Source organism: Duganella guangzhouensis (assembly GCF_009674535.1).
Classification (GTDB): Bacteria; Pseudomonadota; Gammaproteobacteria; order Burkholderiales; family Burkholderiaceae_D; genus Rugamonas; species Rugamonas guangzhouensis.
The window spans coordinates 115,344-172,224 of sequence record NZ_WKJK01000012.1; the positions used below are offsets into that span (position 1 = coordinate 115,344).

General features: G+C 61.5%; 53 protein-coding genes and 1 tRNA gene (2 of these 54 only partly in view). 30 read left to right on the forward strand and 24 right to left on the reverse strand.

The annotated features are described in order from the left end of the window. The 3 genes in view from GJ699_RS21975 to miaA are tightly spaced (at most 31 nt apart) and all read left to right on the forward strand, a layout consistent with a single transcriptional unit that may run on beyond the window. A protein-coding gene (locus tag GJ699_RS21975) for a peptidylprolyl isomerase (protein ID WP_154380298.1) crosses the window boundary here: on the forward strand, positions 1–254 show its 3' portion. 667 nt of this gene lie to the left of the window's left edge; the window shows 254 of its 921 coding nt (coding positions 668–921); its start codon lies beyond the left edge, outside the window; it ends in the stop codon at positions 252–254. A 31-nt stretch (positions 255–285) separates the two neighbouring features. Next, the gene (gene mutL, locus GJ699_RS21980) at positions 286–2,322 is read left to right on the forward strand and encodes a DNA mismatch repair endonuclease MutL (protein ID WP_154380299.1); all 2,037 of its coding nucleotides are present in this window, start codon (positions 286–288) and stop codon (positions 2,320–2,322) included. Between the two features lies 1 nt (position 2,323). Next, positions 2,324–3,271: a tRNA (adenosine(37)-N6)-dimethylallyltransferase MiaA gene (gene miaA / locus GJ699_RS21985; RefSeq protein ID WP_154380300.1), complete on the forward strand. Its 948-nt coding sequence runs from the start codon at positions 2,324–2,326 to the stop codon at positions 3,269–3,271. A gap of 3 nt (positions 3,272–3,274) precedes the next feature. Here miaA and GJ699_RS21990 read toward each other — a convergent pair whose 3' ends face one another. After that, the gene (locus GJ699_RS21990) at positions 3,275–3,679 is read right to left on the reverse strand and encodes a VOC family protein (protein WP_154380301.1); all 405 of its coding nucleotides are present in this window, start codon (positions 3,677–3,679) and stop codon (positions 3,275–3,277) included. Between the two features lie 151 nt (positions 3,680–3,830). Here GJ699_RS21990 and GJ699_RS21995 point away from each other — a divergent pair. The 4 genes from GJ699_RS21995 to GJ699_RS22010 all read left to right on the forward strand — a co-directional run bounded on the left by GJ699_RS21995 (position 3,831) and on the right by GJ699_RS22010 (position 6,295). Next, positions 3,831–3,907, forward strand: a tRNA-Met gene (locus tag GJ699_RS21995). A 125-nt stretch (positions 3,908–4,032) separates the two neighbouring features. Next, the gene (locus GJ699_RS22000) at positions 4,033–4,581 is read left to right on the forward strand and encodes a PAAR domain-containing protein (protein WP_154380302.1); all 549 of its coding nucleotides are present in this window, start codon (positions 4,033–4,035) and stop codon (positions 4,579–4,581) included. A gap of 11 nt (positions 4,582–4,592) precedes the next feature. After that, positions 4,593–5,645, forward strand: a complete 1,053-nt coding sequence (locus GJ699_RS22005) for a DUF2515 family protein (protein WP_154380303.1) — start codon at positions 4,593–4,595, stop codon at positions 5,643–5,645. Continuing rightward, positions 5,642–6,295: a hypothetical protein gene (locus GJ699_RS22010; protein WP_154380304.1), complete on the forward strand. Its 654-nt coding sequence runs from the start codon at positions 5,642–5,644 to the stop codon at positions 6,293–6,295. Before GJ699_RS22005 ends, GJ699_RS22010 begins: the two co-directional genes overlap by 4 nt. Before the next feature lie 6 nt (positions 6,296–6,301). On the opposite strand, the gene GJ699_RS22015 is transcribed toward GJ699_RS22010, so the two are convergent. Beyond that, positions 6,302–6,973: a penicillin-insensitive murein endopeptidase gene (locus GJ699_RS22015; RefSeq protein ID WP_154380305.1), complete on the reverse strand. Its 672-nt coding sequence runs from the start codon at positions 6,971–6,973 to the stop codon at positions 6,302–6,304. A gap of 120 nt (positions 6,974–7,093) precedes the next feature. Between GJ699_RS22015 and GJ699_RS22020 the strand changes: the two genes are divergently transcribed. From GJ699_RS22020 to GJ699_RS22040, 5 genes are all read left to right on the forward strand, one after another. Continuing rightward, positions 7,094–7,510 (forward strand): hypothetical protein, encoded by a 417-nt coding sequence (locus GJ699_RS22020; RefSeq protein WP_154380307.1) that lies wholly within the window; start codon positions 7,094–7,096, stop codon positions 7,508–7,510. 533 nt (positions 7,511–8,043) lie between these two features. Then, positions 8,044–10,917, forward strand: a complete 2,874-nt coding sequence (locus tag GJ699_RS22025; protein ID WP_154380309.1) for a TonB-dependent receptor — start codon at positions 8,044–8,046, stop codon at positions 10,915–10,917. A gap of 3 nt (positions 10,918–10,920) precedes the next feature. Beyond that, a complete protein-coding gene (locus GJ699_RS22030) occupies positions 10,921–12,051 on the forward strand; it encodes a glycoside hydrolase family 88/105 protein (protein ID WP_229262230.1) in 1,131 nt (376 codons plus the stop codon). 13 nt (positions 12,052–12,064) lie between these two features. Further along, the gene (locus tag GJ699_RS22035) at positions 12,065–13,312 is read left to right on the forward strand and encodes a DUF2264 domain-containing protein (RefSeq protein ID WP_154380311.1); all 1,248 of its coding nucleotides are present in this window, start codon (positions 12,065–12,067) and stop codon (positions 13,310–13,312) included. Next, the gene (locus GJ699_RS22040) at positions 13,312–15,678 is read left to right on the forward strand and encodes a beta-galactosidase (protein ID WP_154380313.1); all 2,367 of its coding nucleotides are present in this window, start codon (positions 13,312–13,314) and stop codon (positions 15,676–15,678) included. Before GJ699_RS22035 ends, GJ699_RS22040 begins: the two co-directional genes overlap by 1 nt. Positions 15,679–15,705: 27 nt before the next feature. Here GJ699_RS22040 and GJ699_RS22045 read toward each other — a convergent pair whose 3' ends face one another. From GJ699_RS22045 to GJ699_RS22070, 6 genes are all read right to left on the reverse strand, one after another. Further along, on the reverse strand, positions 15,706–15,963 hold the full coding sequence (locus GJ699_RS22045; protein WP_154380315.1) for a PAAR domain-containing protein: 258 nt from the start codon (positions 15,961–15,963) through the stop codon (positions 15,706–15,708). A gap of 16 nt (positions 15,964–15,979) precedes the next feature. After that, on the reverse strand, positions 15,980–17,065 hold the full coding sequence (locus GJ699_RS22050) for a DUF6708 domain-containing protein (protein WP_154380317.1): 1,086 nt from the start codon (positions 17,063–17,065) through the stop codon (positions 15,980–15,982). Continuing rightward, positions 17,066–19,579 (reverse strand): T6SS effector BTH_I2691 family protein, encoded by a 2,514-nt coding sequence (locus GJ699_RS22055; RefSeq protein ID WP_154380319.1) that lies wholly within the window; start codon positions 19,577–19,579, stop codon positions 17,066–17,068. Further along, positions 19,570–20,451, reverse strand: coding sequence for a DUF4123 domain-containing protein (locus GJ699_RS22060; RefSeq protein ID WP_154380321.1), 882 nt, complete (start codon positions 20,449–20,451; stop codon positions 19,570–19,572). Before GJ699_RS22060 ends, GJ699_RS22055 begins: the two co-directional genes overlap by 10 nt. 6 nt (positions 20,452–20,457) lie before the next feature. Next, on the reverse strand, positions 20,458–23,061 hold the full coding sequence (locus GJ699_RS22065; protein ID WP_371867627.1) for a type VI secretion system Vgr family protein: 2,604 nt from the start codon (positions 23,059–23,061) through the stop codon (positions 20,458–20,460). A gap of 129 nt (positions 23,062–23,190) precedes the next feature. Next, entirely contained in the window at positions 23,191–23,961 is a 771-nt protein-coding gene (locus tag GJ699_RS22070; protein ID WP_229262231.1) for an AraC family transcriptional regulator, read from the reverse strand. Positions 23,962–24,052: 91 nt separating this feature from the next. Between GJ699_RS22070 and GJ699_RS22075 the strand changes: the two genes are divergently transcribed. Genes GJ699_RS22075 through GJ699_RS22090 form a run of 4 tightly spaced genes read left to right on the forward strand, consistent with a single transcriptional unit; the run spans position 24,053 to position 27,603 of the window. Further along, entirely contained in the window at positions 24,053–24,985 is a 933-nt protein-coding gene (locus tag GJ699_RS22075) for a 4-hydroxyproline epimerase (protein WP_154380325.1), read from the forward strand. Next, positions 24,982–26,088, forward strand: a complete 1,107-nt coding sequence (locus tag GJ699_RS22080) for an NAD(P)/FAD-dependent oxidoreductase (RefSeq protein ID WP_371867628.1) — start codon at positions 24,982–24,984, stop codon at positions 26,086–26,088. The genes GJ699_RS22075 and GJ699_RS22080 overlap by 4 nt, the downstream gene beginning before the upstream one ends. Beyond that, on the forward strand, positions 26,081–26,344 hold the full coding sequence (locus tag GJ699_RS22085; protein WP_154380329.1) for a (2Fe-2S)-binding protein: 264 nt from the start codon (positions 26,081–26,083) through the stop codon (positions 26,342–26,344). Before GJ699_RS22080 ends, GJ699_RS22085 begins: the two co-directional genes overlap by 8 nt. Further along, on the forward strand, positions 26,341–27,603 hold the full coding sequence (locus GJ699_RS22090; RefSeq protein ID WP_154380331.1) for an NAD(P)/FAD-dependent oxidoreductase: 1,263 nt from the start codon (positions 26,341–26,343) through the stop codon (positions 27,601–27,603). Before GJ699_RS22085 ends, GJ699_RS22090 begins: the two co-directional genes overlap by 4 nt. Before the next feature lie 51 nt (positions 27,604–27,654). Here the strand turns inward: GJ699_RS22090 and GJ699_RS22095 are convergent, their stop codons facing one another. The 6 genes from GJ699_RS22095 to GJ699_RS34665 all read right to left on the reverse strand — a co-directional run bounded on the left by GJ699_RS22095 (position 27,655) and on the right by GJ699_RS34665 (position 33,192). Further along, complete coding sequence (locus GJ699_RS22095; protein ID WP_154380333.1) at positions 27,655–28,644, reverse strand: LacI family DNA-binding transcriptional regulator; 990 nt, start codon at positions 28,642–28,644, stop codon at positions 27,655–27,657. A 99-nt stretch (positions 28,645–28,743) separates the two neighbouring features. Further along, complete coding sequence (locus GJ699_RS22100; protein WP_154380335.1) at positions 28,744–30,138, reverse strand: MFS transporter; 1,395 nt, start codon at positions 30,136–30,138, stop codon at positions 28,744–28,746. A gap of 140 nt (positions 30,139–30,278) precedes the next feature. After that, complete coding sequence (locus tag GJ699_RS22105; RefSeq protein WP_154380337.1) at positions 30,279–31,538, reverse strand: MFS transporter; 1,260 nt, start codon at positions 31,536–31,538, stop codon at positions 30,279–30,281. A gap of 71 nt (positions 31,539–31,609) precedes the next feature. After that, positions 31,610–31,930 (reverse strand): thioredoxin family protein, encoded by a 321-nt coding sequence (locus tag GJ699_RS22110; RefSeq protein WP_154380339.1) that lies wholly within the window; start codon positions 31,928–31,930, stop codon positions 31,610–31,612. Continuing rightward, entirely contained in the window at positions 31,927–32,751 is an 825-nt protein-coding gene (locus GJ699_RS22115; RefSeq protein WP_229262232.1) for a ChaN family lipoprotein, read from the reverse strand. Before GJ699_RS22115 ends, GJ699_RS22110 begins: the two co-directional genes overlap by 4 nt. Before the next feature lie 222 nt (positions 32,752–32,973). Beyond that, positions 32,974–33,192, reverse strand: coding sequence for a hypothetical protein (locus GJ699_RS34665; protein ID WP_229262233.1), 219 nt, complete (start codon positions 33,190–33,192; stop codon positions 32,974–32,976). Between GJ699_RS34665 and GJ699_RS34670 the strand changes: the two genes are divergently transcribed. Continuing rightward, positions 33,191–33,382: a PEP-CTERM sorting domain-containing protein gene (locus GJ699_RS34670; protein WP_229262234.1), complete on the forward strand. Its 192-nt coding sequence runs from the start codon at positions 33,191–33,193 to the stop codon at positions 33,380–33,382. The genes GJ699_RS34665 and GJ699_RS34670 overlap by 2 nt on opposite strands. A gap of 48 nt (positions 33,383–33,430) precedes the next feature. Here GJ699_RS34670 and GJ699_RS34225 read toward each other — a convergent pair whose 3' ends face one another. Genes GJ699_RS34225 through GJ699_RS22130 form a run of 3 tightly spaced genes read right to left on the reverse strand, consistent with a single transcriptional unit; the run spans position 33,431 to position 35,586 of the window. Then, on the reverse strand, positions 33,431–33,598 hold the full coding sequence (locus GJ699_RS34225; protein ID WP_195763621.1) for a hypothetical protein: 168 nt from the start codon (positions 33,596–33,598) through the stop codon (positions 33,431–33,433). Between the two features lie 9 nt (positions 33,599–33,607). Beyond that, on the reverse strand, positions 33,608–33,997 hold the full coding sequence (locus GJ699_RS22125; protein WP_154380343.1) for a DUF3224 domain-containing protein: 390 nt from the start codon (positions 33,995–33,997) through the stop codon (positions 33,608–33,610). Positions 33,998–34,005: 8 nt separating this feature from the next. Further along, complete coding sequence (locus GJ699_RS22130) at positions 34,006–35,586, reverse strand: sensor histidine kinase (RefSeq protein WP_154380345.1); 1,581 nt, start codon at positions 35,584–35,586, stop codon at positions 34,006–34,008. Between the two features lie 119 nt (positions 35,587–35,705). Here GJ699_RS22130 and GJ699_RS22135 point away from each other — a divergent pair, with 119 nt between their 5' ends. Next, positions 35,706–36,053, forward strand: coding sequence for a hypothetical protein (locus GJ699_RS22135; protein WP_154380347.1), 348 nt, complete (start codon positions 35,706–35,708; stop codon positions 36,051–36,053). Beyond that, positions 36,046–36,891 (forward strand): HDOD domain-containing protein, encoded by an 846-nt coding sequence (locus GJ699_RS22140; RefSeq protein ID WP_154380349.1) that lies wholly within the window; start codon positions 36,046–36,048, stop codon positions 36,889–36,891. Before GJ699_RS22135 ends, GJ699_RS22140 begins: the two co-directional genes overlap by 8 nt. A gap of 60 nt (positions 36,892–36,951) precedes the next feature. On the opposite strand, the gene GJ699_RS22145 is transcribed toward GJ699_RS22140, so the two are convergent. Together GJ699_RS22145 and GJ699_RS22150 are read right to left on the reverse strand one after the other, a co-directional pair. After that, positions 36,952–37,287 carry a hypothetical protein gene (locus tag GJ699_RS22145; RefSeq protein WP_154380350.1) on the reverse strand — a complete coding sequence of 112 codons (336 nt, stop codon included), beginning with the start codon at positions 37,285–37,287 and terminating at the stop codon, positions 36,952–36,954. A gap of 350 nt (positions 37,288–37,637) precedes the next feature. Further along, the gene (locus GJ699_RS22150; protein ID WP_154380352.1) at positions 37,638–37,961 is read right to left on the reverse strand and encodes a hypothetical protein; all 324 of its coding nucleotides are present in this window, start codon (positions 37,959–37,961) and stop codon (positions 37,638–37,640) included. Between the two features lie 106 nt (positions 37,962–38,067). Here GJ699_RS22150 and GJ699_RS22155 point away from each other — a divergent pair, with 106 nt between their 5' ends. Beyond that, positions 38,068–39,153, forward strand: a complete 1,086-nt coding sequence (locus GJ699_RS22155; protein ID WP_154380354.1) for a PhoH family protein — start codon at positions 38,068–38,070, stop codon at positions 39,151–39,153. Next, positions 39,137–39,601 (forward strand): rRNA maturation RNase YbeY, encoded by a 465-nt coding sequence (gene ybeY, locus GJ699_RS22160; protein WP_154380356.1) that lies wholly within the window; start codon positions 39,137–39,139, stop codon positions 39,599–39,601. The genes GJ699_RS22155 and ybeY overlap by 17 nt, the downstream gene beginning before the upstream one ends. Here ybeY and GJ699_RS34675 read toward each other — a convergent pair. Then, complete coding sequence (locus tag GJ699_RS34675; protein WP_154380359.1) at positions 39,592–41,406, reverse strand: DUF4132 domain-containing protein; 1,815 nt, start codon at positions 41,404–41,406, stop codon at positions 39,592–39,594. The two genes, ybeY and GJ699_RS34675, sit on opposite strands and share 10 nt — an antisense overlap. Positions 41,407–41,560: 154 nt before the next feature. On the opposite strand from GJ699_RS34675, the gene GJ699_RS22170 reads away from it, so the two are divergent. The 7 genes from GJ699_RS22170 (at position 41,561) to GJ699_RS22200 (ending at position 49,437) form a co-directional block, all read left to right on the forward strand. Next, positions 41,561–42,445 carry a CorC family transporter gene (locus GJ699_RS22170; RefSeq protein ID WP_154380361.1) on the forward strand — a complete coding sequence of 295 codons (885 nt, stop codon included), beginning with the start codon at positions 41,561–41,563 and terminating at the stop codon, positions 42,443–42,445. Beyond that, a complete protein-coding gene (gene lnt, locus GJ699_RS22175; protein WP_154380363.1) occupies positions 42,445–44,016 on the forward strand; it encodes an apolipoprotein N-acyltransferase in 1,572 nt (523 codons plus the stop codon). Before GJ699_RS22170 ends, lnt begins: the two co-directional genes overlap by 1 nt. An 80-nt stretch (positions 44,017–44,096) precedes the next feature. Continuing rightward, positions 44,097–45,008 carry a glycine--tRNA ligase subunit alpha gene (gene glyQ, locus GJ699_RS22180; protein WP_154380365.1) on the forward strand — a complete coding sequence of 304 codons (912 nt, stop codon included), beginning with the start codon at positions 44,097–44,099 and terminating at the stop codon, positions 45,006–45,008. 15 nt (positions 45,009–45,023) lie between these two features. Further along, complete coding sequence (gene glyS, locus GJ699_RS22185; RefSeq protein ID WP_154380367.1) at positions 45,024–47,132, forward strand: glycine--tRNA ligase subunit beta; 2,109 nt, start codon at positions 45,024–45,026, stop codon at positions 47,130–47,132. A 15-nt stretch (positions 47,133–47,147) separates the two neighbouring features. After that, complete coding sequence (gene gmhB / locus GJ699_RS22190) at positions 47,148–47,714, forward strand: D-glycero-beta-D-manno-heptose 1,7-bisphosphate 7-phosphatase (protein ID WP_154380368.1); 567 nt, start codon at positions 47,148–47,150, stop codon at positions 47,712–47,714. A 68-nt stretch (positions 47,715–47,782) separates the two neighbouring features. Beyond that, positions 47,783–48,475 (forward strand): lysophospholipid acyltransferase family protein, encoded by a 693-nt coding sequence (locus GJ699_RS22195; RefSeq protein WP_371867635.1) that lies wholly within the window; start codon positions 47,783–47,785, stop codon positions 48,473–48,475. 17 nt (positions 48,476–48,492) lie between these two features. Further along, complete coding sequence (locus tag GJ699_RS22200) at positions 48,493–49,437, forward strand: YgjP-like metallopeptidase domain-containing protein (RefSeq protein WP_154380502.1); 945 nt, start codon at positions 48,493–48,495, stop codon at positions 49,435–49,437. Here the strand turns inward: GJ699_RS22200 and GJ699_RS22205 are convergent. Next, the gene (locus tag GJ699_RS22205) at positions 49,434–49,697 is read right to left on the reverse strand and encodes a hypothetical protein (RefSeq protein WP_154380372.1); all 264 of its coding nucleotides are present in this window, start codon (positions 49,695–49,697) and stop codon (positions 49,434–49,436) included. The genes GJ699_RS22200 and GJ699_RS22205 overlap by 4 nt on opposite strands. A 410-nt stretch (positions 49,698–50,107) precedes the next feature. On the opposite strand from GJ699_RS22205, the gene GJ699_RS22210 reads away from it, so the two are divergent. Next, on the forward strand, positions 50,108–51,802 hold the full coding sequence (locus GJ699_RS22210; protein WP_154380374.1) for a molecular chaperone HscC: 1,695 nt from the start codon (positions 50,108–50,110) through the stop codon (positions 51,800–51,802). After that, positions 51,799–53,445, forward strand: coding sequence for a J domain-containing protein (locus GJ699_RS22215; protein WP_154380376.1), 1,647 nt, complete (start codon positions 51,799–51,801; stop codon positions 53,443–53,445). Before GJ699_RS22210 ends, GJ699_RS22215 begins: the two co-directional genes overlap by 4 nt. Here GJ699_RS22215 and waaA read toward each other — a convergent pair. The 3 genes in view from waaA to GJ699_RS22230 are tightly spaced (at most 4 nt apart) and all read right to left on the reverse strand, a layout consistent with a single transcriptional unit that may run on beyond the window. Beyond that, positions 53,442–54,746, reverse strand: coding sequence for a lipid IV(A) 3-deoxy-D-manno-octulosonic acid transferase (waaA, locus tag GJ699_RS22220; protein WP_154380378.1), 1,305 nt, complete (start codon positions 54,744–54,746; stop codon positions 53,442–53,444). The genes GJ699_RS22215 and waaA overlap by 4 nt on opposite strands. 4 nt (positions 54,747–54,750) lie before the next feature. Next, positions 54,751–55,755 (reverse strand): lipopolysaccharide heptosyltransferase I, encoded by a 1,005-nt coding sequence (gene waaC / locus GJ699_RS22225; protein WP_154380380.1) that lies wholly within the window; start codon positions 55,753–55,755, stop codon positions 54,751–54,753. 4 nt (positions 55,756–55,759) lie between these two features. Next, positions 55,760–56,881, reverse strand: partial view of a phosphomannomutase/phosphoglucomutase gene (locus tag GJ699_RS22230; RefSeq protein WP_154380382.1) — the 3' portion only. It continues 261 nt past the right edge of the window; 1,122 of the gene's 1,383 nt are visible here — the last part of the coding sequence; its start codon lies off the right edge, out of view — the gene reads right to left on this strand; the stop codon is at positions 55,760–55,762.

A 56,881-nucleotide genomic window follows, 5' to 3' on the forward strand; every position in this document is an offset into this window, starting at 1 on the left:
TGCCGCGCGGCGGCGAGGCGATGGGCTTCTATGGTGCCAACGAACCGCACATGCCGATCGTGTCGGTGCGGCTGGCGGCCGAGGTGCCGGAGGCTGAGCGCAGCAACCTGGAAGTGCTGCGCAGCGATGCGCCTATCTATCAGGCGGTGCTGGAGGCGCAGCGCAATCGCGGCGGTCCGTGGAATAAATACGCGGCCAACTATCTGGAACTGTGCAACGCCACCATCCCGGTGCGCGAACATCCGAAACAGTAAGTGGCCCGGCGGAGGACGTTATAATCTCGTGATGAACGCACCCGACCTCCGCCCTCCCCGTCCCATTCAGGCACTGCCTGACCAGCTGATTTCCCAGATCGCCGCCGGCGAGGTGGTGGAACGGCCGTCGGCCGTGGTCAAGGAGCTGCTGGAGAACGCGCTGGATGCCGGCGGCACCCAGATCGCGGTGCGGCTGGAGGAAGGCGGCGTCAAACGCATCTGCATCACCGACAACGGCCGTGGCATCCCTCCGGAGCAGATGCCGCTGGCACTGGCGCGCCATGCCACTTCCAAGATCGCCTCGCTGGACGATCTGGAAAACGTCGGCACACTGGGCTTCCGTGGCGAGGCGCTGGCGTCGATCGCCTCGGTGGCGCAAGTCACCATCACCTCGCGCACCGCCGACGCGACGCATGCCTGGGCGATTGAGGGCTCGCACAACGCGACGCCGACCCCATCCTCGGGCGCGCTGGGCACCACGGTCGATGTCAAAGACCTGTATTTCAACACGCCGGCACGACGCAAATTCCTCAAGTCCGAGCAGACCGAGTTTGGCCACTGCGCCGAAGTCGTGCGCCGCATCGCGCTGGCGCGGCCGGACGTGTCGTTCTCGCTGAGCCACAACGGCCGCACCGTCGACCATTGGAACGTCAGCGAAATCGCGCGCCGCAGCGCGCAGATTCTGGGCGATGGTTTTGCCGAGGCGCGGCTGCCGGTCGACGAAGTGGTTGGCCCGCTGCGCATCCACGGTTACATCGGCCTGCCGACCGCCTCCAAGGCGCGCGCCGATGGCCAGTTCTTCTATGTGAATGGCCGCTTCGTGCGCGACAAGGTGCTGGTGCACGCCGTCAAGGCGGCCTACCAGGACGTGCTGCATGGCGACCGCTTCCCGTCGTACGTGCTGTCGCTGGACATGGACCCGGCGCTGGTCGACGTCAACGTCCACCCGTCCAAGATTGAAGTGCGCTTCCGCGATGGCCGCGCGGTGCACCAGTGCGTGTTCCACGCGGTGCAGCGCGCGCTGGCGCAAACCTCGGCCACCGCGCACGGCAGCGTGCCATCGCCACTGCCAGCGGCCGACAGCCTGAACGCCACGCCGATGTGGCGCGGCGAGCAAACCTCGTTCGGTTCCCTGCTGGCGCCGGACTACACGCCGACCTTCTCGCCATCGCCTTTCGGCGCACGCGGCGCGGACGGCGCTGATGGTGCGGCGGCGAACGGCTACGGCGGCCCGGCTGGCGGCAATGGCGACGCAGCGGGTGGCGCGCAAGGCTTCGGCGGCATGAGCGATTCGCGCTTCGGCGGCGGCGCGAACGCCAACTATCCCGGCCCACGCTTCACCGCCCAAGGCGGCGTCGCCCAAAGCACTGAAAAATACGGCGCCATGTTCCGCGACAGCGAACGCTCCGCCGACATGGCCCTGCCCCAAGCCAGCCCGTTCACCGTTTCGGCAGCCGCGATGGCGCAGGAAGAATTCCCGCTCGGCTTCGCGCTGGCGCAGCTGCACGGCATTTACATCCTGGCGCAGAACGCCAAGGGCCTGGTGCTGATCGACATGCACGCCGCGCACGAACGCATCCTGTACGAACAACTGAAGAACGCCCTGGACAGCCGCGTCGCCGGTGAAGAGATGCAGGTACAACCACTGCTCATCCCCGTCACCTTCTATGCAGACGCAGTGGAAGTCGGCACCGCCGAAGAGCATCAGGAGACCTTGCAGACGCTGGGCTTCGACATCGCCGTGCTATCCCCGACCACACTGGCCATCCGCTCAATCCCGGTGCTGCTGAAAAACGCCGACGCCCAAACACTGGCGCGCGACGTGCTGCGCGACGTGCGCGAATACGGCGGCTCGCGCGTACTGATCGAGCGCCAGAACGAACTGCTCGGCACCCTCGCCTGCCACACCGCCGTGCGCGCCAACCGCATCCTGTCGGTGCAGGAAATGAACGCCCTGCTGCGCCAGATGGAAATCACCGAACGCGCCGACCAGTGCAACCACGGCCGCCCAACCTGGGTCCAGGTCGAAATCAGCGCGCTCGACAAACTCTTCCTGCGCGGCCAATAACATGAGCACCAAACCACTGGCCGTCGCCATCATGGGGCCGACGGCGTCGGGCAAAACCGCCTCCGCATTGGCCATCGCGGAACGCATCCCGTCCGAAATCATCTCGGTCGATTCCGCACTGGTATATCGCGGCATGGACATCGGCACCGCCAAGCCCACGCACGATGAGCTGGCCGCCGTACCGCACCACCTGATCGACATCCTCGACCCACTGGACTCCTACTCGGTAGCCCAGTTCCGCAACGACACGCTACGACTGGTGAGCGACATCGTCGCGCGCGGCAAACTGCCGCTGCTGGTGGGCGGCACCATGTTGTACTTCAAAGGTCTGCAGGATGGATTGGATGACCTGCCCGGCGCTGATCCCGAGGTGCGCGCCGCGCTGGACCAAGAAGCCGCGCGACTCGGCTGGCCGGCGATGCACGCGCGCCTGGCCGCCGTCGATCCGGAAACCGCCGCGCGACTGGCGCCCAACGACGCCCAGCGCATCCAGCGCGCGCTGGAGATTCATCAGCTGAGCGGCAAACCGATGTCCGAACTGCTCGCGTTGCGCGAGAAAACCGAACTGCCATTTGAACTGCTGTCGTTCGCGCTGGAACCGTCCGACCGCGCCGTGCTGCACGAGCGCATCGCGCGCCGTTTCGACCTGATGCTGGCCGATAGCCCGAACGGCAACCTGCTCACCGAAGTGGAAGCGCTGCGCAAGCGCGGCGACCTGCATCTGGGTCTGCCATCGATACGCTGTGTGGGTTATCGCCAGGCGTGGGAATACCTGGATGGCAGCATCGACTACGCCACCATGCGCGAGACCGGCATCATCGCCACGCGCCAGTTGGCCAAGCGGCAGCTGACCTGGTTGCGTTCGATGCCGGAGCGGGTGGCGCTGGATTGCCTCGGCCCCGATCCGGCCGGCCAGATGCTGACGCAAATCACCGACCGCCTCGGCTGAGTTTTACGTGCGCGGCAGCTCGCCGCTCATGTAGACCAGCTCCCACAGGTGGCCATCCGGATCCTGGTAGCCGTGACCGTACATAAAGCCGTGATCCTGCGGCTCCTTGTAGGTACTGCCGCCGGCCTCGATCGCCTTGGCCACCATCTGCGTCACCGCCTCCTTCGATTCCAGCTGCAGACAGGTCAGCACCTCGGTCGTGGTGTGCGCGTCCGCGATCTGCTTCGGCGTAAACTCCTTGAAGCGCGCCTCGCTCAGCAGCATCACAAAGATATTCTCGGCCACGATCATGCAGGTGGCGGATGCATCGGTGTAATGCTGATTGAAGCTGTAGCCCAGGTGGGTGAAGAACTGTATGGATTTTTGCAAGTCCCGCACCGGCAGGTTGACGAAAATATTGGTTGCCATGATGTCCCCGTTATAAAATTGCTTGTGGTATCCAGCATACCAATATGCCAATGTTTTGACGACCGCAGCACGATAGGACGCCTTTTTTCAAAAAAGTAGCGCCGGTTCCTTGACAGGAAAGGGGCCGCCCCCTACAATGCTGGGCGTTGCAGGTGATATAGCTCAGTTGGTTAGAGCATAGCATTCATAATGCTAGGGTCGGTGGTTCAAGTCCACCTATCACCACCAGAATACCGGAAGCCGTAAATCATGATAAATGATTTACGGCTTTTTCCGTTTTATTGTGCGCTCGCAAGGCCTGGCGTTGAGGCTGTCTCTACATTTGAGGCTTTCTGTCCCGGAACGGAAAGCCCATGCAACGCTATCACATCACACTCGGCGCCAGCACCAGCGCCGGCGGCAAAGTCATCAGCGCCAGCAGTTGCTGCAGTATTAACGGCATCGCCGTCGCGCTGGAAGGCGACACTCTCCTCTGCCCGGCCTGTCGGTCGCAGGGCAAGATCCGCATATTCGGCCCGCGCATTCCGGAAAGCTGGAATGGCAAACAAGTCGCACTGCAGGACGACCTGTGCGTGTGCAAATGCACACCACCACCACGACTGATCGCCAACCAGAGCCTCAAATGCCAATCGGTGGGCGGCGCTCCCGCCGACGATCACACCGCAACCCAAACCGCGTCAGCCGCGCGCGAAGAAATGCAGTCGGCCGCGTTGGGAGACGACGCACAGCAAGTCGCCCTGCGCTTCCTCGACGAGCTGACCCAAGCACCGCTCGACGCCAAGCGCTACCGGTTGGAGCTGTCGGACAAAGTCATCGAAGGCGTCACCGACAGCCATGGCTACACCCAGCCCATCACTGCCGCCGACCGCTCGCAGTTGCTAGCGTGGCAGTTACTCGATTAACGGGAGACGCCATGCCGGATGAAGTCCTGACCAAACAGCGACAAGACCATCTGCCGCTGCACCGCAACACTATGCCGGTAGCCGAATGCGACGTACACGACACCACGATCGCTGGCAAGGCGTGCAAGGCGATCGACGTACCCATACTTGGCTGCGCCAGCATCTGGCTGCGCGTGCAACGCGAAGCGGAGGCTTGGGTCGCGCCCGGCGGCAAGCTGATCGCCGATCCCATCGCGCGCAACCGCCGCATCAACCAAGCCTATGCCCAACTGTGGCTGGCGGACCGGCGCTTTCAGTGGGCCGGACTGGCTGCTTTCGCCTCCAAGCAAGTCGGCTGCGGTCTGTTGCACGCGGCAGAGAACATCCGCAGGTCACAGCAGGAAATCGACGCCAATAACCACCGGCTCGACATCATGAGCAGCAGCGACGGCACGGCCGTCAACAGCATGCCCGCCACCATCGCCGGCAGCGCCGCCTACATGTATCAACAGCTCGCGCTCGGCAACACCACGCTCTTCCTCGACATCTACCCCTTGCACCGCTTCTACATGCTGCGCGGGTTCGACCATTTCAGAAAATGCCTCGACGAACGAAAGCTGATCGTCAACGACATCATTTGGCCTATTGGCCAGGCTAAGCTTGCTTTTGGTCAGTCGTTCAGGGCTATCCTGGAAGGGTTTGATTTGATCGATAAAGGTTTGATCAGCGAAAGTGTCAAACGGCTAGCACATCATGAACAAATCAATATTCTTCAGACAGCAATCTATAGCGACGTCATGATGAGACGTGCTCTGGACGCAAATCAGTTTGCCTGGGCAGTGGACTTTCCGAGCGGCGTCGCGGCTGAAATAGCGTTAACGCTGTCGGCTAAATGCAGAGTGGATAGAGGGTCGTTCACCATTGCTTTTTCGAAGAACAAGAGCGCCAGTTTGTATGACCAAAACCAGAGGATGAGTTTTGTCTATGCCGCGGCAGCGCAGTTCAACAACTTATTAAGCGGCAGTGGCAGAGCAGATGTCGAAGCCTCCATCACCGAAATCGCCCGCGACGGTAAGCCAAGATGAAGAAGCTCGCCGTTCCTGTAACAGCAGCTTTAGCCTGCCTGGCTTGGCTTATCTTTCGACCGTCTGCTCCCACTATATTGTCACTTCGAGTGGGGCAAACCTTTAACGAGGTAACCAATCTCTCCAGCTTTCCGGTTATGGCATCCTCGAATATTCCCGATGCACGCTCGGAGGGCAATGGCGCGACGTGGGTCACAACGCCTTCGGTCATTATTCAATTTAATGATCCGACGTATGGATTCACTTTGCCGCCGACGACATTTGCTGCCGTGGATTACATGAATTATCGGGTCACCACCATCTCCACATCGCCTATGCTGAATAAACTACCATTCGATGATGCCTTTGAAATCGCAAAGTCATTGCAACAACAATTGCAGGACGGTGGCTGGCAACCGGAGAACCAGACTACGTGGCTTGATCTCGGTGATAAACGAAAACTACAGCAAAACCTGCGCCGGAACGACCCTACCTACCGGAACTACGTAGAGTTGGTGGCGCCGCAAAAATATTCCATCATCTTTCGCTTCTATTGTTCTGAGCGATGCGACAGCCTCGTCGGACTCGACCGCTATCTCATCGATGTCGGTATTGGCAAAGATTATGGATTCGAGATCGAACGGCGCAACGAAAGACACCTTGAGTGGTAAGAATTTCTAGCCGCGCCAAGGCCGGCAGGATACCGCGAAATCGACATGATAGTGCTCATCGTGCCGTATCCACGGGCGTTCTTTCATGAACGGTAGCTGCAGCTCGCGGCCGCGACGGGTCGCCAGCAGTTGGGTGGTCAGTTGCGGATCGAAGATCACGCGGCTGATGCCGAGATGGTGGCGCTGCGCCGCCAGTGATAGCTGGTACAGATGCTCGGCCATGGCTTCGTAGTCGATGCGCAGATTCTGATATCGTCCCTTGGTGTCGAACTCCAGGCCGTAGCCGAATTTGTTGAGCGGGCTGGACGGCAGTGGCACCGAGACGCCCTGTGCATTCAGCACAGGCACCATGAAGTCCACCGATATGCCGGCCTGATGGGTTTTATGTGGCGGCATCGGGCCGCCGTTGGCCAGGCCGGTTTCGCCATACACGTAGTGCGTGGATGGCGTGCTTTGCGCCAGCGCGCGGTAGGCATCCAGCACCACGTCGCGCACGTCGCTGTGCACATAGGTGCGGCCGGCGGCGACACCCAGTGTGCTGTAGGCGGCGAAGTTGGCGCCGCTTGCGGGCAGTTGCACGCCCTGCTCCAGCCGTCCCTGCGCGACCGTGCCATAACAAGTGCTGGCCATCGCCGGTGCTGTGAGCGCCATCCATCCCAAGCCCAAAAGCAAACGCATCGCCCCGTCCTCCCTGAACTCATCAATACACGCGCAGGCTTCGATCACCTCTGCGCTGCCTCAAGCAGAACGCCATCCGCCAGCGAGACAATGCCATAATCTTCGCGTGGGAGGGACATCATGAACGACCGACCTGAACAGTGGGACTGGCCCGAACCAGTCCAGGACCGCATGTCCGACCAGGACTTCGCGATGATCGTGCAGGAGATGCGGCGCGAACCCGGCTTCGAGGAGCGCTATGCGCAAGGGCGCGCAAAGATGCTCAAGCTATGGGAAGAATTACGAGCAATGCGCGAAACTCCGGCTGAACCGTATCAGCCAGACGAATCTGATTGGCCCGAGCCAATGCAGGACCGCATGTCCGACCAAGACTTCGCGATGATCGCGCAAGAAATGCGAAGCCAGCCAGGCTATGAAGAGGCACGCGCCCGGCGGCTCGCCAAGATCACTCAGCTTTTTGCGGAATTTCGCGCCCACCCAGAGTTTCCCGCTGAAGGCTTCACACTGATGCGAGACGAGGAAGGTACTGGAGAATGAAGCCCAGCACTCTTCGATACCAATGCCCTTATCGATGCGCTAAACGGTTTCCGGGAACCCATCGTAGAGTTCTAGGAGCCTCCGCAACAATGAAGAGTGAAATCGTCAGACTGATTAGTGAAGTGGGGTTTCAAGTCATTCATACCGATTCTCATATTATCGAAGTAGCCGCTCGCATCCGGAGCGCCAGTCTACATCGACGAGCGAAGATTGCTTTGGCGGACGCAATTATTCTGATATCCAGCCACCACCCGTACAGTCTGTTTTTCCCCACAACGTCATATAGAAAATTTGCGTTGGTCTATACGAAGTATGCATACCTTGCGTACCAAATAATCAAGATGTTGATTATTTCCATTTTAACCACATGAACAATTTGCTCCTTTCATAGATAAACCCGCTAAACAGCCCTCTTCCGCACTGCAATAAAACGTTTTCCTCCCGTATTGGCAACGATTCCGGAAATGGCTAGTCTAGTTTCTGACAGGTCATCAGACACCTGCAGACTCCCAGAACTAACCACTGAGGACATAATGAAAAAGAAAATACTGGAGACCATGGTGCCGCTCGCGCTGGCAGCCATGTACGCCCCTGCCGCCCTGGCGCAGGACACCACTACCCCACAGCCTGCCAGCACCGCCACCGAACCACCGCCGGCCACCGCCGACGACGCCGCCAGCACCACCGTGGTGGTCACCGGATTCCGCTCCAGCCTGCAAAAGGCGCTGAACCTGAAACAGCAAGCGATCGGCGTGCGCGATTCCATCGTCGCCGAAGACATCGGTAAATTCCCCGAGGCGAACGTGGCAGAATCGCTGCAGCGCGTGCCCGGCGTGATCCTCAACCGCGACGAATCGTCCGGCGAAGGCCAGCGCATCTCGATCCGCGGCCTGCCCACCGAATACTCGGTCACCACGCTGAACGGCGCGCCGGTCAACACCACCTCCACCTCCACCATCGGCTCGGCCGCGCGCGGCTTCAACTACGACGTGTTCGCGTCCGAACTGTTCGGCCGCGTCGATTTCTACAAAACCCCGCTGGCCGAACTGACCGAGGGCGGCCTCGGTGGCGTGGTGGACCTGCAAACCCCGCGTCCATTCGATAATCCGAAACGCACCATCCGCTACGGCCTGACCGACACCTACAACACCGCCTCCAAGCACAATGACCCGAACGGCTTTGTGCTGTACTCGAATACCTGGGACAACCTCGGCTTCCTGATCGGCGCCTCGCACACCGGCAGCATCAACACCCGCTCCGGCTTTGAAGCCACCGGCGGCTACAACAGCTCGGCCAACGGCAGCGCCAGCCCGGTCAGGGGCAACTTCGCGCTGGCGCTGGACTTCGACAGCCCGCTGGCCAATCTGGGCGGCTACACCCGCGACCAAGTGGCGAATGCGCTGCTGCCGCGCATCTACCGCTTCTACGGCTCGCAGAACGAGCGCACGCGCGACGGCCTGGTGTCGTCGCTGCAGTGGAAAACCGCTACCCTCAACGTCAGCCTGGACTCCATGTATTCCAAGCTGGAGAACACCCGCGCCGAAACCCTGTTCGGCATTCTGGTGCGCAGTACCGCCACCACCAACCGCAACGCCGCTGTCGGCGCCAGCGGTAACAACGGCCTGATTCCGCTCGACGTCCACATCGACCCGACCACCAATCTGCTGACCGGCACCTTCGGCAACACCACCTACAACGCCGGCGCCGCCTATACCAAGGACGAAACCAAATTCGGTTACAGCGCCCTGAACGCCAGCTGGAAAGCCAGCCCGCGCCTGACGCTGTCCGGCCAGGCCAGCCTGAATCAGAGCACCGCCACCAGCGCCACCGGCACGCTGTCCGGCTACATCTACGGTGCCACTTCGACCATCGACTACGGCAGCGATCACGTTTATCCATCGATCTCCTCGCCCACCAGCTACACCGATCCGAATAGCTGGAGCGGCTTCACCATCAGCAGCGGCTGGACCAAGGAGACCGACAAGGGCAAGCAAGTCCGCACCGCCGCCGATCTGGATTACGACCTGCCCGGCGGCTGGACCGGCCACCTGAAAACCGGCCTGTCGTACGTGGCCACCATCAAGGGCGTCAACAAGCGTAACGGCACCGCGCTGGCCACGGCCAAATTGAACAGCATCGGCGCGGCCGGTCTGCGCAACGCGATGACCTCCACGCTGCCGATCAATAACCTCGACTTCGGCGCCGGCTGGCCACACAGCTGGGCCACCTGGAACAGCAGCTATTTCTACTCGCAGTTCGATCCCAATGTGTACAGCAACGAGTCGACCTTCCAGCCATCGCAAAGCTTCGCCGCCGAAGAGGATGTGAGCACGGCCTTCGCGCAGTCCGACTTCAAGGGCCAGGTGTTCGGCCACGAACTGCGCCTGAACGCCGGCCTGCGCTTCTCCAAGACCGAGACCAAGATCGACAACTTCAAGCAGAAGGGCACCAGTCTGGTTTACTCGCCCAATCATGAGCAAGGCTCGTACAGCAATGTGCTGCCGGCCCTCAGCAGCGCCTTCGACGTGACCGATGACCTGATCTGGCGCGCCTCGTGGGGCAAGACCATCACCCGCGCCTCGCTGTCCATCATCGCCGCGCAGACCGTGATCCCGAATCAGTTCGACACCACCGCCACCTCAGGTAATCCGAGCCTGCGCCCGCAGCAGTCGAAGAATCTGGACACCAGCCTGGAATGGTATTTCAAGCCAGGCAGCCTGCTGTCCGCCGCGCTGTTCCAGAAGAAGCTGACCGATGCCACCGTGGCCAACACCCGCGTGGTGACCTTCGGTTCGCTCGGTCTGCCGGATACCGCGCTTGGCCCGCTGTTCCAGGACGCGAGTGGCCACGTCGATCCTAATCTGCCGATCACGCTGAAGAGCTACACCAACGCCGGCGAGCAGACGCTCAAAGGCTACGAGCTGGCGTACCAGCAGGCGTTCAGCTTCCTGCCGGCGCCGTGGAGCGGCCTTGGGGCGCTGGCCAGCTACACCCACATCAATCCCTTCAACAGCGTGCCGTGGGTGACCAATGCCGGCAAAACCATCGACGTCAATTCGGTGCCGAAGTACGCCTACAGCACCACGGTCTACTTCGAGCAAGGCCCACTGGCGATGCGCCTGTCGTGGAACTACAAGGACAAATACCTGCATCCGGACAGCCCGCGCAATCTGGGTGATGACTTGATCCGCTGGCGCGCCGGCCGTGGCTACCTGGACGCCAACGTCAGCTACAAGATCAACGAGAACCTGGAGTTCCGCATCGATGCCCTCAACCTGAGCAACACGCTGGCCTATGACTACTTCGAAGACGCCAGCGGCAAATTCGGCAGCGGCAAGAAGACACGCATGGACTATGCGAAGTATGATGGACGCACGATCAAATTCGGCATACGGGGAAAACTCTAAACCATGATGAAACGACTGTGCGCCGCCGGCCTGCTGGCGGCGGGTTTGGCCGGTTGCGCTTCGGCGCCGCCGGCGGTCGACACCTCCGAGCAGGAGGTGGTCGCGATTATCAACAAGGTTAACAACTACTGGCAGCAGCACGAGCCGGCGCAGAAGTGGGCCTTCTGGGACATCGCAGCCTATCACACCGGGAATATCGAAGCCTACAAGCTGACCGGCAATCCGGCCTGGCGCAAGTATTCGGAAGACTGGGCCAATTACAACAACTGGCAGGGCGCCAAGTCCACCGACAAGACCAAGTGGAAGTACCAGTACGGCGAGACCGACGAGCATGTGATGTTCGGCGACTGGCAGATCTGCTTCCAGACCTATGCGGACCTGTACCAGATGGACCGCGATCCGAAAAAAATCGCCCGTGCGCGTGAGGTGATGGAGTATCAGATGTCCACACCGAACAAGGATTACTGGTGGTGGTCGGATGGCCTGTACATGGTGATGCCGGTGATGACCAAGCTGTATGTCGCCACCGGCAATCGCCAGTATCTGGACAAGCTGTATGAGTACTTCGATTACTCCAACAGCATCATGTGGGACAACGACGCCAAGCTGTATTACCGCGACGCGCGCTACGTCTATCCCAAGCACCAGAGTGTGAACGGCAAAAAGGACTTCTGGTCGCGCGGTGATGGCTGGGTGTTCGCCGGTCTGGCCAAGGTGCTGCAGGATCTGCCGATGAACGATCCGCACCGCACCGACTTCGTGGTCAAGTTCCAGGACATGGCGAAAGCGCTGAAAACGGCACAGACCGAAGACGGTTACTGGACCCGCAGCCTGCTCGATCCGCAGCACGCGCCGGGACCGGAAACCAGCGGCACCGCCTTCTTCGTCTACAGCTACCTGTGGGGCATCAATCACGGCCTGCTGGAGCGCGACGAATATCTGCCGGTGGTACGCAAAGGCTGGCGCTATCTGAGCCAGACCGCACTGCAACCGGACGGCAAAATCGGCTATGTGCAGCCGATCGGTGACCGCGCGATACCTGGCCAGGTGGTGGACCAGAATTCGACCACGGCGTTTGGCGTCGGCGCCTACCTGCTGGCGTCCACGGAGCTGGTGCGCCTGCTGCGTCAATAACAACGGAGACTGAATGGAACGACGACACTTTATCCGCGCGCTGGCGGCCGGCTCCGCCGCGACCGCGCTACCCGCAACTGCGGCCACCGCTGCGGACGGCAGCGAAGCCCGCTCTCAATTGGCGACGCTGGCGCAAAAAATGTCCGAACCTGTGCTGACCAACCTGGCCGCCGGCACGCTGAAAAAAAACTTCGCCCTCGAAGTCAGCCCGACCTGGGATGGCCGCGATAAAGGTGTCGCCTATCTGGAATGCTTCGGCCGTCTGATCGCCGGCATCGCCCCCTGGCTCGCACTGCCGGACGACGGCACGTCTGAAGGCCACACCCGCAAGCGCCTGCATCAACTGGCGCTGCAAAGCTACACCAACTCGGTAGACCCATCGAATCCCGACTACCTGCTGTGGAAAGGCCCGGGCCAGACGCTGGTCGATTCCGCCTACTTCACCAACGCCCTGATGCGCGCACCGCAAGCGCTGTGGGAACCGCTGGACGCCAAAACCAAACAGCGCATCATCGCCGAAATAAAAGCCCTGCGCCGCATCGAACCGCCGTACATCAACTGGATGCTGTTCTCCGCCATGAACGAAGCCTGGCTGATGTCCATCGGTGAAGAATTCGACCCGCTGCGCATGAACGTCGCCATCCGCAAAATCAACGAGTGGTACGTCGGCGACGGCTGGATCAAGGATGGTGACGCCTTCCACTTCGACTACTACAACGCCTACGTCATGCACCCGATGCTGGTCGAAATCCTCGACGTGCTGGATGCAAAAAAAGGCGCGTTCTGGAACGGCAAACCGGAAGAGCTGCGCGCACAAGCCATCAAACGCATGCAGCGCTACAGCGAGCATCTGGAACGTTTCATCGGCAGCGACGGCAGCTATCCGCCCATCGGCCGCTCGCTGACCTACCGCACCACCGCCTTCCAGCCATTGGCACTGCTGGCGTGGCGCAAGAAACTGCCGCAAAGCCTGCCCGAAGGCCAGATTCGCGCCGCCCTGCAGGCCGTGCACAAAGCCGTATGGTCGGCGCCATCCAACTTCACCAAGGACGGTTATCTGACCATCGGTTTCGTCGGCCATCAGCCTGAGCTGGGCGACTGGTACTCCAACAACGGCAGCATGTACATCGCCTCCGCCAGCCTGCTGCCGCTTGGCCTGGCGCCAACCGACAGCTACTGGACCGCGCCCGCGCAAGACTGGACGCAAAAGAAAGCCTTCGCAGGCGCCCGCTTCCCTAAAGACTACCCGGTGAACTACTAATGACGATTCAATCCGTATCCCGCCGCCGCATGCTGCGCGGCGCCAGCGTGGGCGCTGCCGCCACCGCCGTCGGCAGCCTGATGCTGCCTCTGTCCGCGCAAGCCGCCAACCGCTTCAGCATCAACGACACCGATTTTTTACTGGACGGCCAGCGCCTGCAAATTCGCTGCGGCGAAATGCACTTCGCCCGCGTGCCGCGCGAATACTGGCAGCACCGCCTGAAAGCCATCAAGGCCATGGGCCTGAACACCGTCTGCGCTTACCTGTTCTGGAACTACCACGAATGGCGCGAAGGCCGCTACGACTGGCAGGGCCAGCGCGACGCCGCCGAATTCTGCAAGCTCGCGCAGCAGGAAGGGCTGTGGGTGATCCTGCGTCCCGGTCCATACGCCTGCGCCGAGTGGGAAATGGGCGGCCTGCCATGGTGGCTGCTGAAGAAACCCGGCGACGCTTTCCTGCGCACGCGCGATTCCAACTTCGTGCAGCCGGCGCGCCGCTACATGAAGGAAGTCGGCCGCGTGCTCGGCCCACAGCAAATCACACACGGCGGGCCAATATTGATGGTGCAGGTCGAGAATGAATATGGCTTCTTCGGTGAAGACCTGGACTACATGCGCGACATGAAGCAGATGCTGGTCGATGCCGGCTTTGATGTGCCGCTGTTCCAGTGCAATCCGACCAACGCGGTGGTGAAATCGCACATCGATGGTCTGTTCAACGTCGCCAACTTCGGCAGCGATCCGATGACCGGCTTCAAGGCGCTGGATCAGGTGCAGAAAGGCCCGCGCATGTGCGGCGAGTACTATTCCGGCTGGTTCGATACCTGGGGCGCGCCGCACCGTCGCGGCTCGGCTAGCGGCGCAGTGGCCGATATCCAGGCCATGTTGAAGGCCAACGGCTCGTTCTCGCTCTACATGGCGCACGGCGGCACCAGCTTCGGCCTGTGGGGCGGCTGCGACCGTCCGTTCCGCCCCGACACCAGCAGCTACGACTACGACGCGCCGATCAGCGAAGCCGGTTGGACCGGCGAGAAATTCGAGGCTTACCGCAACGGCATCAAGCCCTTCCTGCAAGCCGGCGAAACGCTACCTCCACCACCGCCCAAAAATCCGGTGGTCGCCATCAAGCCCTTCATATTCAAGGAGTCCTGCACAGTGGCCGCAGCGCTGCCGGCCAACGCCCTGCGCGTGCCATCGCCGCAGCCGATCGAACAGTACGACATCAGCCGCGGCCTGGTCTCGTATCGCGTGACGCTGCCCGCCGGCCCGGCCGGCACGCTGGACGCGGCCAAGGTGCGCGATCTGGCCTGGGTCAGCATCGACGGCAAGCAAGTCGGCACCATGGACACGCGCCATCGCCGCTTCTCGGTCGACCTGCCGGCGCGCAGCAAACCGGTTACGTTGGAGATCCTGCTGTACACCATCGCCCGCGTAAACTTCGGCGTCGAAATCCATGACCGCAAAGGCCTGCACGGGCCGGTGCGCCTCGGCGGCCAGCCGCTGGAGAACTGGGAAATCCGCGCCATCGACTTCGACGCCGACGGCGTGCTGCCGCCGCTGACGTGGTCCAAAGGCCGCGCACAGGGCGCCGCGTTCTGGCGCGGTGGTTTCGAAGCCACACAAAGCGGCGACACCTTCCTCGACCTGTCCAGTTGGGGCCAGGGCATCGTCTGGATCAACGGCCGCTGCCTCGGGCGCTACTGGAGCATCGGCCCCACCCAGACCATGTACCTGCCCGGCCCATGGATCAAGCAGGGCCACAACGAAGTGGTGGTGCTGGACCTGACCGGCCCACGCAAAGCCAGCATGGCCGGCCTGACCGCACCCATCCTCGACCAGCTGCATCCGGAGCTGGACCTGCCGCGCCCACCAAGCAAAGTGAAGCCGGCGCTGGACGGCGTCACGCCAGCCTACGAAGGCCAGTTCGCGCCCGGCCCCACGGTGCAGGATGTGAAGTTCACACAGCCGGTGAAAGGCCGCCAATTCTGCCTCGAATCACTGGATGCCTTCGACGGCAAGCAATACGCCGCCGTGGCCGAACTGGCGCTGCTGGGCGCCGATGGCAAGACGCTGAACCAATCCAATTGGACCATCGCCTACGTCAGCAGCGAAGAGTTCAGCAAGGAAGACGGCGGCGCGCTCAACGCCATCAACGGCCAGGCCAGCGACTTCTGGCACACCGCCTATAGCGGCAAGGCCGCCACCCTGCCCGGCGCGAAACATCCGCACCGCCTGATCATCGACCTCGGTGCGGAAGTCAGCGTGGCCGGCCTGCGCTACACGCCACGCCAAGGACCGGACGGCGTCACCGGCCGCATCAAACGCTTCCGCGCCTATGTCGCCGATCAGCTGGTAAAGGAAAACTGACGTGGTTGAGTGGCGACGAGGCTGGGATCAGATTGATGAAATCAATTTAGCTCCGCAAGCAGCCTTGTCGCCATCGTAGGCAACGGCTTTTCCATGGTGATGCCTGTCGCTGGAGGCCACCTGTATCGGGAAGTTGCCTTTGCATTGCGGGCAGATCGTCATATCGCCATCCACCGCGACAGGTTTACCTAGCGCTTTGAAGTCATTACTGGCAGAGATGACCTTACCACCGTGCGATGTTGAGTCACCCAAGCGAATAACGCCTTTCCCCTTGCTGTTTTTCATGAGGAATCTCCACGATTCAGTTACCAGGGGCGACTTCTCCCCGCCAATGCTCCGCATTCTTGAAGCTGTCTGCCTCTCCTTGCCAATTCGGCGTCTTGCTGCGCGGGTCTGACGGATAGGACTGATTTCTATGTGCCTGTGATGTTGCGGCCCAGCCGACAGGCGTATCGCCAGCAGGCTGCTGATAGGGATCATCGTCCGCGATCTGGCAAATCTCCTTGATTGCTGGTGGCCAGATAGGAGGGCGGCAAGTCGACATCGACGCCACGCGCAGCAATGTCAGCCAGAGGAAGAACGGCATGAACGCTATCCGCAAACTGGCACTTAATCCGAAGCCCACCTCGTACATACAATACAAGAACGACTCGAAGAAGTTCTCGCGTTCAGTCAGAAACAACAATGGTTTGGGTAGTTCAGCGGGGCCGTGGTTCATATACCAGCACCAGTAGTTCCATTGGCAGAGCAGATCGTTCATGCCATCCAGACCATCCCACTCCCTGCCAAGCGCGAAGCCGTTCACGACGTTGCCATCCGAGTCCAGTTGGTAGTATCGGATGTGATAGCTATCCGCATGATCGGTATTCTGCTTACCTCTGTGAACACAAAAAACCGCATCCTCGTTCCATGGCACCTCCACCGTGATGTCACCAAGTTCTCGCGACGAAGAAAATCGCCGGCGCCGGATAGCGAAAATTTTCTTCGCGGTGCGATGGAACCGAATAGGCCGTCGCGTCAAAGAAAACACCTCGTCCAGACCGAACTTGACACACACGTATCCAAATCCCATGGCAGCAGCGCCATACTCGAAAAGAATACATCCAAGCATGAAGTCCCATTCCTTTTGCCAAGAGTCGCACAGGACAAAAACGAAAAAAGTAAAAAATGCCGCAGAGCTGAGAGCCGCAGTAAAGACGCCACCAGCAAACCACTGCCTCATCATATGTGGCTGCTCACTGACATCCATAAAATTGGAGTTGATCCTATGGATGGTCGCACTGTCCTTACATTCAGGGCCCACGTACCCTGCAATAGGCAAGCGATGTTTTGCATCCCAATCAGGCATCGGCCGACCTATTTTAATTTTGAAAATCCGCTCGTCCATTTAGGTTCCTAGCGCACCCTGAAGTGCAATTAACTCTTCCTCTAATGTTGGATAACCAGAGCCGCCACTATAATTGGCAGAAAAAAAACAATGGTTTAGCCACTTTGTTAACTGCGATTTTTTGAGAACAGATATGACTATTGCTAACAGGAGTGCAGCAACAAACAAAGGCCAAAATATCGCCAAGCTGAAACACCCCGCCAAAGATAAAGCAATTCCTAATGCTGCATTAGCTCCGTATAGGATGGATAAGGATTTATCGTTTTCGAGATAAGCCAAATGCGACTCATAAATATCAAATGCTGCGGTCGCAAGTCCTGCAATGAAACTCACTCCTTTGCCAAATATTAGAACCTTCTTTCCAGCCTCAGCTCCCTTAGCCCAGTGCTCGCTAATCGCTATCGAAAGCGGATGAGTAGGAGCCTTCTCCATTGCAGTTCCGGTCAGCTCTATTAGTGCTCCGCTGACGTTCATCACGGCAATTCCAAGCTTGATGAACAGCTTGGTGCTTTCAAATCGGTCACTGACCTTGAAGTCTCTGTAGGCAAAGGCAAACGCTGTCAGTTGCAGGACAACCGCAACTGCCCCCACATTGAAATCAGTTGATGACCCCAGCCATTTCTCGATAGTCGAGTAGCCAGGAATCTTGATTGTTTTTATTACTCCGGACGTCATCCCACTCTCTCGCTCAAGGGTCGCCATATCAAATTCATAGATACAATTAGGCCCAGTTCCAGGTTGCTTCTGCTGAATTTCTTCGACAGCGCGTTGAGCCACCGATGTCGCCGGAGTTTTGTAACCACCAAAGTCGACGCCTCTTTTTTCGGCTTCCGAGATGACCCAGTTGGCGACCTCAAGAGGACTGCGCTTACCTTCTGCTATGACTGTCTTTCCGAGCAGAGAAAGACTGATAACGGTGAGGTCTCGCATCGCGCGGGTACCGTACTGCCCAAGTGCCTTGACCATGGAATTGGTCGCGGTAAAAACAAGCTTGTCGACGAGGCGGAATTCCTGCCCCTCTTTCAGCCGGGACATACCCTGCTTATAGATGTTCAGCAGGTTCTTAAGCTTGACGTCCCCACCTTTGATCTGCGCTGCAGCTGCATTGATAATGTCTGCTTGATTGAAGAGCATCGCACGCGCGTAGAGATTCGCGGTATTCAATGCATCCGCTGATTTGAGCCAGGCGATTAGTTGCTTGTCGCACGCGTCGGTAGCCGTACCCTTTCCTATACATTGGGCGAGCGACTCTCGATAGGCAAATCCGCTGGCCAGATTGCCATCATCGTGAACGCCATTCATCCATTCCCGCAGTTGCACGCTGGTCAGCCAATCAACGTGCGCCTGCGCGAGTGCCACGCCTTGCTTTTCATATGCTTTGATCGCTGATTTGTATTTCACCGGAAAGGTACTGCGCTTCTGCGCATCCAGCACTGACTTGCCATCAATCGTCGTAAGCGCGGACCAGGCAGCGTCTTCTGCTGCACGACGCTGAGCCGCAACGCTTACGCCATATTTTTTCCGATCCGCCTGCCGGCGCTTGGCCAGCTTGGCAGGACCTCCCGCCTTGATGACGGCTAAAATCTCCTGCGCGTCACTGTATGAAAGACCGTCCATTGGCGGAGTTTCATCATCTTTCTTTCTCTGAGCGACGTTGAAATCGAAGTCGTCACGAGCGCGCTGACGCACTGCCGCTTCGGTCGATTGAAGAATCTCCTCGATAATCCGTCCTCGGTACAGCTCCACATCAAAGTCGGAATGATCTGTGGGAACCGTCAGTTCGCTCAAATCGTTCGTGATGCCGACAGGATCATCAATGGCCACGATATAGCCTTCTTTCATCGGGGTTCGCTCAAACGCTTTTATAAATTTCTCGGCCATCTTCTGTCGACGCACCTCGTGGCCAATCGGCGTATTACTGAAACCAAAGGCCTTCTGCATTTGCGGCTCATCCATTACGAAGTGGGCAACAGCGTTTGAAACTTTGGTAAACTCCCCATTGTGGGTGTCACGCATGCCTGTCAGCATCCAGGGAATATCAATCCCTCGCATATGCTTTCGACGCCATTCGTCATTCTTGACCTTCTTGATCAGCGCGGGCGTCCATGCTGTGTTTGACCAGCCTAGCCAAAGCACCCTGGCAGGATCCTTTTCCGAGTGCTCAACATTGATGCACATCGATAATGCTTCCTCAACCGGACTGGTGCAAGAAAATGCCTTGTTCTTTGGGCTCGGTGCAGGTAACTCCGGCGGAAAATTCCAAAGATGGCCACCGGGCATGACAAGATATGCCTTCAGCCGGTCGCGCTTTTCGTCGTAGGCATAGAGATATCCGGTACGAATAGCGCGCAAGGTGTACTTCGCAGTGGCAATCTCCGCAGGTCCATTTTCGATCTTGAAATTTCCTCTGAGGCCGGGGACCAAACTAGCGCCAGCCGGGCAAGCAACTGCGTATCGAACCGGATAGAGCAGTAGGCCTGGTTTTTCACAGAAGCTGCAAGTTTCTAGCACCATTTTGATATTCCTTTTTGTGATGCGCGAGACAAATCCAGACGCGCATAATCAGACTTATCAAGTAAAAACCGCACGTCAGTCCAGCTCATTTCACCGCGCTGCAAAGCATCCCAACCATGACGTAACTTCTCGTGGTGACGGTATGCCGCTCCATAGCGGGAGCACAAATAACCGAACTCCGCTAAGTCATCCTCATTTAAGTGCGAACTGATTTCATCGTCAGCCAGATAAGCAAGCGTGGCTTCCTGATAGCGTAGACAATCGACAGGTGCTAATGCCTCGTCTTCACCAAGCTTGTCCAAGATTCGATTAAAAGTGCGGGACTGTAAAAGCCTGGGCCACTGTGGTTCAGTGGGCCATCCTGCCAAGAAATCTGATAACGACTCGCTGCGAGTCACCGTCCGCGTGACGTTCCACCAACTCCGACACCAAACAAATCGCCAGCACTTGATGGGTCCGAGTAAAGCATCGCGCTGCAGGGGTGAGAACAGCGCCATCGCGGTCGCGAAAACACGCGGATCGAAATATCGCCAGAACACGCGGACACCATCAGGTCCGCAGCCGCAAAGGTATGACCCGATATGAACGGCCAAATCGTCAATACCGAGATCGCAATCCAACCAGGCGCAGATGGCATAGGGATGCTCACCTGCCCGTTGATACTTCAGCATCCTCAAAACTTGATCCCTCTGTGCGCCGGACATCTCATGGACGGCGATCAGGCAAGGCATCAATTCCTGAGAATTTGCCAGCGCTGGCGGTACACAACCCACCATTTTGATTGCTTCACAATCCAGCTCGGGTAAGTTGGAGACGTCCACCAACAAATAGCCGGTGGCGATATCCGCACATGGATCAGGTATGGGCTGCATCGTGATCTATTCCGATAAGGGCACTGCCGCAGCGCCAGACTGGGCAGCGCTGGCGGTTCGCGTCGGGCATACCTGGGAGCCTGGGAATGTCACGTCTTTGTTACTGCCCCCCATAGTTTGGTGGTCCGCAGCATGCACTTCATGCTTGCCTGATGTGTAACCTTTGATGCCATCGGCGCTCAGTACCAATTCACTTCCACCTCCGTTGATGCGGACACCCTGCTTGGCGGTGATATTGATCCAGTCCGTGGTACTCATTATTTCAACAACTTTTTTTGCCAACAGCGTCATGGCGCTGTTTTGAGCCTGCATCTGGACCTTGGCACTCGCCGCCGTAATCTTCACGTCGCCCTGATTAGCAAACAACCCCAGGCTGTGAGCGACGCGCCATGCGCCGTTGCCTCCGGTCGAAAGGTAGGTGTGCACACTACTCGCGATGTCGATGTCAGTAACCGCGCCTAGCAATAGATTTTGGCCGCTGGTGACCGCAGTTCCCATCGGCCCTTCGATGGCAACCAGCTGCATGCCACCTTCATGCAGTTGGCTGACCTTCTCCGCTAATTGCATGAGTTCTGGCCCATGAGAGTCTTCTGCGGCATAACGCACGGCAAGCTGGGAGAGTTGCTCCGATAAGTTTTGCAGACCGCCAATGATTCGATTGAGTTCACTTCGTTCCAGCTGCATCCCTGCAGCGCCACCGCCTGGGCTCGCGGTAACCAATACGCCCGCTGCGCCACGGACAGCAACTGTCATTTCGCTCCGCAGCTCCGCGCCTTCGCCACGTTGATCGGCTACCCCATCCATTCTCGGTCGGGTAAGGTAGCCCAAGTTCAACTGACTATCACCGTGGTCGCTGGACAACTGCGCACTGATTTCGCCATTGGTATCGTCCAGCAGTAATTGGTTGGCACGACTGCTGTTGATCTCGCAGCTTTTGATACCTGATAGGTAGCGATTGTCAGGAAGACGCCCTGCGGGAGGGCGTGCTCTTTGGTTGTAGACTTGGGCTATGATCAACGGCTTGTCCGGATCACAGCCGAGGAACACCACCACCACCTCTGTCCCCACGCGCGGCAGACTAATGGCACCGTAATGCTGGAAAGCGCCATGGCCGGCCCAATTGGAGGCAACGCGTACCCAGGCGGAATCGTTTTCCGTATCAGACGCTCCGGCACCGGTGGCGTCTTCCCGGTCCTCCGCACGCGTGCTCGGGAAGCGGATTTTGACGCGTCCCAATTGGTCGCAGTGGACTTCTTCGCCTTTCGGACCAACGACGATGGCACTTTGCATTTGCGCCTGCGGCACATCGCTTCGAGAATCGAAGGCCGGAACAATCGCCACGCCGCGACGCACGGCGGTGAACTGGATATGCATGCGCATCGGTCCTGTCACTACCTTGTCTGCGAATTCGCGCAGCATTTGCTGCTCCGCTGCGCTGTGCGTCCAGCGGCTGCGGGTGAACAGGCGCTCGACGCGAGCGGCGAGCGCTTTGGGCAGGTTGTTTTGGGCTGAAACCTGCAGGGCTGTGATGACGAAATCGCGCTCTTCCAACGCATGCTGGTCCACTTCCGGATGCTCGGCCAACGTGAAGTATTCTCCAGCACACAAATCGCGCACGCTGCCTTCGCCGTGGAAGCATTTGGATTCATAGTCATGCCGCTTCATGCGCAGTTGGCCGAGGCGGAGCAGATCTTCGTTGTCATCGCCGGCGTGGGGGGACAGCACCTGGTAATCATCCAGCGTGGCGGCCAGTTCGTTGCCGTTGATGCCTTGGTCTACACTGCTGGTGACCTCCATCATCATGAAGTCCCGGCCCTGCGGATTCATGTAGTCCCAGCTATGGCGCGTGACCGTGCCTGGTTGCAGGCTGCGTACCGCGCTCCAAGAGGTGATGGTGTCGCGTTCTTCGGTGGCGTTGTCGCGGTGGTAGCGGATGGTGCCGGCGACGTTCTGGCGCAGGCTGTCGGCGTTGTTGAACAGGACCAGCGTGTGCCCGGCTTCGTCGGCGCGGATGTACCAGCCGATGCCGCGCCGCTTGAGCAACCGGCGGATGAAGGCGGCATCCGATTCGTTGTACTGCATGGTGAATTCGCGCTTGGGATAGGTGCGCTGGCTGAACGCTTCGTCGGTCTCGTGCTTGAAGCAGATGCCCAGCACCGGGCTTTTCTGCCGCCATTCGTTGAGGATGCGCTGGACGATTTCCACTTCGTCCATATTGCGGAACACGCGTGTGTTGGTGCGCTTTTCCAGTATCGCCAGTGCGTCGCGCAGTACCAGTTGGTAGCTGGCCAAGCCACCGTCGCTGTCACCGGAGCTGGCTTCGGTGACGATGCCGCTGATGTAGCGCAGATCGCCGCGGTCAGTGACGAATTCCAGCGTGGCCGACACCGCGATCATCTGTTTCAAGGGTAGCTGGACGTTGGCGGAGACGCACAGCACACGGTACTCAATGCCGCCGCAGATGGCCTCCGATCCGAATACGCGCTGCGGTAGCAGCATGTCATCGTTAAAGCCGCCGGGCAGGTCGAGACGCAATCGTATGGGCCGGTTGTCAGTAACCAGTTCCTTGGCCAAGGCCATGAAGCTGAAGAAGTCGTTGTCGCTTTCCACAGTGCCTCCCATTAGGCGCGCAGCAGCTGCAAGCTGCGCAAGTCCCCGATGATGTCACGATGGTTGAAGCGCTTTTTTGAGATTGAGCAATCCTGCTGATGGTCTCAAGCAGGATCGCTCTGCGATCGCCTAAGCCTCGCTCTTGCGCCCGGCCGCCACCTGACGGTACTGGCTTGGCGTGAGGCCGGTGGTGGCTTTGAACTGGCGGGTGAAGGCGGAGTGGTCGCCATAGCCGCAGGCTTGGGCGATTTCGGCCACGCTGGCGTCGCCGTTCAGCAGGCGCGAGGCGGCGTCAACCCGGGTTTGGATGATCATCTGGCGCGGCGTCAGGTGGAAGATGCGCAGGAAGTAGCGCTCGATCTGCGCCACCGACATATTGGCGATGCGCGCCAGCTCCGGCAGTTGCAAGGGCTGGCCATACTGCTCATGGATCACGTTCACCGCCGCCGCCACCTTGCGGTAGGCGGGATTCTTCTTGTCCGCCATCGCCAGGTCGCGCGAGATGCCGGTCAGGCCGATGATGCTGCCATCCGCCGCGCGCAGCGCGTGCTTGCGCGTCAGGCACCAGCCGGGATCGCGATTCGGATACAGGTGCAGCTCCAACTGGTCCTCGATGTCGGCGTCGCCGGCCAGCACCGCCATGTCCTGCGCCTGGTAAGTCTGGCCAAACGGATGGGAAAATACCTCCGCCGGGGTGCGTCCGATCAGCGCCGACTTGTGCCGCTGGCCGCAACGCTGGACCAGCGTCTGGTTGACCACCATATAGCGCCCTGCGACGTCTTTGACGAAAAACACCACGTCCGGCAAAGCGTCGAACAGCCCTTCCGAGAAGAAGGGATCGGCAATAGCGGCGCCCAGGGCGGCGCGCGCGGCGTCGGGAGTGAGGGATTCGGTCTGCATCGCCCCATTCTGCACCATTATGCAGATTTCGTCACCCATCATGCGTAGACGGTGCAAGACAGGAGAGGCGCTCCGGCCTACCATTCCTAGCATGAAAACTATCTCCATCATCGATTCCCATACCGGCGGCGAGCCTACCCGACTGGTCATAGAAGGCGGTCCTGACCTAGGCAACGGCCCGCTCAGCGAGCGCGTGGCCATGCTGCGTGCCGCCCATGACAACTTCCGCTCCGCCGTGGTGTGCGAGCCGCGCGGTTCGGACGTGCTGGTGGGCGCCCTGCTGTGCGAACCGCACGCGCCGGATTGCGTGGCCGGGGTTATCTTCTTTAACAACGTTGGCTATCTGGGCATGTGCGGCCATGGCACCATCGGCCTGGTGGCTTCGCTGGCCTTCATGGGCAGCATCGGGCCGGGCCGCCACCGCATCGACACCCCGGTCGGCGTGGTGGAAGCCGAGCTGCATGCGGATGGCAGCGTCACGGTCGACAATGTTGCCTCCTACCGCAGCCGCGCCGCAGTCACCGTCGACGTGCCGGGCATCGGTCCGGTCACCGGTGACATCGCCTACGGCGGCAACTGGTTCTTCCTGGTGGCAGAACATGGCCTGGAACTGGGCGTGCGCAATGTGGAAGCGCTGACCAACTACACCGTGGCGGTAGCGCAGGCGCTGGCCGACCAAGGCATCACCGGCGACAACGGCGCGGTGATCGACCATATCGAACTGTTCGCGGATTCGCGCACCGGCGCCGACAGCCAGAGCTTCGTGCTGTGTCCCGGCAAAGCCTACGACCGTTCGCCTTGCGGCACCGGCACCAGCGCCAAGCTGGCCTGCCTGGCGGCCGACGGCAAGCTGGCCGAAGGCGCGATCTGGAAGCAGGAAAGTGTGATCGGCAGCGTGTTCGATGGCTCGTACCGCGTGCGCGACGGTCAACTGCTGCCTAGCATACGCGGCAAGGCATGGGTCAACTCGCAGGCGCAGCTGATCCTCGATCCAACCGATCCATTCGTGTGGGGCATCCGGTGAATAACACCGAAGTGATCGTCATTGGCGCCGGCATCGTCGGCGCCGCCTGTGCGGACGCGCTCAGCGAGCGTGGGCTGCGGGTGGCGGTCATCGAGCAGGACATCGCCGGCGGCGGTGCCACTGCGGCCGGCATGGGCCACCTGGTGGTCATGGACGACAACGCGGCCGAACTGGCGCTGTCGGCCTACTCGGTGTCGCTGTGGAAGGATCTGGTGGGCGACCGCCCGCAACGTCACGAATACAGCGGCTGCGGCACCATTTGGGTCGCCGCCGATGAAGAGGAAATGCAGGCCGCAATGGCCAAGGCGCAGACCTTGTCCGCGCACGGCCTGCTGTGCGAAATGCTGACACCCGCCGCGCTGTATGCGCGCGAGCCGCAACTGCGCGCCGGCCTGGCCGGCGGCCTGCTGGTGAAGGGCGATGGGCTGGTGTATCCGCCCAAGACCACCCGCATCCTGCTGGACCGCGCCATGCGACGCGGCACCATCACCAAACGCGCCACTGTCAGCGCCATCGAGGATCACACCGTGGTGCTGAGTGACGGCACCCGCCATCAGGCGCAGCACATCGTGCTGGCGGCCGGCACCGGATCGGCCAAGCTGCTGCCGGAACTGCCGATCCAGCCCAAGAAAGGACATCTGGCCATCACCGACCGCTATCCCGGCTTCGTCAAGCACCAACTGGTGGAACTGGGCTACATCAAGAGCGCGCACGCTTCCAGCGGCGATTCGGTGGCCTTCAATTTGCAGCCCCGCCCTACCGGGCAAATCCTGATCGGCTCCTCCCGCCAGTTCGACACAATCGACCCGGCGGTGGAGCCGGCCATGCTGCAGCGTATGCTGCGCCACGCCGCCAGCTTCACGCCGCAACTGGCGCAGCTGAATGTGCTGCGTACCTGGACCGGCTTCCGCGCCGCCACGCCGGACGGCCTGCCGCTGATCGGCCCTTGCAACGCGCGCCGTGGCCTGTGGCTGGCCACCGGCCATGAAGGCCTGGGCATCACCACCTCGCTGGCCACCGCACAACTGCTGGCCGGCCAGATGCAGAAAGAAACCACGCGCATCCCGTTTGCGCCGTACCTGCCGGGACGCTTCCATGACTGACGCTTACATCACCCTCAGCATTAACGCGCGCTGCGTGGAAGTGGATCCCGGCGTGACCGTGGCCGCCGCCATCGCCATGGCCGGCAGCGGCGTCACTCGCCGCTCGGTCAGCGGCGCCGCGCGCGCGCCCCTGTGCGGCATGGGAATTTGCCAGGAATGCCGCGTCACCATCGACGGCGTGCCGCATCAGCTGTCGTGCCAGACCCTGTGTGCCGAGGGCATGCACGTGGTCACCGCCAGCGAGGGAACAGCATGAAGCACTATGAGGTACTGGTGGTCGGCGCTGGCCCGGCGGGCCTGGCGGCAGCCCATGCGGCGATGACGCAGGGTGCGCGGGTTGGCATCGTCGACGACAATCCGCTGGCCGGTGGCCAGATCTGGCGCGGCGGTCCTGACTTGCAGGCCGACGCCCGCGCGCCGCAGTTGTGGAGCGCGTTGCGCGCCTCCGATCTGGTTGAGTATCTGCCGCAAACGCGCGTGCTGTACGCGCTGCAGCCAGGCCAGGTGAAGGTGCAGAGCCCGACCGATGCGGCCACGCTGCAATACGACCGATTGATTCTGGCGACCGGCGCGCGCGAGCGCCTGTTGCCCTTCCCTGGCTGGACCCTGCCCGGCGTGACCGGCGCCGGCGGCCTGCAAGCGCTGGCCAAGGGTGGCTATCCGCTGCAAGGCAAGCGCGTGGTGGTGGCCGGCAGCGGTCCGCTGCTGCTGGCATCGGCCGCCACCTTGCGCAGCAAGGGTGCGCAGATCGTCGCCATCGTCGAACAGGCGGCCACGCCGGCGTTGATCGGCTTCGGTCTCGGCCTGCTGGCGACGCCGTCCAAGATTACCCAGGCCATGCAGCTGATGTCGGATCTGAGCGGCGTGCCGTATCTGCGCAACAGCTACGTGCATTCGGCGCATGGCGACGGCACGCTGCAATCGGTGCAGATCCAGCGCGGCAGCGAGCGCGAACTCCACACCCTGCAATGCGATTACCTCGCCTGCGGCTACGGCCTGTTGCCCAACGTGGAACTGGCGCAGGCACTGGGCTGCGCCGTCATCTCACAGGAACAGCGCACCGTGGTGCAGGTCGACGAGTGGCAGCAGACATCGGTGCCCGGCGTCTACTGCGCCGGCGAAGGCACAGGTGTCGGCGGGGTCGATCTGGCGCTGGCCGAAGGCCGCATCGCCGGCCTGGCCGCCACTGGACATCAAGCTGACGCGAAAACGGTGTTTGCGGAACGCGCGCGCTGGCAGAAATTCGCCGCGCGGCTGGCGCGCGCGTTTGCGCTGCGGCCGGAAGTGCGCACGCTGGCCGGCGACGACACCGTGGTCTGTCGCTGCGAAGACGTCTGCCACGGCGAGCTGCGCACCCACACCGGCTGGCGCAGCGCCAAGCTGCAGAGCCGTTGCGGCATGGGGCCATGCCAGGGCCGCATCTGCGGCGGCGCCACCGAGATTCTGTATGGCTGGCGTCCGGATGCGGTGCGCATGCCGGTATCGCCGGCGCGGATTGGCACCCTGATCGAATAAACGTTGTACCCTCCTCCCCCACCTTCGCGCCGGCACTCCCGGCGCTTTTTTTTAGCGCTTGAGGGTGGAGCCGCGCAGGATCAGCTGCGGTTCGATGATGGTGGTGGACGGCGGCGCTTTGCCGTCAATGGTGGCGATCAGTTTTTCCATCGCCGCCGCGCCCATGCGCTCGCTCTGCAGGTCGACCGTGGTCAGTGGCGGCGAAGTGTATAAACCGTATGGGATATTATCGAAGCTGCCGACCGAGATATCTTCCGGCAGCTTGAAGCCCAGCGCCTGCGCGGCCTTCATAAAGCCCAGCGCCATCAGATCGTTATAGCAGATCAGCGCGTCCGGATGCTCGGCGCCCATCATGATGATCGAGGCCACGCGTTCGCCTTCGGCTGCCGTCGGCGCCTCGCCGTGATAAACGGTCAGCTCCAGATCATGCGCGGCCAGGCATTCGCGGATGCTGGCCAGGCGCTCTTCATCGCGGCGCGAACGCGGGAAGCTCAGATAGGCGATGCGCTTGTGGCCTTGCGTGACCAGGTGGCGCGCCAGCATGTCGGCGCCACGATGGTCGTCGCTGATCACCCACGGGATTTCCAGCCGGTTCAGGCGGCCGAAGAACACCAGCGGCTTGCCCAGATCCGTCATCCAATCCATCTCGGATTCCAGCATGCGCGAAAACACCAGCATGCCGTCCACGCGCCGGCTCAGCGCTTCCAGCAACGGCCGTTCGCGGCCGGGATTTTCTTCGGTGTCGACCAGCAGCAGCGTATAGCCGGCAGCCAGCGCTACCCGATTGGCGCCCTTGACGATGCTGGTGAAGTGCGGATTGCCGACGTCCAGCACCGACAGGCCGATGCTCTTGGTGCGGCCGGTGATCATCGATGCGGCCAGCGGATTGGAACGGTAGCCCAGCTTGGCGATCACCTCCGTGATGGTCGCTTCCACTTGCGGCGAGAAGCGCTGCGCACCGTTGACGAACTTGGAGACGGTGGCCGTGGAGACGCCGGCGGCGGCGGCCACGTCACGGATGGTTGCTACGTTTTTCTTCATTTTTCAGACTGTCGGAATGGCCCGGCGCCGGCGCGCCAAAAGACAATCTTATCATGACGGCATGGCCGCGCCGCCGGTCATGCGGCGGCGCGGTGCGCATCACAGGTCGGTGATTTCCTTGTGGCGCGGTACCAGCGCCTTCATCACTACCCAGGCGGCCAGGTAGGCCAGCGCGCAGATGGCGAACATGATCATGTAGCCGGTGTGGATGTCGTTGACCGATTTGTAGTAGTCGAACACCCAGCCACCCAGCTTGGTCAGCAGCACGCCGCCGATACCACCGGCCATGCCGCCGATGCCCACTACCGAGGCCACGGCTTTTTGCGGGAACATGTCGGACACGGTGGTGAAGATGTTGGCCGACCATGCCTGGTGCGCCGAGGCGCCGACGCCGATCAGCAGCACCGGTATCCAGTAGCTGATCGCGCCCAGCGGCTGCGCCAGCAGCACCACCAACGGGAAGAAGGCGATCATCAGCATTGCTTTCATGCGACCGTCATACGGCGCATAGCCGCGCGACATGAAGTAGCTGGGGAACCAGCCGCCGCCGATGGAACCGATCATGGTCATGCTGTACAACACGGCCAGCGGGATGACGATGGCTTCGCCCTTCATGCCGTACTGCGCCGACAGATAGGTCGGCAGCCAGAACAGGAAGAACCACCATACGCCGTCGGTCATGAATTTGCCGAAGGCGAAGGCCCAGGTCTGGCGATACTGCAGCAGCTTGAACCACGCTACTTTCTTGGCCGGCGCATCGGCGCTTTCAACCACCGGCGGCGCCGAGTCGCTGCGGATGTAGGCCAGTTCATCGGCCGACAGACGCTTTTGCTGCTCCGGTTTATCGTACAACCACAGCCAGAAACTCATCCAGATGAAGCCCAGCATGCCGATCATGATGAAGGCGGCCTGCCAGCCCCAGATCGCGGCCAGCAGCGGCACCGTGATTGGCGCCAGCACCGCGCCGATGTTGGCGCCGGAGTTGAAGATGCCGGTGGCGAAGGAGCGTTCTTTCTTCGGGAAGTATTCGGCGGTGGCCTTGATCGCGGCCGGGAAGTTACCGGCTTCGCCGATCGCCAGCACCGCGCGCGACACCATGAAGCCAACGATGGACGGCACCGCCGCCACCCCAAACACGCCCAGAATGGCGACACCGACATGGCCCAGCGGCACCGAGGCTGCGTGCAGCAGCGCGCCCAGCGACCAGACCGTGATCGCCACCACGTAGGCGGCCTTGGTGCCGATCTTGTCGACCACGCGGCCGGCGAACAGCATCGACAGCGCATACACAAACTGGAAGGCGGCGGCGATGTTGGCGTAGTCGGTATTGCTCCAACCGAATTCGATGGATAGCGAGGGGGCCAGCAAGCTCAATACCTGGCGGTCCAGATAATTGACGGTGGTGGCAAAAAACAACAGGGCGCAAATCGTCCAGCGGTATTTACCGACAGACTGGGCCACTGCACGCGCGTTCACTGGCTCGTTCAGGTTCATGGCATCACTTATAGTTGGGAATTTTTGTGATGATCTCTCGGTCTCCACGAGATCATGCTTTAGTCGTATGTCATCGTACAACCACTACCGATGCGAAGCAAGCAAAATCATAGGCCCGCTTCGCAAGTGATGTAAAACGTTTACTTAACCTTCACCGGAAGCAGCGCCAACAGGCTGATCACGGCCGCCGCCGACAGGTAATAGCCGACGTATTGCAGACCATAATGGGTCGCCAGCCAGGTGGCGGCATACGGCGCCAGCGAGGCACCCAGAATGCCGGCCAGGTTGAAGGTCAGCGAGGCGCCGGTGTAACGCACCTCGGCCGGGAACAGTTCCGACAAGATGGTGCCGAGCGGGCCGTAGGTCAGCCCCATCAGGCCCAGGCCCAGCGACAGGAAGATGGTGACTTCCAGCGGATCGCCCGAGCCGAACATCGGCCCCAGCGCCAGGCCAAACACGGCAATCGCGGCCGAGACCCAGATCAGCGTGGTGCGGCGGCCCTTGCGGTCGGCCCAGATGGCCGAGAAGGGTATCGTCAGCGCAAAGAAGAACACCGCGAACAATTGCAGCACCAGGAAGTTCTGGCGCGAGAACTTGAGCGCGCTGGTGCCCCAGCTCAGCGCGAACACCGTCATCAGGTAGAACAGCACAAAGGTGGCCAGCGCGATCAGCGTGCCCAGCACCAGCGGCACGCGATGCTGCTGCCACACCGCCAGCACCGGCACCTTGACCCGCTCGTTCTTGTCCAGCACCTTCTGGAAGTCCGGGGTTTCATGGATTTTCAGGCGGATGTACAGGCCCACGATCACCAGCAGCGAGCTGGCCAGGAAAGGAATGCGCCAGCCGTAGGCAAAGAATTCGGCGTCGCTGAGCAGTTGGCTCAGCAGCAGGAAGATGCCGCCCGACAGGAAGAAGCCGATCGGCGCGCCCAGCTGCGGGAACATGCCGTACCAGGCGCGCTTGCCCGGCGGCGCGTTCTCGGTGGCCAGCAGCACCGCGCCGCCCCACTCGCCACCCAGGCCCAGGCCCTGGCCGAAGCGGCACAGCGCCAGCAGCGCCGGCGCCAGCGTGCCGATGCTGGCGTAGGTCGGCAACAGGCCGATCACCACCGTCGAGACACCCATGGTCAGCAGCGCCGCCACCAGCGTCGCCTTGCGGCCGACGCGGTCGCCAAAGTGGCCGAACACGGCCGAGCCTACCGGACGCGCGAAAAAGGCGATCGCGAATGTGGCCAGCGATTGCAGCGTGGCCGCCGCCGGATCGCTGGCGGGGAAGAACAACTTGGGGAACACCAGCACGGCGGCGGTGGCGTAGATGTAGAAATCGAAGAACTCAATCGTCGTGCCGATCAGGCTTGCGAACAAGACTGTGGCTGCGGAATTGGTCTTGGGCTGACTCATGCTGGAGGCTCCTGCTTATTGTAGGTGTGCGGGCCATCATACACACCCCCTTGCAGGATTGCCAAGCATGGTTAAGCGTCAATTTGTGCAAAGGCCGCCGAGATGTCGCCTGCTTTCAACGGCCGCACCAGACGCGCCACTTCCTGGCCGTCGCGCAGGAAAATCAGGGTCGGCCACAGCTTGACGCGGAACGAGCGGCCCAGCGGACGGCCTGGGCCGTCTTCGACCTTGTAATGGGCGACGCCAGCGTGATCCTGGAAAGCCTGCTCCAGCGGCGCCTGCGCCGCCATGCAATGGCCGCACCAGTTGGCGCCGAACTCCAGCATCACCGCGCCTGCCATGGCGTCGAACTCGGCGCGCTGTGGCGCTTCGGGTATATAACGTGTCTTCATTTCTTTACCTGTTTGCACGGGTCGTCGCGTTGCTGCGTCGCCAGTGGCTGCAAGCTGTCATAGCGGCCATCGTTGTCACGGCCCTCGACGAAACCGATGCTGTGCACCTTCAGCGTCGGCGCCGCCTCGTGCAGCCAATAGCCGACGCCGATGTCCTTGCGCACGTGGCCATTGCCGGCGATCAGCACCACATCGCGCGGCAGCTGGTCGCGGATGATCTTGGCCATCCAGATATCGCGCGACACCTGGGCGTCGACCATGCCGCCAACCATCATGTCCGGCAGCATATTGCAGTGGCCCGCCACGATTTCCTGTTGTTGAGCGGCGCGCAGCGCGGCCGGCAGCGGCTGGTCCAGCCGGTATTCCTTGATGCTTTGCGGATCGAAGCTGGACTTGATGCCGTCGCGCACCACGCGCGAGGCGTCGGCGCGCGACAGATTGCCGGCCACCAACTGCAGCTTGTGGTCCAGCGCCAGCTGAATCACAGGATAATACAATTGCCAATCCCAGCGCGCACCGCCCGCCACCTGGATCACGCACTGGGCGTCGGCACAGCCTTTTTGCGCCTTGGCCAGCAAATCCTGGTTTTCGCGGTCGAACTGCTCCATCACGATGACTGGCTGCCAGCCCGCCTCCACCCGCTGCCGTAACAATTCGTAACGCAGTTTATGACCCTGGCTATTGTCATGCACTTCACCCAGCAGCAATACTTGAGGGTTGCCTGCAGGAAGCAATTGAGCGCTTGGAACGGTGACCGGCGCCGCGCCGCGCGGGCTGGCGCAGCCTGCGAACAACACCGCAACGGCCAGCGTCAAAGTCAATTGTATTCTGCGGCTATATGTGGAAAGCATCTGATTAGCCCAAATGTGCATCGAAATAAATGGTTGAAGAAGTGTAAATCATCTGCGCCACTGGGAAGCGGCTAACAGTTGTTGTTGCGGCGCAAAATTTCGTTATGCCAAAAGAAAAACAGATGGCAAATTGTTACGCCATATGGTTTAATAGCAGAACGGTAGCAAGTGTCAGACGCCTGCGCCGTTAATTTACAGTTGGTGTATTAAACCGACCTTAACTTCCTGCTCAAAACAATGCCAGGAGTGAATCGTGAAAGTTTTGTCCTTGATCTCGACAGCTTTATTTGCTTTAAGCCTAGCCGGCGCCGTACAGGCAGCCCCAGCCGCACCTGCCGCAAAAGCCAATGTTGCAACTGCAACAATCGTCCTTGCACATTGCGAGGAAAACGCCACTGCACCCTGCAGCATGGATGCCCCAGCCCACACCGGCGAGAACGACCCCAACACCCTGCCGCCCGCCAGCCATCAGAAGCAGGCTCAAGCCGAGCCGGCCACGCCGGTGCCGGAACCGCAAACCTGCGTCATGCTGATGCTGGGCCTGGTGGTACTCGGTTTCGCCACCCGCCGCAATTCGTCTTCCGAAAAATTCAGCGACTGAATCTGACGTCGCGCCGCAGCCAAAAATCCCGCCGCATGCGGGATTTTTTTATAGGCATACCGCGCGGATATTGCTGAGCGCGATGCCATGCATCAGGGCGCGAAACACACAACCCAGCTTATGCCACCCATCATCGGTGGTCACCACCGCAAACACCGCCAATGCCAGTACCACGCCTGCCAGAATCAGCAGACCTTTAATCGTTTCTTTGTTCATACTTCTATTTTATAGGGTGTAATCGAGATCGTAGTAGTGCTTGCCATCCTCGATGCGAATCCGCAGCGTGCCGCTCAGGCCGCTCAAGTCGCCGCTGCCCGAATCGGGCACCACCGCCACGGTCAACGCCGGCGCGCCGCGCGTCATGACGCCGGTGTGGTGTAACAGGAAGGAACCGCTGCGGCCGTCCAGCGTGCCGCTGACGCGCTCCACCGCGACGTAGACACCGGAACCCAGCGCCCGGTCCAGCTGCGCCAACATCTCGCCTTTGCCCTCGGCCTGCAGCGCGCCGTGATAGCGCTTGTCCAGCGACATGCGGCCGATACCGCTGTCGGCGGCGACGGCCGACATGGTCTCGGGCTGCATCACGACCGTAAATTCTCCACTGACGATGGGCATGGCGGTCCTCAGGCGTGCAGCCGGGCGTCGGCGTGCAGCGTGACATCTTCGGCCGGCGTCACGCACGGCATGCGCAGCACGAAGCTGGCGCCCTGGCCCAGCACGCTGGAGACGGTGATGCTGCCGCCAAATTGCTTGGCGATCAGGTTGAACACGATATTCAGGCCGAGACCGGTGCCGCCCTGGCCGCGCCGGGTGGTGACGAAGGGATCGAACACCTTGTCCAGCATGTCCGGCGGGATGCCCTTGCCGTTGTCGGTGACCTGCATTTCGATCCAGTCGCCCTGCTGCGCCACGCCGATGGTGATGCGGCCCTCGTCGTCCGCCTCGAACGCGTGCTCGACGCAGTTCAGCGTCAGGTTGGTGATCACCTGCGCCAGCGCGCCGGGATAGCTGTCCATCATGATGTCGGGCGGGCAGGCGATGTTGACGGTGATGCGGGTTTTCTTCAGCTTGGGCTGCAGGCTGGACACCACTTCGTTGATGTAGTCGCGCAGCTCGAAGCGGCGGCGTGCCTCGCTGACCTGGTCGACCGCGATCTGCTTGAAGCTGTGGATCAGGTGCGCCGCGCGGTAGGCATTGTTCATGATCAGACGCGTGCTTTCCGAGGCGGTCTCCAGGTAGCGCGTGATGTCGGATTTCTTGATATTGCCGCCCTCCACCGCCGTCTGCACCTTCTCGGTGGCCTCCATCAGCACCGAGGCGCTGGTCAGCGCGATGCCGACCGGGGTGTTGATCTCGTGCGCCACGCCGGCCACCAGCCCGCCCAGCGAGGCCAGCCGTTCAGCCTGCAGCAGCGATTCCTGGGTGCGCCGCAAATCGTCGAGCGCCTTGGCGGTGGTCTGGGCCGCCTTGCGCGCCTCGTCCTCGGCCTCGCGGATGCGCTGGATATTGGATTTGATCTTACGCTGGATGGCGTTGAAACCGCGGATCACCTCGCCCAGCTCGTCGTGGCGGCTGTCCGGCAGCTCTTCCACCTCGTCGCTGCCGCGCGTGGCCAGGTCGAACAGACCGTCGCGCAGCCGCTTCAGCGGATCGAACACGATGCGCAGCGACAGCGCCAGCGCCGCCACCAGGATCAGGTCCAGCAGCAGCACCTCGGTGACCTTGCGCCGCACCTCGGCCGCCAGGGTGGCGTCGATCTGGGCGCGGCTGAAATTGACCACCACGCGGCCGACGATGACCGGCTTCAGCGCCGCGCCGGCGGCGCCGGAATCGCGGTAGGCCAGGTCGGCCACCACCGGCGTGCCGCCCACGGCGGCATCGTTTTCAATCGCGCTGATGGTGCCGTTGTCGTTGCGCAGCTTGCCGGAGAACAGGCCGACCGAGGTATCGTAGACGCGGATCGACACCAGCTCCGGCGGCATCATCTCGGCCGCGACGATGTTGTCGACCTTGGCCTTGTCCAAATCCCACAACGCCGATGGCAAGCTGGTCTGCAGACGGGTCAGCACGCCCTGCCGCAGGCGCTGGCTGCTGACCTCCAGTTCATGGCCGAGGCTGTACTGCGCATAGGTGCCGGAAATCCCCAGCACCAGCGTCACAATGACCACAAAAAGCAGCGTCAAGCGGCCTTGAATCCCAAACATCTAGCAATCTCCCGACAACATGGATTTGACGGCAACGCCCCAATGTACGGTATGGGCTGCGTCTTGGCAAGACAATGGTAAGATCGGGAAATATAGTGTAGGCAACAACGGGAGGCGGCATGACAGGCAATTATCAGCAACTGACACTGGCGGAGGTGCGGCCCGGCATGGTCCTGTCCGACGTGCTGCTGGACGTCCAGGGCAATGTGCTGCTACCGCAGGGCACGGTGCTGACCGACGCCATGCTGGCGCTGATGCCGCGCCACGGCATCGCCGTGCTGCCGATCGCGCGCGACGAGGTGACGCCGGAAGCGGCCGCCGCCGCGCTGGCCCACCACGAGGCCCGCATCGCCCATTTATTCCGCAAGAACGACCCTGACAGCGGCAGCGACTGGGCCACCGCCACGCTGCGCCGCTTTGTCACCGATTTTCGCCTGGGCGTAGAGGAGACGCCGGAACATGAGTAACACCCTGAGCTACGACGACGTGGTACGCAACCTGGACGACCTGCCATCGCTGCCGGCGGTGGTGATGGAGCTGCTCAACAGCATCGACCAGGACGACGTCGACATTTCCGTGCTGGCCAAAAAGGTCTCACACGACCAGGCGCTGACCGCCAAGACGCTGCGGCTGGCCAACTCGTCGCTGTACGGCCTGCAGGTCAAGGTCACCACCATCCAGCAGGCGATCACCTTCCTCGGCTTCCAGACCACGCGCAACCTGATCACCGCGGCGGCCGTGACCGGCTGCTTTGCCGAAGGCCATTGCCCCGGCTTCGACCACAAGGCGTTCTGGCGCCATTCGATCGCCACCGCCGCCTGCGCCAAGGTGCTGGCGCGGCAGATGCGTTTCAATCAGGATTACGCGTTCACGGCCGGGCTGCTGCACGACATCGGCCGGCTAGTGCTGGTGGCCTGCTTCCCGAACCAGTATTCGGAAACGCTGGCTTACCGCGAACAGAACGACTGCTTCCTGCTGGACGCCGAGCGCACCGTGCTGGGCGTCGATCACGTCGACGCCGGCATGGCGCTGGCCGAACACTGGAATTTTTCCGACACCATGCGGCTGGCGATTGCTGGCCACCACGACCCCGAAGCGCCGGGCGCGGGGTTCCTGGCGGCCATTATCCACGTGGCGGACGCCATCGTGCACGCGCTCGATCTGGCGCAGGTGCAGGATGATCTGGTGCCGCCGGTCTCCAGCGTGGCCTGGACGGCGCTGGGCCTGGATGAAGAAATTTATCTGCAGATCTTCCGCGAGACGGAGTTGCAGTACGAAGAAATCTCTATGGTGCTGCTAACCTGAAGCGGCGGCCCGCCGGCGCGACTTATGCGCGTTCCGGCAGGCGCGTGCGCTGGGGGCGCATCAATGGGCCGCGATGCCGGACTCGGTCTTCTTGTCGGCCAGGCGGTCTTCTGGCTTCGGACGGCCCTGAGCGTCGGACAGGCGGTACTTGGTGCGGCGATCGCCCATCAGGTCGCGCAGGTCGCGGATGCTCATGCCGGTCACTTCGTGCATGCGGATCAGCAGCGAGGCGCCAACGGGCAGACGGTGGTGACGGATTTTGCTGATCACCGGCGGCGCGACTTCCAGCAGGCGCGACAGCGCGGCATCGTTTTTCAGCTGCATCTTGCCCAGCAAGATATCCAGCAGGTGATTCGGGTTGTAGCTTTCTTGAGAAGCGAGAGCATGATGTGCCATGATTTTCCTCGTTGGTTGGGGTGAACAGATAGTGCTGGTTCGAACTTAAGCAAAACTTAGACTGTTTCAAGCAAGTTGGGCTCGAGTTAATTGCCTTTAATGCAAGATAATTCTATGCCCAAAAGGCCGCCGTCCCACCAGCGCGCACCGCGCTAAGATTGTTCAATATCAATCAATGACTAGAAACCTTAGCAACAATGCTATTTCATCACATGGGACCGGAGGGTGTCGCACGCAAGAACTTGTAGGAAACTGTTACACAATGCCAAGCCCGCTTTACGCCTGCCCAGCCCGTGTCCACTTCGGGGTCAGACCCCGAAGTGGACACGGGCTGGACAGGCGGTGAACGGTCAGGCGGTGGTGTCGATGGTGCCGCCCAGGGTTTTCTGCTGCTGGCGGCGTTCGCTGTCGGCCTTTTGATCGGCCTGCTGGGTGGCGCGCCGCTCGGCGGCGGCGGCATCGTCGTTGGCTTGGGCACTCTGGCGCTGGGTGGCTTGGTTTTCCTTGACGCGCTGCTTGAGCGCGGCGGCATCCTGGTCATCGCGCTTGGTCTGCTCGGTGCGCTGGGTTTCGCTGCGCTGGGTACTGCGCTCGGCGGCGCGCGCGGCATTGGTCTCGCGCAGGTTGAGCTGCACGGGATCGGTACGATTCGCTGAGGTAACGTTGATGGCCATAGCTTTACTGTAGAGCAAGAGCGGGCAAAATCAAGTCCGCCCGGGGCAAATACGCTAAACTAGCGGCTGTGCCGCCCTGCGGCCCCCTCTCAGACCTGCCATCCCATTGAAAACCAAAACTCCTGTCCAGCCGCACTACTTCGTCCCGGAGCCGCTCGATAACGCGCGCCTGGCCCATCTGTGCGGCCCGCTCGACGAAAACCTGCGCCAGATTTCTGCCGCGCTGGACGTCACCATCTTCCGCCGTGGCGAGAAATTCATCGTCAGCGGCCATAACGCCGAACGCGCGGTCGAGATCCTCGATCACTTTTACGCCGTCGCCAACAAGATCGTGCCGATCGAGGAAGTGCAACTGGCGCTGGTCGAGCAGCGCGCCAGCCTGCACGCCGGCCTGGCCGAAGCGGCCGCCGACAGTGCGCCCAGCGCCAAGCCGCGCCAGGTGGAGACCTTGCCGCCGCTCGACATCGACATCAACAGCCCGGTGCTGAAAACCCGCCGCGCCGACCTGCGCGGCCGCACCCCGCACCAGATCCGCTACCTGCGCAACATCCTCGAACATGACATCAGCTTTGGCGTCGGTCCGGCCGGCACCGGCAAGACCTATCTGGCGGTGGCCTGCGCGGTCGACGCGCTGGAGCGCGACGCCATCAAGCGCATCATCCTGACCCGGCCGGCGGTGGAAGCCGGCGAGCGGCTGGGCTTCCTGCCGGGCGATTTGTCGCAAAAGGTCGATCCTTATCTGCGTCCGCTGTACGACGCGCTATACGACCTGCTGGGCTTCGACCGCACGCAGAAAATGTTTGAAAAACAGGTGATTGAAATCGCCCCGCTGGCCTATATGCGCGGCCGCACGCTGAACCACGCGTTCGTGATTCTGGACGAGGCGCAAAACACCACGGTCGAGCAGATGAAAATGTTCCTGACCCGCATCGGCTTCGGCAGCAAGGCGGTGGTGACCGGCGACGTCACCCAGGTCGACCTGCACAAGAGCCAGAAGAGCGGCCTGCTGGACGCGATCCAGGTACTCAAAGACGTGCGCGGCATCGCCTTCAGCCACTTCAACAGCGAAGACGTGGTACGTCACCCGCTGGTGGCGCGCATCGTCGACGCCTACGAAACCGCCCATAATCACGAAGCGGAAATCGCTCCCTTACTCAAAGCCACGGCGCTCAAAAATGTCCGCAAAAAATAAACTGACGCTGTCGGTGCAATACGCCGACCCACGCCTGCAAGAAAGCATCACCCGTCCGAAAATCCGCAAGTGGGTGCAAGCCGCGCTGTTCGCGCCGGCCGAACTGACCATCCGCTTTGTCGACGCGGCCGAAGGCCGCGAGCTCAACCGCGACTATCGCGGCAAGGACTACGCCACCAACGTGCTGACCTTCGCCTACAGCGAAGGCGAAGAGGAATTGCCGGACGACGCCCCGACCCAGGCCGACATCATCCTCTGCACCGATGTGCTGGAAAAGGAAGCCGCCGAGCAAAAGAAAACGGTGGAAGAACACACCGCCCACCTGATCGTCCACGGCATGCTGCACGCCCAGGGCTACGACCACGAGGACGACGAGGAAGCGGCCGAGATGGAAGGCATCGAAACCGAGATCCTGGCCGAACTCGGCTACGCCGATCCCTACGCCTGAAGCAGTGCGTTAACCGCGCCGGCGATCCGTTCCAGCAGCACCTCATCGTAAGGCAGCCAGGGCACGGCGGCCAGTTTGCCGCCCGCCTGGGTGGCCAGCGCCACCGGCGCGCCATCTCGGGTCACGCGGCCGGTCGCCAGACTGATCCCGCAGCCGGCCACCTGCACCGTCCGCTCCGTCACTATCACCTGCCCCGTTGCGATCAGCGGCGCCAGCGCCTGCGCCAGTGCGCGCTGACGCATCAGCACCCTGGGTCCGGCGCGCAGTGAGGCCAGATGCGCCAAATGGCGCGCGCGCAAGTGTTCCGGCAGGCCGGCGTTCTCCTCCTGCAACGCCAGGCCGGCCACGCTGACCAGCAAATCAACGGCGCGACAAGCTTCCGAATACACCACAGGATCGATCTGGTCCGGCGCACAGACGCGCCAACGCTTGCCGTCCCGCAGCTGCATCTGCATGCCGCGCGTTTCGACATACCCATCGGCGCCGGGATAAATGCTGTCGCTAAGGTTGAACAGCACGCGCACCGCGCCGAACTGGCGCGCCAATCCAGCATGGTGCTCGATCTTCCAACCCTCACGCCGTGCCAGGCCAAGCAGTTGGCGTACCGCCAGCACGTGGCCAGCAAAGTCATCTGGCGCCAGATAGAACTCGCGATAAATCTGTCGCAGCGGCTGATGCCAGCGCTGCCGCGCCGCCAGCGCCTGCCATGCCGCCCGCTCCGCCGCCACCACATGCAGCGGATGCCACAGGGTTAGCCGCGCCGTCTCGGGCAGGCGCAGCGCCGCCCCGGCGCCATCGGTGACGGCATCGGCAGCGTCTGCCATGACACTGACGCCCGCCCCATCCCATGTCGCGCGCCACACCAGTGCCCGCGCGACCGGGCCGCCAGCCGGCGATTGCAGCAGATTGCGCCAGGCCGCCACGTCCAGTTCTGTCCGCAGCCAAAAGCCGGCCTCCAGGCTGGACGCCACCATCCCCTGTTCCCGCTTGCCGGCCTTGAGCAGCCCGGTAAGCCGCAACGCCACCGCCGGCCGCGCCAGCAACGCTCGCTCGGCCGGCTTCAGATTGCGCGCCAGTTTTTTCTGGATACCCGCGTGCCGCACCACCGTCAACGCCTGGCGCAATGCCTGCACGCCCTCCGGCGTCGGCGCGCCCTCGATCGCGTGGCCCAGCGCAATCGCCAGCGACTGCGACGGCGCCGTCTTCGCCGTGCCCGGCGCGACACAGGACCAGGGCAGCATCCGCGCCAGCAGCTCCGGCAACCACGACTCGTCGCGCAAGGCCGCCACCCGCACCGCGCGCGCGATCACCGGGGTATCGTGCAGCGAAAACGCGCCATCCGCCACATAGGGCTGCGTCCCGGCATGGATCGCCTCCAGGCGCCGCACCGCCTGCTGCAGGATCTCGCGGCTAAAATCGAGATACGCCGCGTCCTCCGCCAGCGCCTGCGCCGGATCGGCCTCCTCCTGTCCGGCCCAGAAAATCGTCGCCCACCGCGAACCACCCAAGGCCAGCACGGATTGGTCGCTCAGCAAGCTGAACAACTCCAACTCCTGCAACAGATAAGGCGCGTCAACACGGCGTTCACGCAGCAGCGCCGCCAGTTGGCGCTGCACCTCGCTGCCGGCCCAGCGCGCCAGCGCGTAACTGCGATGCGGATACCGTAGCCACTCGTCCGGCTCACCCAGTACGCGGCGCAACTCGGCGGCGACTTGCGGCGCTGGCTCACAGCGCAATTGGGACAGGCATTCAATGGCTTGTTCCGCATTGTCCAGCGCAGCAAAGGCAACCGTGCACTTTGCCACATCGGTCAATGGTAGGATGTGTACATGAGGATGATCTGGTAGCATAAAGATAAATGTAGCATGTCTGTCAAAGCGCTGCTTTTTTGACAAAATCCTGCCCCCGGGCGCTTTTGGTGTATCCTATACCCCTTCGAAACAACGGCTCACGCCCGCTATGCAAGAGCACTCTAGTAGCGTCAAGACTGACGCTAAACCCCACAGGTCATTGTTTGAACGACTGACCGCCCTGATTTCCCCAGAGCCCGAGAACCGCTCGGAGCTGCTCGAAGTTCTGCACGACGCCCACGAACGCAACCTGATCGACGCCGACGCCCTGTCGATGATCGAAGGCGTGTTCCAGGTGTCCGACCTGTCCGCCCGCGATATCATGATCCCGCGCTCGCAGATGGACGTGATCGACATCTCCAAGCCGATCGAAGAATGGCTGCCGCTGGTGTTGCACACCGCCCACTCGCGCTTCCCCGCCATCGAGGGCGAGCGCGACAAGGTGATCGGCATCCTGCTGGCCAAAGACTTGCTGCGCTACTACGCCGAAGAAAGCTTCGACGTGCGCGACATGCTGCGCCCGGCCATCTTCATTCCCGAATCGAAACGCCTGAACGTGCTGCTGCGCGATTTCCGCGCCAATCACAACCACATGGCCATCGTGGTCGATGAATACAGCGGCGTGGCCGGCCTGATCACCATCGAAGACGTGCTGGAGCAAATCGTCGGCGACATCGAGGATGAGTACGATTTCGACGAGGAAGAGGACAACATCCTGTCGATTCGCGAAGGCCAGCACGGCCCGCGCTGGCGCATCAAGGCGCTGACCGAAATCGAACAGTTCAACGAGGAACTGGACACCGCGCTGCCGGACGACGACGTCGACACCATCGGCGGCCTGGTCGCCAAGCATCTCGGCCGCATGCCGCACAAGGGCGACACCTTCGATTTCGAAGGCTTGCGCTTTGAAGTGCTGCGCGCCGACGCCCGCCAGATCCACGTGCTGACGGTCGAGAAGCTGCCGCCCGCGCCCGCCCACGACGACGACGCATAATGCGCTTTCGCCGCGCCAACCCGAATCACCCACCCAAGCCGCAACGCTCCACCCGAGGCCGGATGATCATCACCGGCATCGCGGGGGCGCTGTGCGTGTTCGCCTTCGCCCCGTTCGGCTGGTGGCCGCTGGAAATCCTCGGCCTGGCCACGCTGTTCTACCAGGTCTTGCGCAGTACCAGCGTCAAGGCCGCCGCGTTGATCGGCTGGGCCTTCGTGGCCGGCTGGACCGCCGCCGGCGTGCACTGGCTGTATGTCTCCTTGCATACCTACGGCCAGATGGCCGCGCCGCTGGCCGTCATCGCCGTGCTGCTGCTGGGCGCCGCCATGGGCTTGTACGGCGCCGCCGCCATGGCCAGCGCCTGGTGGCTGCGCCAGCGCTGGAAACTGCCGCTGCCGGCCGCCAACCTGCTGCTATTCCCCGCCATGTGGGCGCTGTTTGAATGGATACGCGGCTGGCTGTTCACCGGCTTCCCGTGGCTGTCATCCGGCTACGCCCACAATCACAGCCCGCTGGCCGGCTTTGCGCCCATCATCGGCATGTATGGCCTGGGCTGGCTGGCGGCCATCATCGCCGGCGCCCTGCTGTTGCTGCTGCATCGCACCCGCCTGCGCGCGGCCGGGCTGGTGGTAGTCATCTGCGTGGCCGGCGTCGCCCTGAGCTTCCTGAAATGGACCTGGCCGGAAGGCAAGCCAATCTCGGTGCGCCTGATCCAGGGCAACATCCCGCAGGACGAGAAGTTCAACGGCGCCCACGTGCAGCAGACCATGAAGCTGTACCAGGACGCCATCACCGCCGCCCCGGCCGACCTGATCGCCACCCCGGAAACCGCCATCATCATGCTGCCGCAGCAGTTGCCGCCGGATTACCTGCCGGGCATCGCGCAGTTCCTGAACCGCACCGGCAGCAATCTGATCCTCGGCATTTTCACCGCCGACAGCCAGACCGCCTATTTCAATAGCGTGATTGGCCTGCCGCCCAAGCTGGGGCGCGGCTATTATCGCTACGACAAGCATCACCTGGTGCCCTACGGCGAGTTCATTCCATATGGCTTCCGCTGGTTCGTCAATCTGATGTCGATCCCGCTGGGCGATATGACCAGCGGCAAGGAGATCCAGCCGGCGTTCCCGATCAAGGACCAGCGCGTGCTGCCGAATATCTGCTACGAAGACTTGTTCGGCGAGGAGATCGCGGCCCAGCTCAACCATCCGGCCGAGGACCAGAAGCCGGCCACCATGCTGCTCAATACCTCCAACCTGGCCTGGTTTGGCGACACCATCGCGATTCCGCAGCATTTGCAGATCTCGCAGATGCGCAGCCTGGAGACCGGCCGCCCGATGCTGCGGGCGACCAATACCGGGGCCACCGCCATCATCAATGGCGAAGGCAAAGTGGTGCAGCAACTGCCGGTCAACAGCTTCGGCACGCTGGCCGCCAACGTCCAGGGCATGAGCGGCAGCACGCCGTACATCCTGTGGGGGAACAAGCTGTTCCTGCTGCTGCTGGCGCTCGCGGTGGCGGGGGCGTGGTTTTGGGCGAAACGCGCAAAAAACCAGCCAAATGCCGCTTAACCCGCTAAAATCATCGCTTTAGCGAAACTGCAACCGCGCGCCCGACGGCCAGACCGGGGCGCGCCACCGACGATTAAAAGATGCTGACATTTCAACAAATTATCCTGACCTTGCAAACCTACTGGGACAAGCAAGGCTGCGCCCTGCTCCAGCCATACGACATGGAAGTGGGCGCCGGCACCTTCCACACCGGCACTTTCCTGCGCGCGATCGGCCCTGAGCCTTGGCGCGCCGCCTACGTCCAGCCGTCGCGCCGCCCGAAAGATGGCCGCTATGGCGAAAACCCGAACCGCGGCCAGCACTACTACCAGTATCAGGTGGTGATGAAGCCTGCGCCGGAAAACATCCTCGACCTGTATCTGGGTTCGCTGGAAGCGCTGGGTCTGGACCTGAAGCAGAACGATGTCCGCTTCGTGGAAGACGACTGGGAATCGCCGACGCTGGGCGCCTGGGGTCTGGGTTGGGAAGTCTGGCTGAACGGGATGGAAGTGACCCAGTTCACCTACTTCCAGCAAGTCGGCGGTCTGGATTGCAAACCGGTGCTGGGTGAGATCACCTACGGCGTCGAGCGTCTGGCCATGTACCTGCAGGGCGTGGAAAACATGTACGACCTGGTGTGGACCACCTGGGAAGAAAACGGCGAAACGAAAACGCTGAAATACGGCGACGTGTTCCACCAGAACGAAGTCGAACAATCGGCCTACAACTTCGAGCATTCGAACACCGAACTGCTGTTCGCGCAGTTCAACAACCACGAATCGGAAGCCAAGCGCCTGATCGAAGCGCAACTGACGCTGCCGGCCTACGAGCAGATCATGAAAGCCTCGCACAGCTTCAACCTGCTGGACGCGCGCGGCGCCATCTCCGTGACCGAACGCGCCGCCTACATTGGCCGTGTGCGCGCGCTGTCGCGCCTGGTCGCGCAGGCTTACTACGAATCGCGTGAACGTCTCGGCTTCCCGATGGCCCCGAAAACTGCGGCCGCTGAATAAAACGATATAAACGATATGACTCAAACTCTGCTCATCGAACTGCTGACCGAAGAACTGCCGCCGAAGGCGCTCGCCAAACTGGGCAAGGCTTTCGCGGACGGCATCGTCAACGGCCTGAAATCGCGCGACTTCCTGGAAGCCGACAGCGTCGCCACCGCCTACGCCACGCCGCGCCGCCTGGCCGTCTCCATCACCAAAGTGCGCGCCGTGTCGCCGGACAAATCGATCCGCGAAAAAGTGCTGCCGGTATCGGTGGCGCTGGACGCCGCCGGTAACGGCACCGCGCCGCTGGCCAAGAAACTGGCCGCACTGGGCTTCCCTAACCTGACCGTGGCCGATCTGGAACGCGCGCAGGACGGCAAAGCCGAAAGCTTCTTCTACACCTACACCGCCGCCGGCAGCGCGCTGCAAGGCGGCCTGCAAGCGGCACTGGAAGACTCGGTCGCCAAGCTGCCGATTCCTAAAGTGATGAGCTACCAGCGTCCGGACGGCGCCACCGTGCAGTTCGTGCGTCCAGCACACGCGCTGATCGCACTGCATGGCGACGCCGTGCTGCCACTGACCTTGCTGGGCCTGACCGGCTCCAACGTCACCGAAGGCCACCGCTTCCTGACCGCGCCGGGCCAACGCGCCGTTACCATCGCCAACGCCGATGCCTACGCCGCCACGCTGAAAGCCGACGGCAAAGTGCTGGCATCGGTCGAAGAACGCAAGGAACAGATCCGCGCCGAGCTGCTGGCCAAGGCCGGCGCCGACCTGGTGCTGATGCCTGAATCGCTGCTGGACGAAGTGTCCGCGCTGGTCGAGTGGCCAGTGGTCTACGAATGCAAATTCGAAGATGAATTCCTGGCCGTGCCGCAGGAATGCCTGATCCTGACCATGCAGACCAATCAGAAATACTTCGCGCTGACCGACACCAACGGCAAGCTGCGCTCGCGCTTCCTGATCGTCTCCAACATCGCCACCGACACGCCAGCCGCCATCGTTGGCGGCAACGAGCGCGTGGTGCGTCCGCGCCTGTCCGACGCCAAATTCTTCTTCGAGCAGGACAAGAAGAAAACCCTGGAATCGCGCCTGCCGCTGCTGAAGAACGTCGTGTACCACAACAAACTGGGTACGCAAGCAGAACGCAGCGAACGCGTGACCGCGCTGGCCGGCGCCATCGCCGCCAAGCTGGGCGCCTACGTGGCCCTGACCGAACGCGCCGCGCGCCTGTCGAAAGCCGACCTGCTGACCGACATGGTGGGCGAGTTCCCTGAGCTGCAAGGCATCATGGGCACCTACTACGCCCGCAACGACGGCGAACCAGAAGACGTCGCGCTGGCCGCATCCGAACACTATCAGCCGCGCTTCGCCGGCGATGCCCTGCCATCGACCGTGACCGGCACCGCCGTCGCGCTGGCCGATAAACTGGAAACCCTGGTCGGCATCTGGGCCATCGGCCTGCAGCCAACCGGCGACAAAGACCCGTTCGCGCTGCGCCGCCATGCGCTGGGCGTGCTGCGCATGCTGATCGAAAAGCGCCTGTCGCTGTCGATCTCCGGCCTGCTGACCGACGCCGCCAAGCAGTTCAGCGCCGTCGCCGGCTTCAAGGACCCAACCGCCGAAGTGGCAGCCTTCATGCTGGACCGCCTGCGCGGCATCCTGCGCGAGCGCGGCTTCTCGGTCAACGAAATCGAAGCCGTGGTGGCACAGAACCCGGACCGCCTGGATGACATCGTCCAGCGCCTGGAAGCCGTGCAAGCCTTCGCCGCACTGCCGGAATCGGCCTCGCTGGCCGCCGCCAACAAACGCATCACCAACATCCTGAAGAAGAACGAAGAAGCGCTGGCCGCCGTGGGCGAACATGGCGTCAACGTCGCGCTGCTGCAGGACGCCGCCGAGAAAAACCTGAACGCCGCCGTGGTACGCGTGCTGCCGGAAATCGACGCCGCCTTCAACCAAGGCGACTTCGCCGGCACGCTGAAAACCCTGGCCCAGCTGAAGGAAGAGGTGGATGCCTTCTTCAACGACGTGATGGTCATGGCAGAAGACGTCGCCCTGCGCAACAACCGTCTGGCGCTGCTGTCCTCCCTGCACGGGATGATGAACCGCGTGGCCGACATCTCCAAGCTGGCGGTGTAAATGGGCGCGCCATCCATGAAACTGGTCATCCTCGATCGTGACGGCGTCATTAATCACGATTCGCCGGACTTCATCAAATCGCCAGCGGAATGGATGCCGGTGCCCGGATCGCTGGAAGCGATCGCCCGCCTGAACCAGGCGGGTTATCGCGTGGTGGTCGCGTCCAACCAGTCGGGCATCGCGCGCGAACTGTTCGACATGACGGTGCTGAACGCGATCCACCAGAAGATGCACAATCTGGCGCAGCAGGTAGGCGCCGACATCGACGCCGTGTTCTTCTGCCCGCACGCGGCGGTCGACAACTGCGACTGCCGCAAACCCAAGCCCGGCATGTTCACAGAAATCTCGCAGCGCTATAAAATCAGCCTGAAAGGCGTGCCGGTGGTCGGCGATTCGCTGCGCGACCTGCAGGCCGGCTATGTCAGCGGCTGCGTGCCGTATCTGGTCTTGACCGGCAAGGGTGAAAAGACCCAGGCCACCGGCGGTCTGCCGCCGGGCACCATGGTGTTCCCGGATCTGGCGGCAATGGTCACGCACCTGCTGAAAACCAGTACCCCGCCGGCGCTGCACGTCGTCAGCTAAATCGTTTTTGGAGTCTGCACTTGGGCCATCCCATCCTGTTTCTGCGTTCCCTGATTTTCACCATCGTGATGGTGGTGTCGACCGTTTTGTGGTCCTTGGTGTGCTTCATGGCGGCGCCGCTGCCATATCGTCAGCGCTTCTTCATCACCTCGCGCTGGAACGTATTCATCATCTGGTGCCTGCGCGTGATCTGCGGCATCCGCTACGAAGTGCGCGGCCGCGAAAACCTGCCGGATGCACAGGCCATCGTGCTGTCCAAGCACCAGTCGGCGTGGGAGACCATCTTCCTGCTGCCGAACATGCCGCGGCCATTGGTGTTCGTATTTAAAAAAGAGATCCTGTACATTCCCTTCTTCGGCTGGGCGATGGCGCTGCTGCGCATGATCCCGATCGACCGCAAGCAGGGCAAGAACGCCTTCAAGCACGTGGTCCGTCACGGCAAGCGCCGGCTGGCGCAGGGACTGTGGATCATCATGTTCCCGGAAGGGACGCGGATTCCGGTCGGCCAAACCGGCAAGTACAAGAGCGGCGGTACTCGCCTGGCGATCGACACCGGCGCGCTGGTGGTGCCGATTGCCCACAACTCCGGTGAGTGCTGGCCAAAAAATTCTTTCATCAAGCGCCCGGGTCTTGTTACAGTATCGATAGGGAAGCCCATTTCGCCAGAAGGCCAGACGCCGGACGGCATGATGCAACAGGTGGAAAATTGGATCGAATCAGAAATGCGCGTCATTTCGCCCCACGCCTACAGCGCTGGCTAGACGACCTGGCCACCACGCTGAAGCCGGCGACGGCGGACACCAGCCAGTTGGACCTGTTTGCACGGGATGGTCAGACACCACCCAAAAATGTGTACACCGCCCCGGTCTGGTCGCTGCCCGCCTCGCCCACCTCCACCTCGCAAGCCCCTCCCGTTTCTCCCTACGTCGCGCCGCTAGTCACGCCGGTGCCGGTCAAAACCCGGCCACTGGTGGCGCCGCCATCGGAACTGCCGCCACGCCGCCAGCTGATGCTGGGCGACTTCATCATCGAATACGAACTGCGTCGTTCGACGCGCAAATCGATCGGCTTCATGATCGACGACGAAGGCTTGCGCGTGACCGCGCCCAAGCGCGTCACCATCACCGAAATCGACAACGCCATCCGCACCAAGCAGCACTGGATCCTCACCAAGCTGAAAGAACGGCGCGAACGGCGCGCGGCGCGGCTGCAAAAGCCGCCGGTCGAATGGATCGACGGCGCGCGCCTGCCCTACCTCGGCGCGGATATGACCTTGCGTCTGCTGGTGGGCGGACGCAATCGCAGCATCTACAACCCGAACACGCGCGAACTGTGGATCACGCTGGTGCCAGGCGCCAGCGAAACGGTGCTGCAGGAGCGGGTGAAGGCGTGGTATCAGCAGGAAGCCAAGACGCTGTTTGAACAGCGGCTGGATATGTACGCGGCACGGCTGGGGGTGCGCTATCACTCGTTCGGCCTGACGTCGGCCGGCACCCGCTGGGGCTCATGCACAGCGGACCGCAAGATCCGCCTGAACTGGAAGCTGATCCACTTCTCGCTGCCGCTGATCGACTACGTGGTGGCGCACGAACTGGCGCACATACTGGAGATGAACCACAGCCCGCAATTCTGGGCCAACGTCGGCCTGATCTACCCCGAATACGAAGAAGCCAAAAACCTGCTGCGCAAACGCTCGCAGGAGCTGCCGGTGCTGTTCTCTTAACTGTGCTGCAAAGACCAGTCGGAGTATTCAGTAGCTGTTTCAAAAGCCGGAATTGCGGGATCTGCCTGCGCCGCTAAAAGCGCCAGATTGCCATACGCTTCCTGCAGGGTCGTCAGCGCCGATACCCCACCGGCCAATTCCTTTCGATTGCCCAGTGTTTGAATTGCCAGCTTAAAATATTCAATCGCCAGCTCCCGGTCTGCCTTCAGTTCTCGTAGCAAACTCTCGTGGTGAGATACGTCCCTTGGAAATCCGCTCATACTTGCCTCCCCTTCCAATCCCTCCAATAGCGCCGCGCTTTTTGGACATCGGCCGGCTGCGAGCTTTTATCACCACCAGCAAGCAGGACAATAACCATGTCACCAGCCATCCCATATACACCCGATATCCTGGGCCTTTATGGATACGTAACTCCATCACCCCCTGTCCAACCGAGACGCAGTCCCCGAAGTTGCCATGCACAGCCTGTTCTAGTCTCATCAGAACTTGCGCCTGCAAGGCTGGGTTTTTTAAGACACTGAACCACTCATCAAATGGCACGCGACCATTCTGTCGGGCATATCGCAGAATAGTTGCCATATCCACTCCCAAGTCGCCATCGCATCAAGTTCTCAAAAGCATCATCGCCAAGGTTATAATTAACTTTTTAGCAAACCGCATTGAGAACGCGATGATAGTAGGGATTGATTTAGGAACCACCAACAGTCTGATCTCCATCTTCCGCGATGGCGCCACCGTTCTGATACCCAACGCTCTAGGCCATTTTATGACCCCCTCGGTCGTCTGCCTTGATGCCGACGGCTCACTGCTGGTCGGTCTGGCCGCCCGCGAGCGCATGCTGAGCCATCCCGAAGCTGCAGTCGCCTCCTTCAAGCGCTGGATAGGATCCGACAAAACCGTCAGGCTAGGTGAGCACACACTCCGTGCAGAAGAGCTGTCGGCGCTGGTGCTCAAATCGCTGAAAGCCGACGCCGAAGCCTTTCTGGGCGAAGCGGTCACAGAGGCAGTCATCACCGTACCCGCCTACTTCAACGAGATCCAGCGCCGCGCCACCAAAATCGCAGGCGACCTGGCCGGTCTCAAAGTCGAGCGCCTGCTGAGCGAGCCCACCGCCGCCGGCCTGGCCTACGGCCTGCAAGAACGGCTGGATGACACCACCTTCCTGGTATTCGATCTGGGCGGCGGCACTTTCGACGTCTCCATCCTCGAATACTTCAGTGGCGTGGTACAGGTCCAGGCCAGCGCAGGCGACGCTGCGCTGGGAGGTGAAGACTTCGTCACCGTACTGTTGAACTGGATAGCCGAACAACTCCCGGCCAATGCTGACCATAGCATCGTCCACCACAACAAAATTTACTGGCGTCTAGCCGAACAAGCCAAGCGTGACCTGAGCGAACAAGAAAGCGTCACGCTCACCATCACGCATGACAATTCCCTCTTCACCGCAACGCTGACGCGAGCCGAATACGAACGTCGTTGCGAACCCTTGCTTCAACGCCTGCGCAAACCGATAGAACGTGCACTGTCTGACGCACGCCTCGATCCTGGCACGCTGAGCGAAGTCGTTCTGGTCGGCGGCAGCAGCCGCATGCCGATGATACGGCAACTGGTGGCACGCCTATTCGGCCGCCTACCGCTGCGTACCATCAATCCAGACGAAACCATCGCGCACGGCGCCGCCATCCAGGCGGCCCTAAAAACCCGCGACTCCGCGTTGGAAGAAATCGTTCTTACCGACGTCATGCCGTATTCACTGGGCATAATCGCGAACGAAGAAATCGATGGCCGCCTATTCCGTAACCGTTTTTCTCCCATCATCGAACGTAATTCGCCTGTACCCATATCGCGCTTGCGCACCTACAGCGCGACCAATCATGGGCAAGGACAGGTCATCCTCGACATCCGCCAGGGCGAATCACCGGTCGGCTATGAAAACACCCAGTTGGGTACACTCAACTTGACGCTTCCACCGAGATCGGGCGGACTGGTACCGATTGAAATCCGTTTCAGCTACGACGTTAACGGCCTGCTGGAAGTGGAGGCACAAGTGCCCAGCACACGCCTCGCTGCGCGCGCCGTGATCCAACGTACAGATCAGGACATGACCGAGGAAGACATTAGCCTCTCGTTGGAAAAACTGAAGACTCTAAAGATCCATCCGCGCGAGCGCCAGGAGAATGTGTACTTGATCGAACGCGCCAAACGCTTGTATGCAGGCTCGCTCGGAGATGAACGCGAGCATATCGCCAAAGCACTGATGCAGTTTGAACTGAGTCTGGATACGCAGGACGACCGACTGATACGTCAATGGCGCCGCGAGTTCCAAGCCTTCCTCGACAAATTCGACCGAGGCTTTGTGCTATGAGCTGCTGGGAGATACTCGGCATTGCCATTACCACCGATGCGGCCACCATCAAGAAAGCCTATGCATCGCGCCTGAAAGTCACGCGTCCCGATGAAGACGCGGAAGGCTATCAGCGCCTGCGCGACGCCTATCAGCAAGCGCTCCAGCAAAGCAAGGCCACCCCGCAACCTGCGCCAAGCGAATCGGCATCACCAGCACCGCCGCCAGTTGCGGAAGCACCGGAAATGCGCGCCGAGCAGTTCATCAATATCGTATTCCAGCACTGGGATATCGAAGACCAGTCCAGCCTCATGGTGTTCTGGCCTGAGCTCAAGGCAAAACTGGACCGTGTACCGCTGAATCAAATCAGCGTCTTTTCCAATATCGCAGCATCAATGGTGCTGCAGTACCCCAAACTACCGGTGGAATTCGTCGAGCAGCTCGGCTTACATTTTGAATGGAAGCGCGACTTCACTCTGGCACGAAATCTCGGTGCTGGACGCGCGACAGATTTGCTCGCACGGCTGGAGCGCGTTTCCTTTGAGCTGGGAACACTACGCATGAAAAGGGAGCTTGAGCAGCGAGCTGCCATCAATGAAGCCAAGCGGAATAAGGAAGCGGAAGAGCAGCGCATCACAGACATAGAACAGCGATTTGCCAACGCCGCAGCCTTCGCGCGCCTGCTTGGCAGTGCTACACCTAACGTCAGCAAGCTGCATGCATTCCTCGCCGGACCATGCCTGCGGCAGAACTGGAATCAGCTAACGGCCGAGCATTGCGAAGTACTTGACATCCGTTCCGAAGCGATATCTCAGGGTGCCGATTTGTTAGCTCAGGCGGGACGTATGCGCAGCTTGCTGTCATTAACCATCGCCTGCGTTGCGGCCGTCCTCAATATAATCCTGGGTTCCGGGCACGACTATGCATTGCCATTGCTGTTGGTCATACTGCTTTCCTATTTTTTCCCCGTAGGCTACTGGCATGAATCGTTGAAGAACTACCTTTACCCTCAGCGCATCGCAGATGCTCTGTTTACTCAAGGTGTGCGCGATCCGAAGTTTGCCCGTATCACAAGCGTGATGGCCTGCTTCTATGCGATGGGTATCTGCCTGATGATCAATAAAACCTTACCCGATGAGGCTTTTCCAATTGTCGCGATCGTAGCAGTCGCCTTGTTGTTATTCGTTTCCTGGTCTGCTCCGCGTGAAGCAAATCAACCGGATATAGAAATCACGCCAGCCATCTTCTGCTTGTGCCTGACCTCCTGCTGGACACTGGGCCTGAAGGGTGCCACGCTCGTCAGCGTCAGCGCATTTTGGCATGCCTGGTCCTATGCCGCGAAGAAGCAAACCTGGCTTTGGTCAGGCGCCATCATCTGGCTGTTGACCAGCGTGGGACTGTATTTCTATTACGACGGTATGCCGATCGCCGCCATTGGTATCGGCGTGCCTTGGCTGCTTTCTACTCTGTACAAGAAAGAATCGCTGGGATATGCATTGGCAGCCATGGGCGTGTCAGTCATCTATCTACCCACCGCAAACAGTGCTCTACAAATGGGCTGGACTGGCGTCGTTGCCTTGGCCTGGATTACCGCCAGCGCTGGCATGCGCTCGTGGAGCAGGCGCATGGTGCCCCAAGAGCTGCAATTACAGCAAGCAGCTTAAGCATCGATCAGGGATGGCAACAAGGCCAGCGTGCGGCGGGTGGCGCCGCGGTGTTGGTTGGCGAAGGTTTGGGCGTTCAGGCCCATTGTCGTGCGCGCGCTGCTGTCGTTGAGCAGACGGGCGGTGGTGGCGATCAGATCGTCGGCGTCGGTGATGCGTTGGGCGCCGCCGGCGGCTAGCGCGTCTTCCGTCACTAGGGCGAAGTTGAACGTGTGCTGGCCGATCAGCACTGGCTTGCCCAGCGCGGCCGGTTCGATCAGGTTCTGGCCGCCCAGCGGCATCAGGCTGCCGCCGACGAAGGCGATGTCGCACGCCGAGTAGTAGGCGAACATTTCGCCCATCGAGTCCCCTAGCAGCACGTCGACGCTGTGCGGCATGGCGCCGCCGTCCAGCGCCAGCTTGCTGCGGCGTTCGACCGTCAAGCCGCGCGCCGCGATCATTTTTTCCACTTCATCGAAGCGCTGTGGATGACGCGGAACCATCAGCAACAGCGTCTCCGCCGGCAGCGCGCTGCGGCCGGCCTGCCACGCAGACAGGATCAGTTCTTCCTCGCCCTCACGGGTGGAGGCGCACAGCAGCACTGGACGCGCACCGATGGCGGCGCGCAGCGCGGCACCGATGGCCAGTGCGGCCTCCGGCACCACCACATCAAACTTGATGCTGCCGGTGACTTCCACGCGTGTCACGCCCAGCGAGCGCACGCGCTGCGCGTCGGCCTCGGTCTGCGCTGCGACCAGCGTGATACCACGCGCGGCATCGGTCATCAACGAACCCAGACGCGTGGCCTTGCGCAGCGAGCGCTCCGACAAACGCGCATTAGCCAGCACCACCGGCACCTTGCGCGCGCCGCAGACGGCGATCAGGTTAGGCCATACCTCGGTCTCCATCAGAATGCACACCGACGGCTGGAAATGGCGGATAAAGCGCGACACCATGCTACCGGTGTCATACGGAAGATACGATTGCACCAGCCGTTCGCCATGCTTGGCAAACAGCGCTTTGCCAGTGGCGCGGCCGGTCGGCGTCATGTGGGTGAGGATGATGCGGCTCGACGGATACTCGGCCAGCAGCGCATCCACCAATGGCTCGGCGGCGCGCGTTTCGCCAACCGAGACGGCGTGCACCCACAAGGTGGGCCCAGCGGCGGCCGACGCCGCGTCGGCCGCAGTGGCGCGGCTATAAAAGCCCAGCCGCTCGCCCCAGTGCTGACGATAGCCCGGCTCCTTGCGGCCACGCAGCCACAGGCGCGTCAGCACCAGCGGCAAGGCCAGCCACCACATCAAAGAATAAAACAAGCGCATGGAATTAAGTAAGCAGACTCCGGGCCGCAGTCAGCACCTCCGCCACCGATGGCGGCGTGCCCTGATCGCCCAGGTTGATTATACGCGGCGACCAGTTACCCTCGGTCTTCCAGCGCGGCGAATCCGCGTAGATCTCCACCGTCGGCCGCACAAACGCGGCGGCGATGTGCACCAGCCCCGTATCAACGCCCACCACCAGCGTGGCGCGGCGCGCCACCATGATCGCATCGGCCATCGACAGCTTGGGCAGCAGCCGTGCATTCGGCAGCTGCGCCGCCAGATGCTCGGCTTCCGCCTTCTCCTTGGGCGAGCCCCAAGGCAGCAGGATCGGCATCGGCGCCAGCTCCCGGCCCAGCGCGATCCAGTGCTCCGGCGCCCACTTCTTGGCGTCGCGCGCGGTGCCATGGAAGAACACCACATACGACTCCGGCATCCACTCCGGACGCGGCGTATCGTCCGGCACCGACGGCAAGCCGAAATCGGCCGGCGTATCGACCGCATAACCCAGCGCCGCACCGGCGACGATGCGCCCGCGCGCCACCGCGTGCGTGCGCGGATCGGTCGGAATACTCAGGTTATGGAAGATGCGCGAGATGCCCTCATAGCCCGAGCCCTCGCTGCCATTGGCCAGGCCAACCTTGCGGCCGCCCTTCACCACCCGGGCCGCGCCCATGATGATGCCGGTCTTGAGCAAGCCCTGGGTATCGAACACATAGTCGTACTCCTGCTGGCGCAGGGTACGGAAAAACGACTTGATCTCGGCCCGCGTTTCCGCCTTGCCCAGACTCTTGCGCCAGCGCCGCAACGCGAACGGAATCACGTTGCGCACGCGCGCATTCAAGCGCACCAGGCTGACAAAGCCCTCCTCCACCACCCAGTCGATATTCGCGTCAGGGAAGTGGCGGGCGATGTCGGCCACCATCGGCATGTTATGCAGCACATCGCCCAGCGACGACACGCGCACCAGCAAAATATTCAACGGCTTGCCGCCGCGCGCAGGCGTCGCCATGGGCTTAGAACGGCAGCTCCGCGTCCGGCTTGGCAGCCAGGATCACGCGCTTGAACTGGCCCTGAATGCGCTCCAGCGCGGCCGGGTTTTCGGCTTCGAAGCGCATCACAATCACCGGCGTGGTGTTGGACGAACGCGCCAGGCCGAAGCCATCCTCGTACTCCACGCGCAGGCCGTCGATGGTGATGATCTGCTGATGGCCAGGGAATTCGGCGTCGGCGCGCAGCTTGTCCATCAGCGCGAAGTTCTCGCCTTCCTTCAGGTGCAGATGCAGTTCCGGCGTGCTGTCCGATTGCGGCAGCGCGTTCAGCAGCGCCGACGGATCTTTTTCCTTGGTCAGGATTTCCAGCATGCGCGCGCCGGCGTACAGGCCGTCGTCGAAACCGTACCAGCGATCCTTGAAGAAGATGTGACCACTCATCTCGCCGCCCAGCGGGGCGCCGGTTTCCTTCAGCTTGGCCTTCACCAGCGAGTGGCCGGTTTTGTACATCAGCGGCTTGCCGCCCGACTTCTCGATGTACGGCGCCAGATGGCGGGTGCACTTCACATCGTACAGAATCTCGGCGCCGACGTTGCGCGACAGTACGTCGGCCGCGAACAGCATCATCTGACGGTCAGGATAAATGATCTGGCCATCCTTGGTGACCAGCCCGAGGCGGTCGCCATCGCCGTCGAAGGCCAGGCCGATTTCGGCATCGGTCTCCTGCAGCGCACGGATCAGATCCTGCAGATTTTCAGGATGCGCCGGGTCCGGGTGGTGGTTAGGGAAATTGCCGTCCACTTCGCAGAACAGCTCAATCACCTCACAGCCCATGCCGCGATACAGATCGCCCGCGAACGCGCCGGCCACACCGTTGCCGGCATCGACCGCGATCTTGATCGGACGCGCGATCTTCACATCGCCAATGATGCGTTGCAGGTACTCGGCGCGGATATCGTAAGTGCTGTAGGCGCCCGGCGTGGCCGACGGCTTGCCGTCATGCGCCAGCGCGCTGTCGTACAGACCGGTGATGGCGTCGCCGTAAATCGCTTCGCCGGCCAGCACCATCTTGAAGCCGTTGTAGTCCGGCGGATTGTGGCTGCCGGTGACCATGATGCCGGAACGCGCGTCCAGCACATTGGTGCC

Excerpts from the sequence above, each read along its gene's own strand:
- GJ699_RS22095 (WP_154380333.1), bottom strand. The coding sequence starts at position 28,644 with ATGAAGAAAAACGTAGCAACCATCCGTGACGTGGCCGCCGCCGCCGGC.
- GJ699_RS22135 (WP_154380347.1), top strand. The coding sequence starts at position 35,706 with ATGACAGGCAATTATCAGCAACTGACACTGGCGGAGGTGCGGCCCGGC.
- GJ699_RS34225 (WP_195763621.1), bottom strand. The coding sequence starts at position 33,598 with ATGAACAAAGAAACGATTAAAGGTCTGCTGATTCTGGCAGGCGTGGTA.
- waaC (WP_154380380.1), bottom strand. The coding sequence starts at position 55,755 with ATGGCGACGCCTGCGCGCGGCGGCAAGCCGTTGAATATTTTGCTGGTG.
- GJ699_RS22055 (WP_154380319.1), bottom strand. The coding sequence starts at position 19,579 with ATGGTGCTAGAAACTTGCAGCTTCTGTGAAAAACCAGGCCTACTGCTC.
- miaA (WP_154380300.1), top strand. The coding sequence starts at position 2,324 with ATGAGCACCAAACCACTGGCCGTCGCCATCATGGGGCCGACGGCGTCG.
- GJ699_RS22110 (WP_154380339.1), bottom strand. The coding sequence starts at position 31,930 with ATGAAGACACGTTATATACCCGAAGCGCCACAGCGCGCCGAGTTCGAC.
- waaA (WP_154380378.1), bottom strand. The coding sequence starts at position 54,746 with ATGCGCTTGTTTTATTCTTTGATGTGGTGGCTGGCCTTGCCGCTGGTG.
- GJ699_RS22060 (WP_154380321.1), bottom strand. The coding sequence starts at position 20,451 with ATGCAGCCCATACCTGATCCATGTGCGGATATCGCCACCGGCTATTTG.
- GJ699_RS22170 (WP_154380361.1), top strand. The coding sequence starts at position 41,561 with ATGCAAGAGCACTCTAGTAGCGTCAAGACTGACGCTAAACCCCACAGG.
- ybeY (WP_154380356.1), top strand. The coding sequence starts at position 39,137 with ATGTCCGCAAAAAATAAACTGACGCTGTCGGTGCAATACGCCGACCCA.
- GJ699_RS22045 (WP_154380315.1), bottom strand. The coding sequence starts at position 15,963 with ATGAAAAACAGCAAGGGGAAAGGCGTTATTCGCTTGGGTGACTCAACA.
- GJ699_RS22030 (WP_229262230.1), top strand. The coding sequence starts at position 10,921 with ATGATGAAACGACTGTGCGCCGCCGGCCTGCTGGCGGCGGGTTTGGCC.
- GJ699_RS22070 (WP_229262231.1), bottom strand. The coding sequence starts at position 23,961 with ATGCAGACCGAATCCCTCACTCCCGACGCCGCGCGCGCCGCCCTGGGC.
- GJ699_RS22125 (WP_154380343.1), bottom strand. The coding sequence starts at position 33,997 with ATGCCCATCGTCAGTGGAGAATTTACGGTCGTGATGCAGCCCGAGACC.
- GJ699_RS22100 (WP_154380335.1), bottom strand. The coding sequence starts at position 30,138 with ATGAACCTGAACGAGCCAGTGAACGCGCGTGCAGTGGCCCAGTCTGTC.
- GJ699_RS22050 (WP_154380317.1), bottom strand. The coding sequence starts at position 17,065 with ATGGACGAGCGGATTTTCAAAATTAAAATAGGTCGGCCGATGCCTGAT.
- GJ699_RS22215 (WP_154380376.1), top strand. The coding sequence starts at position 51,799 with ATGAGCTGCTGGGAGATACTCGGCATTGCCATTACCACCGATGCGGCC.
- GJ699_RS22210 (WP_154380374.1), top strand. The coding sequence starts at position 50,108 with ATGATAGTAGGGATTGATTTAGGAACCACCAACAGTCTGATCTCCATC.
- GJ699_RS22130 (WP_154380345.1), bottom strand. The coding sequence starts at position 35,586 with ATGTTTGGGATTCAAGGCCGCTTGACGCTGCTTTTTGTGGTCATTGTG.
- GJ699_RS34665 (WP_229262233.1), bottom strand. The coding sequence starts at position 33,192 with ATGCTGCAGGGTGCAGTGGCGTTTTCCTCGCAATGTGCAAGGACGATT.
- GJ699_RS34670 (WP_229262234.1), top strand. The coding sequence starts at position 33,191 with ATGGATGCCCCAGCCCACACCGGCGAGAACGACCCCAACACCCTGCCG.
- GJ699_RS22000 (WP_154380302.1), top strand. The coding sequence starts at position 4,033 with ATGCAACGCTATCACATCACACTCGGCGCCAGCACCAGCGCCGGCGGC.
- lnt (WP_154380363.1), top strand. The coding sequence starts at position 42,445 with ATGCGCTTTCGCCGCGCCAACCCGAATCACCCACCCAAGCCGCAACGC.
- GJ699_RS22005 (WP_154380303.1), top strand. The coding sequence starts at position 4,593 with ATGCCGGATGAAGTCCTGACCAAACAGCGACAAGACCATCTGCCGCTG.
- GJ699_RS22140 (WP_154380349.1), top strand. The coding sequence starts at position 36,046 with ATGAGTAACACCCTGAGCTACGACGACGTGGTACGCAACCTGGACGAC.
- GJ699_RS22025 (WP_154380309.1), top strand. The coding sequence starts at position 8,044 with ATGAAAAAGAAAATACTGGAGACCATGGTGCCGCTCGCGCTGGCAGCC.
- GJ699_RS22020 (WP_154380307.1), top strand. The coding sequence starts at position 7,094 with ATGAACGACCGACCTGAACAGTGGGACTGGCCCGAACCAGTCCAGGAC.
- mutL (WP_154380299.1), top strand. The coding sequence starts at position 286 with ATGAACGCACCCGACCTCCGCCCTCCCCGTCCCATTCAGGCACTGCCT.
- GJ699_RS22040 (WP_154380313.1), top strand. The coding sequence starts at position 13,312 with ATGACGATTCAATCCGTATCCCGCCGCCGCATGCTGCGCGGCGCCAGC.
- gmhB (WP_154380368.1), top strand. The coding sequence starts at position 47,148 with ATGAAACTGGTCATCCTCGATCGTGACGGCGTCATTAATCACGATTCG.
- GJ699_RS22010 (WP_154380304.1), top strand. The coding sequence starts at position 5,642 with ATGAAGAAGCTCGCCGTTCCTGTAACAGCAGCTTTAGCCTGCCTGGCT.
- GJ699_RS22090 (WP_154380331.1), top strand. The coding sequence starts at position 26,341 with ATGAAGCACTATGAGGTACTGGTGGTCGGCGCTGGCCCGGCGGGCCTG.
- GJ699_RS22145 (WP_154380350.1), bottom strand. The coding sequence starts at position 37,287 with ATGGCACATCATGCTCTCGCTTCTCAAGAAAGCTACAACCCGAATCAC.
- GJ699_RS22105 (WP_154380337.1), bottom strand. The coding sequence starts at position 31,538 with ATGAGTCAGCCCAAGACCAATTCCGCAGCCACAGTCTTGTTCGCAAGC.
- GJ699_RS22085 (WP_154380329.1), top strand. The coding sequence starts at position 26,081 with ATGACTGACGCTTACATCACCCTCAGCATTAACGCGCGCTGCGTGGAA.
- GJ699_RS22015 (WP_154380305.1), bottom strand. The coding sequence starts at position 6,973 with ATGCGTTTGCTTTTGGGCTTGGGATGGATGGCGCTCACAGCACCGGCG.
- GJ699_RS22205 (WP_154380372.1), bottom strand. The coding sequence starts at position 49,697 with ATGAGCGGATTTCCAAGGGACGTATCTCACCACGAGAGTTTGCTACGA.
- GJ699_RS21990 (WP_154380301.1), bottom strand. The coding sequence starts at position 3,679 with ATGGCAACCAATATTTTCGTCAACCTGCCGGTGCGGGACTTGCAAAAA.
- GJ699_RS22195 (WP_371867635.1), top strand. The coding sequence starts at position 47,783 with ATGGTGGTGTCGACCGTTTTGTGGTCCTTGGTGTGCTTCATGGCGGCG.
- GJ699_RS22035 (WP_154380311.1), top strand. The coding sequence starts at position 12,065 with ATGGAACGACGACACTTTATCCGCGCGCTGGCGGCCGGCTCCGCCGCG.
- GJ699_RS22075 (WP_154380325.1), top strand. The coding sequence starts at position 24,053 with ATGAAAACTATCTCCATCATCGATTCCCATACCGGCGGCGAGCCTACC.
- glyS (WP_154380367.1), top strand. The coding sequence starts at position 45,024 with ATGACTCAAACTCTGCTCATCGAACTGCTGACCGAAGAACTGCCGCCG.
- GJ699_RS22150 (WP_154380352.1), bottom strand. The coding sequence starts at position 37,961 with ATGGCCATCAACGTTACCTCAGCGAATCGTACCGATCCCGTGCAGCTC.
- glyQ (WP_154380365.1), top strand. The coding sequence starts at position 44,097 with ATGCTGACATTTCAACAAATTATCCTGACCTTGCAAACCTACTGGGAC.